Raw genomic sequence first — 57406 nt, forward strand, 5'->3', positions numbered from 1 at the left:
GACACGCTGTACGTCGAGTCGAGCAATCTGCTGTGCACCGACGGCGGGCTGCGCACCGGCACGACCTTCACGGGGCTGCGCGGGGGCGCGAGCGGCAACGGCCTGTTCACGACCACGGTCGAGGGCACCGGCCAGGTGGCGATCATGTCCGACGGGACGGCCGTGGTGCTCCGGGTGACGCCCCAGTACCCGCTCTCCGTCGACCCGGGCGCGTACATCGCCCACCAGGGCAACCTGCGGCAGGACTTCCAGTCCGGTGTGACGTTCCGCACGTTCCTCGGCGAGGGCGGTGGTGAGGCGTTCCAGATCCGCTTCGAGGGTGACGGGCTGGTCTACGTGCAGCCGAGCGAGCGCAACACGGTCGGAGGGGACGTCTGATGCCGTTCCGCGAGATCAACTCGAGGATGGTCGAGGCGACCGTGTCGCCCGGCCAGAAGATGTTCAGCCAGCGTGGCGCGATGCTCGCCTACCGGGGCGACGTCAGTTTCACCCCCAACATGACCGGCGGTCAGGGCGGACTGGCGTCGATGATCGGCCGCCGGGTGGCGAACGAGGCGACACCGCTGATGACCGTGGAGGGCAACGGCACGGTGATGTTCGGCCACGGCGGCCACCACATCCAGGTCATCCAGCTGACCGGCGACACCCTCTACGTGGAGGCCGACCGGCTGCTCGCCTTCGACGGCACTCTCCAGCAGGGCACGATGTTCATGGGTTCGGAGGGCGGGGTCATGGGCATGGTGCGCGGGCAGGTGACGGGTCAGGGCCTGTTCACCACGACCCTCCAGGGACACGGCGCGGTCGCCGTGATGGCCCACGGCGGTGTCATCGAACTGCCGATCACGCCCTCGCGGCCCGTCCATGTGGATCCGCAGGCGTATGTCGCGCACCACGGCGACGTACGGAACAAGCTCTCCACGGCGCTCGGCTGGCGCGACATGGTGGGGCGCGGCTCCGGCGAGGCGTTCCAGCTGGAGCTGAGCGGCAGCGGTGCGGTGTACGTCCAGGCGTCGGAGGAGAAGCTGTGAGCACACCGGTGGTCTTCGACCCGACGACGCTGCCGAGCGACGACAACGTCAACTCCTACACCTTCTGCGTCGAGCTCAAGGGCTCCCAGTGGTTCCTGCAGAAGGGCAAGATGATCGCCTACTACGGGCGGATCGACTTCAACGGAATCGGCCACGGCCGCCTCGACCGGCTGCTGCGGACGTCGTTCCACTCGCCGCTGCACGCGAGCGACTGGGTGGTGGCCGAGGGCAGCGGCAAGATGCTGCTGGCGGACCGCGCGTTCGATGTGAACTCCTTCGACCTCGACGACGGGAACCTGACCATCCGTTCCGGCAACCTGCTGGCGTACCAGCCCTCCCTGGCGCTCAAGCAGTCGATCGTGCCGGGGTTCCTGACGCTGATCGGCACGGGCAAGTTCGTGGCGGCGTCGAACGGCCCGGTCGTCTTCATGGAGCCGCCGATCCGGGTGGACCCGCAGGCCCTGGTGGGCTGGGCCGACTGCCCCTCGCCCTGCCATCACTACGACCACGGCTATATGACCGGCGTCATGGGCGGGGTACGGGCGCTGACCGGTATCGGCGGGGCCTCGGGTGAGGAGCACCAGTTCGAGTTCGCCGGTGCGGGCACGGTGCTGCTGCAGTCCAGCGAGGCGCTGATGCCGGAGCAGCCGATCGGTACGGTGGGCGCGGAGCCGGGCGTTCCGGGCGGCCATAGTCCGGCGGGCCGGCCCGGTGCGCAACCACGCCTTCCCGGCCAGCTGGGGGACCTCCAGCGTCGCTTCGGGCTGTGAGCGGTAGTCTGCGGAGTGTGACGTCGAACGTCTGCGCCCCCGTACACCCCCAGGGCGTAGGGGTGCCGTGCGTCACACTCCTCGACTTCGTCCGCTTTTCAACTTCTTAGGTAGAATCCATATATGGAGACCGAGACGGCCACGCGCTGGCTGACCGATGACGAGCAGCGCACGTGGCGCACGCATCTGGAAGTCAACAAGCTGTTGATGCACCAGCTCGAGAAGGACCTCCAGCCGTTCGGCCTGACCAACAACGACTACGAGATCCTGGTCAACCTGTCCGAGGCCCCGGACCGGCGGATGCGGATGAGCGATCTCGCGGCGGCCACTCTCCAGTCGAAGAGCCGCCTCTCCCACCAGGTCACCCGTATGGAGAACGCCGGACTGCTGCGGCGCGCGAACTGCGAGTCCGACCGGCGCGGGCTGTACGCGGTGCTCACCGACGAGGGCGTGGCGACCATGCAGAAGGTCGCACCGCACCATGTCGCCTCCGTACGCAGGCACTTCATCGACCTGCTGTCGCCCGAGGCACTGGCGGACCTGCGCGAGTCGCTGACACCCGTCGCCGACCACCTGCGCGGCCATCGCGGCAAGCTCTAGCGCCCCGCCCTCCCCTTTGCTCCGGGGAAGCGACTCCCACTCCGGGGCGGCGACGTTTCTTCCCCAGGTCGGCGGCGCTCCTTCCCGGGGCGGCGACGCGTCTTCCCGGGTCGGCGGCGCGTCTTCCCGGGTCAGCCTCCGCGGGTCGCGTCCGGCAGGGTCAGCTCGAAGAGCGCCCCGCCGGATGCCGACCGGCCGGCCGAGAGCGTCCCGCCGTGGCGTCATGCCACGTCGCGCGCGATGGCCAGCCCGAGTCCGGCGCCGCCCTGGTCCCTGGTACGGGCGTCGTCGAGACGCACGAAGCGTTCGAATACCCGCTCGCGCTCCGCCTCCGGCACGCCGGCCCCGTCGTCCGCGACCGCCAGCACGATCCGGCCGCCCTGTCGGCGGACCGAGGCGGTGACCGAATCCACCGCGTGGCGCTGGGCGTTGTCGATCAGATTCCCGATGACACGGGCCAGCTGACTGCGCGAACCGGCCACCTGCAGGCCCTCGGCCACCGTCACCTCGACCGGGACACGGTCCCCGGCCCTGCGGGCCACCTCCTCGGCCAGCAGCTGCGCGGGGTCCAACAGCGCCGGCCCCGGCCACTCCCCCGCGTCCAGCCGTGCCAGCAGCAGCAGGTCCGCCGCCAGTTGCTGAAGCCGTACGGTGTCCTCCACCGCGCCGGACACATCCAGCAACTCGGGGTGCGCCGCACCCACTTCCAGCTGCGTGCGCAGCGAGGCGATGGGGCTGCGCAACTCGTGCGAAGCGTCCGCGACGAAGCGCCGCTGCCGCTCGACGGAGGCTTCCAGGGCCGCCAGTGTCTCGTTCGTCGTACGGGCGAGCCTCACGACCTCGTCCCGCGACCCGGGCTCGGGGACCCGTCGCGAGAGGTCCTCGGAACGGGTGACGGCCGCCATTTCACGCCGGATGTCCTCGACGGGCCCGAGCGCGCGCCGGGTGACCAGCCAGGTCACCCCGCCGACGACCGCAAGCAGCAAGGGCAGGCCGACGAGCATCGCGTCGCGCACCGTGGTGACCGCCTCCTGCTCGGTGGTCAGCGGCGCGCCCGCGTACACGGTCACCGTCCGGTCGCCGTCGAGGCCCACCTCGACGGCGGCGAACCGGTAGTCGGCGCGGTCGCCGTCCACGGTGGCCGTTCCGGAGCCGAAACGGGGAGCGTCGGAGGAGACCTGGCCCCGGTCCGCGTCGTCGCCGCCGTCACCTTCGTCGCCCTCGTCACCGTCCGTGGTGGCGGTCTGCCGGTGGACGCCCGTGCTGCCGGTGCCTTCGACCGCCTCCAGGTGCTCGCTGACGGCGAGCACCCGCCCGCCGTCACCGACGACCTGGACGGGGCGCTCGTCGTCCTCGTCGGGCAGCTCCAGCCCGTCGTAGGGCACGCCGAGCGCGATCTGGGACGCCACGTCCCGCGCGGCGATCTCTGCCTGCAGGTCCGTCCGGTCGATCAGGTTCGCGCGCAGCGACAGCAGCACAAAGCCTCCGGCCGCGATCAGGGCGACGGCGACGACGAGCGTGGCGCCAAGGGCCGCTCGGGCCCGTCGGACGAGGCTCCGCAGGCGCCGGCGTCCGCGTCCGCGTCCGCCGAACGGGACGACCGCGACGACCAGCAGGACCCGCAGGACCGGCAGGACCGAGACGACCGGGCCGACGCTCCTGCGAGCAGGATCACGGCCGCGCAGGCCGTGGCGGCCGCACTGAAGCACACGCCGGGCACGGTGGACTCCGTGGAACTCGACGACGACGGTACGGACCACTGGGACGTGGACGTCGTTACCGCCGACGACGACCGCGAGCACGAGCTGAAGGTCGACGCGACGTCGGGCACCGTGCGGGAGGACAAGGGCGACGACGACGGCGACGACGCCGACGACCGGGCCGGGGTGCGCGCCGCGTCGGTGGACGCCCGCGAGGCGGCCGAGGCAGCCCTCAAGGCCCACCCCAATGCCACCGTGACGTCCGTCGACTTCGACGAGGACGACGCGTCCCGCTGGGAGGTGGAGCTGCGCGACACCGACCGCGAGCGCGAGGTGACGGTCGACGCGAGGACGGCGTCGGTCGCGGACGAGTCGGCCGACGACTGAGATCTCCCCTGCCCGCCCCTTCCCGAACCGGGCTCCGCGCAGGCCCCGTACCGCGCTCCGCGCGGTGGGCAGGGGCCTCGACCCCGACCCCCGCGCCACACACGCCCTACGGGGCGGGAAACACCGCTGGGCGGCATTTCCGGCCCCGTAGGGCGTGTGTGGCGCGACACCGCGCGGTACGGGTCCGGGCGGGACCAGCCGCGCGGCGGAGCCGCGGATCCGGTACAGCGGGAAGCGGCGGTCAGGGAACAGCCCGCCGCGGGCGCCACGCCACCGCCATCGCTCCCGGCGCTCCCGAAGGGAACCCCGCCCCTCTACGACTGCGTCAGGCCCGCCACCAGTTCGTCCGCCGCCCGGTACGGGTCCAGCTCGCCCGCGACGATACGCTCGGCCAGCGCACCCAGGCGCCGGTCCCCGTGCAGGTCACCGATGCGTTCCCGCAGCGCCGTGACCGCGATCGTCTCGACCTCCGTCGCCGCCCGCCGGGCCCGGCGCTCGGCCAGGACACCGTGCTCCTCCATCCACGCCCGGTGCTTCTCCAGCGCCTCGACGACCTCGTCGACGCCCTCGCCCCGCGCGGCGACCGTCTTCACGATCGGCGGACGCCAGTCGCCCGGGGCGCGGGCCTCGCCGAGGCCGAGCATGTGGTTGAGCTCGCGGGCCGTCGCGTCCGCGCCGTCGCGGTCGGCCTTGTTGACGACGTACACGTCACCGATCTCGAGGATGCCCGCCTTCGCCGCCTGGATGCCGTCGCCCATGCCGGGCGCGAGGAGCACCACGGAGGTGTCGGCCTGGGAGGCGATCTCCACCTCGGACTGGCCGACGCCGACCGTCTCGACGAGGATCACGTCGCAGCCTGCCGCGTCGAGGACGCGGATGGCCTGCGGCGCGGACCAGGCCAGGCCGCCCAGGTGGCCGCGGGTGGCCATGGAGCGGATGTAGACGCCCGGGTCGGACGCGTGCTCCGACATCCGGACGCGGTCGCCGAGCAGCGCCCCGCCCGAGAAGGGCGAGGACGGGTCGACGGCGAGGACGCCGACCCGCTTCCCGGCCTTGCGGTAGGCGGAGACGAGCGCGGAGGTGGAGGTGGACTTGCCGACGCCCGGCGAGCCCGTCAGGCCGACCACGTACGCACCGCCGGTCAGCGGCGCGAGCGCCGCCATGACCTCGCGGAGCTGCGGGGACGCCCCCTCGACGAGTGAGATCAGCCGGGCCACGGCCCGCGGCTTACCCTCACGTGCCTGGGCGACCAGTTGGGGGACGTCCACCATCGTGCTGCTCCGTTTCTCTGGGTACTACTTGGCCGGGACGCGGACGATCAGCGCGTCGCCCTGGCCGCCGCCGCCGCACAGCGCCGCCGCGCCGACGCCGCCGCCGCGGCGCTTGAGCTCCAGCGCCAGGTGGAGCACCACACGCGCGCCGGACATGCCGATGGGGTGGCCGAGCGCGATGGCGCCCCCGTTCACGTTCACCTTTTCCGGTGTGACGCCGAGGTCCTTCATTGACTGGTGGGAGACGGCGGCGAACGCCTCGTTGATCTCGATGAGGTCCAGGTCGGAGACGTCCAGACGCTCCTTCTTCAGCGCGTGCCGGATGGCGTTCGACGGCTGGGACTGCAGTGAGTTGTCCGGACCGGCCACGTTGCCGTGGGCGCCGATCTCGGCGATCCACTCGAGGCCCAGCTCCTCGGCCTTGGCCTTGCTCATCACGACGACGGCCGCGGCACCGTCGGAGATCTGCGAGGACGTACCGGCGGTGATGGTGCCGTCCTTGGCGAACGCGGGGCGCAGCCTGCCGAGCGACTCCGCGGTCGTGTCCGCGCGGATGCCCTCGTCCTTGGAGAAGAGGATCGGGTCGCCCTTGCGCTGCGGGATCTCGACGGGCGTGATCTCCGCTTCGAAGAGACCGTTCTTCTGCGCGGCGGCGGCCCGCTGGTGGGAGAGCGCGGCGATCTCGTCCTGGACACCGCGGGGGATGCCGAGGCGGGTGTTGTGCTTCTCCGTGGACTCGCCCATGGCGACGTTCTCGAAGGAGTCGGTCAGGCCGTCGTGCGCCATGGAGTCGAGCATCTCGATCGCGCCGTACTTGTAGCCCTCCCGGGACTTCGGCAGCAGATGCGGGGCGTTCGTCATGGACTCCTGGCCGCCGGCGACGACGATCTCGAACTCACCGGCGCGGATCAGCTGGTCGGCGAGCGCGATGGCGTCGAGGCCCGAGAGGCACACCTTGTTGACGGTGAGCGCGGGGACGTTCATCGGGATGCCCGCCTTGACGGCGGCCTGGCGTGCCGGGATCTGCCCCGCGCCGGCCTGGAGCACCTGGCCCATGATCACATACTGCACCTGATCGCCGCCGATGCCCGCCCGGTCCAGCGCGGCCTTGATGGCGAAGCCGCCGAGGTCGGCACCGGAGAAGGACTTGAGGGAGCCGAGCAGGCGGCCCATGGGAGTACGGGCTCCCGCGACGATCACGGAGGTGGTGCCGGTCGTTCCTGACATGAGGACGATCCCCTTTCAGCCGAGGCTGAGGAGTGAACGAGGGTTTACTCAAATGTACTGAGCGGTACTGCTCCGGGTCACCGGCCGACCGGTGTGACGGCGCGCACGTTGCGTAACCACCCCCGGTGGGGCTGCACTGGTCCCATGCTGACGCGAATCGACCACATCGGGATCGCCTGCTTCGACCTCGACAAGACCGTCGAGTTCTACCGGGCCACATACGGCTTCGAGGTGTTCCACTCCGAGATCAACGAGGAGCAGGGCGTACGGGAGGCCATGCTCAAGATCAACGAGACGTCCGACGGCGGCGCCTCCTATCTCCAGCTGCTCGAGCCCACCCGCGAGGACTCCGCCGTCGGCAAGTGGCTGGCCAAGAACGGCGAGGGCGTCCACCACATCGCCTTCGGCACGGCCGATGTGGACGCGGACGCGCAGGACATCCGCGGCAAGGGCGTACGGGTGCTCTACGACGAGCCGCGGACCGGCTCCATGGGCTCCCGGATCACCTTCCTCCACCCCAAGGACTGCCACGGCGTACTCACTGAACTCGTCACGTCTGCAACGGAGCACTGACCTCAGGATTCCCGGCCCGGTAGAGTGGGCCGTTCCGGGCCGGGGCCGGGTCGGGGCCGTGCCGCGTCTCCGTCGTTGATCTGTCACCATTCCCCGGGGGGCCGTTCGCCGGCGAACGGTGCTCGCTTGGAGACAGTTGCGACCAGGGGACGGATGGGACCGCGCAGTGCGGGGCTACGAACGCCAGGAGAGCCACCGAGCTGACGACGACCACCTCTCGCGGTTCGAGGCCGAGATGGACCGGCTGAAGACCGAGCGGGAGAAGGCCGTCCAGCATGCCGAGGACCTCGGCTACCAGGTCGAGGTCTTGCGCGCCAAACTCCACGAGGCGCGGCGCAATCTCGCCTCCCGTCCGGCCTACGACAGCGCCGACATGGGTTACCAGGCCGAGCAGTTGCTGCGGAACGCCCAGATCCAGGCCGATCAGCTCCGCCAGGACGCGGAGCGTGAGCTGCGCGAGGTGCGGGCGCAGACGCAGCGCATTCTGCAGGAGCATGCCGAGCACCAGGCCAGGCTCCAGGCCGAGCTGCACGCCGAGGCCGTACAGCGCAGGCAGCGTCTCGACCAGGAGCTGGCCGAACGCCGCCAGACCGTCGAGTCGCACGTCAACGAGAACGTCGCGTGGGCCGAGCAGTTGCGCGCCCGCAGCGAGTCCCAGGCCCACCGGCTGCTGGAGGAGTCCCGCGCGGAGGCCGAGCAGGCGCTCGCAGCCGCCCGCGCCGAGGCCGCCCGTATCGCCGAGGAGGCCCGCAGGCGCCTCGGCTCGGAGGCGGAGACCGCCCGTGCCGAGGCGGAGGCGATCCTGCTGCGCGCCCGCAAGGACGCCGAGCGGCTGCTGAACGCCGCGTCCAGCCAGGCGCAGGAGGCGACCGCCCACGCCGAGCAGCTGCGTTCGTCGACCACCGCCGAGTCCGACCAGGCCCGCCAGCATGCCGCGGAGCTCAGCCGTGCGGCGGAGCAGCGGATGCAGGCGGCCGAGGAGAAGCTGCGCGAGGCGCGCACGGAGTCGGAGAAGCTCCTCGTCGAGGCCAAGGAGTCGGCGGCCAAGCAGCTTTCCGCGGCGGAGTCGGCTGGCGAGCAGCGCACGCGTACGGCCAAGGCGCAGGTCGCGCGGCTCGTCGAAGAGGCGACCAAGGAGTCCGAGACCCTCAAGGCGGAGGCGGAGCAGGCGCTCGCCGACGCCCGCGCAGAGGCGGAGAAACTACTCGAGGCGGCGACCGAGAAGGCGCGGGCCGCTGTCGCCGAGGACTCCGCCGCGGCGCTCGCGAAGGCCGCCCGCACCGCGGAGGAGGTGCTGACCAAGGCGTCTCAGGACGCCAAGGCCACCACTCGCGCGGCGAGCGAGGAGGCGGAGCGGATCCGGCGTGAGGCCGAGGCGGAGGCGGACCGGCTGCGCGGCGAGGCCGCCGAGCAGGCCGACCAGCTCAAGGGCGCCGCCAAGGACGACACCAAGGAGTACCGCGCCAAGACGGTCGAACTCCAGGAGGAGGCCCGCAGGCTCCGCGGGGAGGCCGAGCAGCTGCGCGCGGAGGCCGTCGCCGAGGGCGAGCGGATCCGCGGCGAGGCCCGCCGCGAGGCCGTCCAGCAGATCGAGGAGGCGGCGAGCACCGCGGAGGAGCTGCTGACCAAGGCGCGTACCGACGCCGACGAACTGCGCTCCAAGGCCGGTGCCGACAGCGAGAAGGTCCGTACGGAGGCCATCGAGCGCGCCACGACCCTGCGCAGGCAGGCCGAGGAGACGCTGGAGCGCACCCGCGCCGAGGCCGACCGGCTGCGCGCGGAGGCCGAGGAGCAGGCCGACGGTGTGCGGACGGCCGCGGAGACGGCCGCGGCCGAACTGCGCGAGGAGACCCAGCGCGGCATAGCGGCCCGTCAGGCGGAGGCGGCCGAGGAACTGGCCCGGTCGCAGGCCGAGGCTGAGGCACGGCTCGCCGCCGCGGAGGAGCGGCTGGCGGAGGCCCGCGCAGAGGGCGAGCGGATCCGCCGCGAGGCGGCGGAGGAGACCGAGCGGCTGCGGACCGAGGCCGGCGAGCGGCTGCGCGCGCTCCAGGAGCAGGCCGAGCAGGAGGCGGAGCGGCTGCGGACCGAGGCCGCGTCGGACGCGTCGGCGGCCCGCGCCGAGGCCGAGGCCGTCGCCGTACGGCTGCACAGCGACGCCGCCGCGGAGGCCGAGCGGCTGAAGACCGAGGCGCAGGAGAGCGCCGACCGGGTGCGGGCGGAGGCGGCGGCCGCCGCCGACCGGGTCGGCGCGGAGGCGGCGGAGGCGCTGTCGGCCGCCCAGGAGGAGGCGGCCCGCCGCCGCAGGGAGGCCGAGGAGACCCTCGATTCGGCGCGCAGGGAGGCCGGCGAGGAGCGCGAACGGGCGCGCGAGCAGAGCGAGGAACTCCTCGCGTCCGCCCGCAACCGGGTCGAGGAGGCGCAGACCGAGGCGCAGCGGCTGGTCGAGGAGGCCGACCGGCGTGCCACGGAGATGGTGTCCTCCGCCGAGCAGACGGCCCAGCAGGTGCGGGACTCCGTCGCCGGGCTGCAGGAGCAGGCCGAGCAGGAGATCGCCGGGCTGCGCAGCGCCGCCGAGCATTCGGCCGAGCGCACCAGGACGGAGGCGCAGGAGGAGGCGGACCGGGTCCGCGCCGACGCGTACGCGGAGCGGGAGCGGGCCGCGGAGGACGCCGGCCGGCTGCGCTCTCGCGCCCAGGAGGAGACGGACGCCGCGCAGGCACTCGCCGAGCGGACCGTCACGGAGGCGATCACCGAGGCGGAACGGCTGCGGGCGGAGACCGCGGAGTACGCGCAGCGGATGCGGACCGAGGCGTCCGACGCCGTCGCGTCCGCCGAGCAGGACGCGTCACGGACCAGGGCACAGGCCAGGGAGGACGCCAACCGGATCCGTTCGGAGGCCGCCGAGCAGGCGGACCTGCTGATCGGCGAGGCCACCGGCGAGAGCGAGCGGCTGCACTCGGAAGCGGCGGAGCTGCGTGCGTCGGCCGACGCGGAGGCGACACGGCTGCTCACCGAGGCCGAGCAGATCAAGGTGGACGGCGAAGCGGAGATCGAGCAGCTGCGGGCGGCCGTGCGGGCCGACCGGGAGCAGGTGCTCGACGAAGCGCGGCAGGCCGCGGACAAGCGGCGTGCCGACGCGGCGGAGCAGGCCGACCAGCTCATCGGCGAGGCGCGCGGCGAGGCGGAGCGGATCACGGCGGAGACCGCCGCGGAGACGGAGCGTCTGCGCACCGAGGCCACGAGCGACGCGGAACGTCTGCGGGCGGAGGCCGCGAGCGACGCCGAGCGGCTGCGGGCGGAGGCGAACAGCGACGCGGAGCGGCTGCGGGCGGAGGCCGCGGAGACGGTGGGCTCCGCGCAGCAGGCGGCCGAACGCATCCGGACCGAGGCCGAGCGGCACCGTGCCGAGACGGAGGCCGCGGTCGAGCGACTGCGCGCCGAGGCCCGCGCGGAGGCCGACCGGCTGCTGGACGAGGCGCGGGAGGCGGCCGCCAAGCGCCGTGCGGACGCGGCGGAGCAGGCCGACCAACTCGTCGCCAAGGCCCAGGAGGAGGCGCTGCGCGCGGCCACCGAGGCCGAGGAGCAGGCCGACACGATGGTCGGCGCCGCCCGCAAGGAGGCGGAGCGGCTGGTCGCGGAGGCGACGGTCGAGGGCAACTCGCTGGTGGAGAAGGCCCGCACGGACGCCGACGAGCTGCTCGTGGGGGCCCGGCGTGACGCGACGGCCATAAGGGAGCGCGGCGAGGAACTGCGGGTCCGTGTGGAGAGCGAGATCGAGGAACTGCACGAGCGTGCCCGCCGGGAGACCTCGGAGCAGATGAAGACCGCCGGCGAACGCGTCGACAACCTGGTCAAGGCGGCCGAGGAACAGCGCGCGGAGGCGGAGGCGAAGGCCAAGGAGCTGCTGTCCGACGCCAATTCGGAGGCGAGCAAGGTCAGGATCGCCGCCGTGAAGAAGGCGGAGGGGCTGCTCAAGGAGGCCGAGCAGAAGAAGGCCGAGCTGATCCGCGAGGGCGAGCGCGCCAAGGCGGAGGCCGACCTCGAGGCCGGACGCACCGTCGACGAGGGCAAGCGGGAGTTGGACGTACTGGTGCGCAGGCGCGAGGACATCCAGGCGGAGATCTCCCGTGTCCAGGACGTCCTCGAGGCGTTGGAGTCCTTCGAGGCCCCGTCCGGCGGCAAGACGCCGGGCGGCGGATCCGCCGGAGGTGTCAAGGCCGGTGCGTCAGCGGGGGGTACACGTTCGAGTGGCAAGTCGTCCGACGGCTAGCCACTCAAAAGGCTGGACATTCTCCAGATCAAACCGGCATCCGCTCGATGACACGCCGCTTCGACCCCTAGGATTCCCTCTAACACCTCACCGGTCTCATTGACAGGAACCCCATGAGCGACACTTCCTCCCCCTTCGGCTTCGAGCTCGTGCGGCGTGGTTACGACCGCGGTCAGGTGGACGACCGCATTACCAAACTCGTCGCCGACCGTGATAGTGCTCTGGCCCGAATCACCTCTCTGGAAAAGCGCATCGAGGAGCTCCACCTCGAGACGCAGAACGCCCAGGCCCAGGTCAGCGACGCCGAGCCGTCGTACGCGGGTCTCGGTGCGCGCGTCGAGAAGATCCTCCGCCTCGCGGAGGAGGAGGCGAAGGACCTGCGCGAGGAGGCCCGTCGCGCCGCCGAGCAGCACCGCGAGCTCGCCGAGTCCGCCGCCCAGCAGGTGCGCAACGACGCCGAGTCGTTCGCCGCCGACCGCAAGGCGAAGGCCGAGGACGAGGGCGTCCGCATCGTCGACAAGGCGAAGGGCGAAGCCCAGACGCTGCGCAGCGAGGCGCAGAAGGACGCGCAGTCCAAGCGCGAGGAGGCCGACGCACTCTTCGAGGAGACCCGCGCCAAGGCCGCCCAGGCCGCCGCGGACTTCGAGACGAACCTCGCCAAGCGCCGCGAGCAGTCGGAGCGCGACCTGGCGTCGCGTCAGGCGAAGGCGGAGAAGCGGCTGGCGGAGATCGAGCACCGTGCCGAGCAGCTGCGCCTCGAGGCGGAGAAGCTGCGTACGGACGCGGAGCGCCGTGCCCGTCAGACGGTGGAGACGGCGCAGCGCCAGGCCGAGGACATCGTGGCCGACGCGAACGCCAAGGCCGACCGTATCCGCAGCGAATCGGAGCGCGAGCTGGCGGCGCTCACCAACCGCCGCGACTCCATCAACGCCCAGCTGACCAACGTCCGCGAGATGCTGGCGACGCTCACGGGTGCCGCGGTGGCCGCGGCGGGCACGCCCGCCGACGAGGAGCCCGCCTCCCGCGGCGTCCCGGCGCAGCAGACCCGCTGACGCCTTCCGGATCGGTCACTCAGCCCGATGCCCGGTGCCTTTGGCACCGGGCATCCGTGCGTCGTGCGTCCGGGCGTCGGGGCCTCCGTGCGTCGTGCGTCCGGGCGTCCGGGTGTCCGCCCGGAGGCGGAACGGCCGCTTCCCGTGGGGGGAACAGGGTGGCGCGGCACCGGCGGCGCCCGTAGCGTGAACGCATGATCGAGCTCGAGGGTCTCACCAAACGCTTCGGTACGAAGGTCGCCGTCGACCATCTCTCCTTCAAGGTCCGCCCGGGCGTGGTGACCGGCTTCCTCGGTCCCAACGGCGCGGGCAAGTCCACGACGATGCGCATGATGCTCGACCTCGACAATCCCACCAGCGGGAGAGTCCGGATCGACGGCAAGCACTACCGGGACCTCGAGGAGCCGCTGAAGTACATCGGCGCCCTGCTCGACGCCAAGGCGATGCACGGCGGCCGCAGTGCGTACAACAACCTGCTCTGCCTCGCGCAGTCCAACCGGATCCCGGAGCGACGGGTCGGCGAGGTGCTCGACCTCGTCGGGCTGACGCCGGTGGCACGGAAGAAGTCCAAGGGCTTTTCGATGGGGATGGGCCAGCGGCTTGGAATCGCCTCCGCGCTGCTGGGTGATCCCGAGATCCTGATGTTCGACGAACCGGTCAACGGTCTGGACCCGGAGGGAATTCACTGGATCCGCAATCTGATGAAAACCCTCGCGCAGGAAGGCCGGACGATCTTCGTGTCCTCGCACCTGATGAGTGAAATGGCCCTGACGGCCGACCACTTGATCGTGATCGGCCAGGGCCGGCTGCTGGCCGACACGTCCATGGCCGATTTCATTCGGGAGAACTCCCGCAGCTATGTCCGGCTGCGCTCGCCGCAGCAGGAACAGCTCCGGGACCTGCTGCACGCCGCCGGTATGACGGCCGTAGAGACCGGCAGCGGCACGCTGGAGGTCGACGGCGCGAGCACGGAGCAGCTCGGCGAGCTGGCGGCCGAGCACCGGATCGTGCTGCACGAGCTCAGCGCCCAGCGGGCCTCGCTCGAGGAGGCGTTCATGCAGATGACGGCAGGAGCGGTGGAGTACCACGCGCACTCGGGCCCCGACGCCCCGCAAGCCCCACCGCCGGACGCCGTCCCCCGGCCCGCCGGCCAAGGCGCCCCCCAGTGGGCCCCGCGCGACAAGGGAGCCTGACCGATGGCCTCGACACCCGCCGTCCTGCAGTCCGAGTGGACCAAGATCCGTACGGTCGCGTCGACGCGCTGGACGCTGATCAGCGCGCTCGCCGTGACGGTCGCGATGAGCGCAGCGCTGTGCGCCCTGATGAACGCGACGTTCGACGACCTGCCCGCCGCCGAGCGGCTGACCTTCGACCCGACGCTGATCAGCTTCTCGGGGATGGTCCTCGGGCAGCTGGCGATGGTCGTCTTCGGTGTGCTCGTCGTCGGCACCGAGTACAGCTCCGGCATGATCCGCACCTCGCTCGCCGCGGTGCCGCAGCGCGCCACCTTCCTCTTCAGCAAGATCACCGTGGCCGGTCTGCTGGCGCTGGTGGTGGGGATGGCGACCAGCTTCCTCACCTTCTTCCTCGGCCAGGCGCTGCTCGGTGAGTACGGCACGACGATCGGCGAGGAGAACGTGCTGCGCGCCGTCGTCGGCGGCGGCATCTACATGGGCCTGATGGCGCTCTTCTCGATGGGCGTCGCCGCGATGCTGCGCAGTTCCATGCTGTCGCTGGGCATCCTGGTGCCGTTCTTCTTCCTGATCTCGCAGATCCTCTCCGCGGTGCCGGGCGCCAGGGACGTCGCGCGCTACTTCCCCGACCAGGCCGGCGCGCGGATCATGCAGGTGGTGCCGAACGCCCTGGACAGCGGGGAGTCGCCGTACGGCCCCTGGGCGGGCCTCGGCATCATGGTGATCTGGGTCGCCGCGGCGCTGGCCGGCGGCTTCCTCGTACTGAAGAAGCGGGACGCGTAGGGCGCCGGGCGGGCCGGTCGGGAAGGGCCGTGACCGAGGCCCCATCGTTACGCCTTGGCCGCAACCACCGGGCCCCGGTTATCCTCCTAGGACTTACGGGGGCGTACGGCTGGACCGCCTGTGCCCCGACGACCCGAAAGTCGATGGGGCTGGAGAATGATCGAGGCAGTCGGCCTGACGAAGCGCTACGGCGCCAAGACGGCCGTGTACAACCTTTCCTTCCAGGTGCGGCCGGGCGCCGTGACCGGCTTCCTCGGCCCCAACGGCGCCGGCAAGTCCACCACGATGCGCATGATCCTGGGCCTGGACCGTCCGACATCGGGTCAGGTGACGATCGAGGGCCGCCCCTTCCGGCGGCTGCCGAACGCGCCCCGGCAGGTCGGCGCCCTGCTCGACGCGAAGGCCGTGCACGGCGGCCGCAGCGCCCGCAACCATCTGCTGTCGCTGGCACAGCTCTCCGGCATCCCGGCGCGCCGGGTGGACGAGGTGCTCGGTGTCGTCGGCCTGCACGAGGTCGCCAAGAAGCGGTCCAAGGGCTTCTCGCTCGGGATGGGGCAGCGGCTCGGCATCGCCGCCGCGCTGCTGGGCGACCCGCGGGTGCTGCTCTTCGACGAGCCGGTCAACGGTCTCGACCCCGAGGGCATCCTCTGGGTGCGCAACCTGATGAAGCAGCTGGCCTCCGAGGGCCGGACGGTCTTCGTCTCCTCGCACCTGATGAGCGAGATGGCGCTGACCGCCGACCACCTGATCGTGATCGGCCGCGGTCAGCTCATGGCCGACATGAGCGTGAAGGACTTCATCTCGCACAACTCGGCGGACTTCGCCCGGGTCCGCACGCCGCAGACCGAGCCGCAGCAGCGCGAGAAGCTGGTCTCCGCGCTGGCGGAGGCGGGCGGCCAGGTGCTGTCCGAGCCCGACGGCGCGCTGCGGGTGACCGGGCTGCCGCTTCCCCGCATCAGCGACGTGGCGCACGAGGCGGGCGTCCGGCTGTGGGAGCTGTCGCCGCACCAGGCGTCCCTGGAGGAGGCGTACATGCGGATGACGCAGGGCGCGGTGGACTACCGCTCCACCACGGACGAGAAGTCGGGTCTGATGCAGCAGCCGCCGATGGGGCACGTCCCGCCGCAGCCGCACATCCCCGACGTGCCGCAGCAGGGCTTCTACGCCCCGCCGCAGCCGCACATCCCCGACGTGCCGCAGCAGGGCTTCTACGCCCCGCCGCCGCCCCAGCCCGGCCAGAACCCGTACGCGGCGCCCGCAGCGCCCTCCGCTCCGGATGCCCCCGCCGCTCCCCCGGCCGCCGCCCCCGCCGACCTGACCAAGCCCGAGGACGCGCGATGAGCACCCCGTACCAGCAGCCCGGTTCATACGCCTCGCCGATCCCGGTGCGGGGGGCCCACTTCGGTGACGCGCTCGCCTCCGAGTGGACGAAGATCCGCTCCGTGCGCTCCACGATCTGGACGCTGAGCGTGATGATCGTGCTCGTGCTGGGCATCGGCCTCGCCGTCGCCGCCCTCGTCTCCGCCGCCGGGGAATCGGCCGAACTGGGCGACGAGTCCGTGCTCGGGATGGGCTTCTTCGGCATCCTCCCCGGGTCCATCTGCGTGATGACCCTGGGCGTGCTCACCATCTCGTCCGAGTACGGCACCGGCATGATCCGTACGACGCTGACGGCATGCCCGAGCCGGGGCCGGGTGCTGGCCGCCAAGGCCGCCGTGTTCTTCCTGCTTGTCTTCTTCATCACGACCCTGACGGCCGGCGTGGTGGCCGTCATGCAGAACGCGATGGTCGAGGCCGGGGAGCCGACGGGCGACGAGTGGCTGCGCGCCACGGTCGGTGTGGGGATCTACGTCGCCTCGCTCGGGCTGCTGGCCCTCGGGGTCGGCGCGATGATCAGGCACTCGGCCGGGTCGATCACGATCATGCTCGGCCTGATGCTGATGCCCATGGTGGCCGGGGTCTTCATGCTCGGATTCGACTCCATGTCCGGCGTGCGCGACTTCCTCTTCACCTACTCGATCCCGAGCCAGCTCATCGGCATCTACGGCGAGGCGACGGGTGGGGGCTCCGGCCCGCTCGGCTGGACATCCGTGTGGATCATGCTCGGCCTCTCGCTCGCGGCCCTCGGCGGGGCCTACGCGACCATGAGCAGCCGCGACGTGTGAGTCCGGCGCGGTTCAGTACCGCGGCGCGTTCCTGGACCGCTGCACCTTCGTGGTGCGGCGGTCCTTCGCGTTCCAGCACGCCTTGTGCCAGTGGCGCCGGTCGTCGACCCCGCCGTGGTCGGGCCAGGCCACCACGTGCGGCATGCCGGAGGGGATCTCCTGGTCGCATCCCGGGCACCGGTACCTCTTGCCGGTGGCATTTGCCCCAGCGACATGGCGCACCGACCAGTCCTCGCCCTGCCAGGACTCGCTGCTCCCGAAGCCGCCGTACCGGCCGGCTGCATCACCTGCTCGCTGAGTCGGCTTCTCGCCGCCTCGGGGGCGGTTGCGACGCGGGGACACGGGGCACCTCACGGGGCAGGACCGGACAGTTGCCCGTCAAGCGTACGGTCCCGGAGACCGGCGCCCGCCCCACGATGAGGACGGTCGCTCGCCGCACCGGCAGCGGTTACCGGAAAATCGCAAGAACTTCGCGCGCGGCCGTGCCTTTGGCACGTGTCAGGCGTTGTTGCCTGTGGGGGAGTGACGCGTCGGCCGCAAGGAGGCAGAAGGCGATGCGCGTTGGAACGTTCGTACTGGCGGCACAGTTCCCGGGCCAGGGGCAGGGGGAGGCACTGCACCGGGCGGTACGTACCGCCGAGGTGGCGGAGGAAGCGGGCCTGGACGCCGTGTGGCTGGCCGAGCACCACTTCGTACCCTACGGGGTGTGCCCGTCCGCGGTGACCCTCGCCGCGCTGCTGCTCGGCCGCACCCGCCGGATCCAGGTGGGCACCGCGGTGAGCGTGCTGCCGACCGCGCACCCCGTGGCGCTCGGCGAGCAGGCCGCGCTGCTCCACCTCACCTCCGGCGGACGGTTCGTGCTCGGGGTGGGGCGCGGCGGCCCCTGGGTCGATCTGGAGGTCTTCGGCACCGGGCCGGCGGCCTACGACAAGGGCTTCCCGGAATCCCTGGACCTGCTGCTGCGCTGGCTGCGCGAGCCGCGGGTGGGCGCCGACGGCGAACGGTTCGCCTTCCGGGAGGTCGCGGTCGTCCCGCGGCCCGACGAGCTGATCGACGGGCGGCCGGGCGGCCCGGAGGTCGTCGTCGCGTGCACGTCCCCGAAGAGCGTCGGGCTGGCGGCGGAGCGGGGGCTGCCGATGCTCCTCGGCATGCACTGCGGCGATGAGGAGAAGGCGGACATGACCGCCTTGTGGCGCAGGCAGGCACGCGCCGCGGGCCACTCGCCCGACCGGATCCGGGCGGCGGGCCATGTGTCGGCGGGTGTCGTCCAGATCGCCGACCGCACCGACGAGGCCACCGAGACCCTCGTCAAGGCGATGCCGGGGTGGCTGAAACAGGGGCTGGAGGCGCATGTGACCGTCGACGGCCGGCACCGAGCGATGCGCGACCCCGTCGCGTACACGGAGCTGCTCTGCTCGCTGCATCCGGTGGGGCCGCCGCGGCTGGCCGCCGACCGCCTCGCGGCGACCGCGGAGCGCACCGGCATCACCCGCTTCGCGCTGCTCGCCGAGGGCTCGGGCGACCTCGCCGCCACCGAGGAGAACGTACGGCGGCTGGGCTCGGAGGTACTGCCACTGCTCGGCTGAATCCGTCGCCGTCATGTCGAAGCTCAAGTGCCGCCGCTCCGACACCGGTCGACGGTCCCGCGGTGCGGAGCGGCAGCAGAAGACTTCAGCAGTCGCGGAGTTCGGGCGACTGGTTGAGCAACTGTCCCCGGATCGAGGTGAAGCGGGCGAGCCGCTCGTCGACCGAGGAGTCCAGCGGGAACACCGCGACGCGGTGGCAGTTCTGGAATGCCAGACGCACTCCGAAGTGCCGCTGAAGCGCTCCGCGAATGGCGTCACTCGCGAGTGCGCGCAGCAGCTGACCACGTGCCTGCTCGTCCGGCGGAGGCGTCTGGTTGTCGGCGAACTCGCCGCCGTCCACCTTCAGCTGAGCCACCAGAGAACTGATCATCTCCCATGCGTAGGGCAGGGAGGTCCGGACGCAGTCGACGAAAGCTGCTTCGTCGACCTCGCCTCGCTCGGCCTGTTCCAACAGCGCCGGTGAGACGTCGAGCGACATGGGTTCTCCTCTCGCGGCCCCGAGAAACGGGGCCTTACGGGCAGGGAGGGAGGAAGCAGACCGAACGGCGGCATACCAATGCAGTACGGCGACGCAGAGTGCACGGCCGACAACCTCCCGTCTTCCACGGTAAGTGCGCCGACTTGAGCGCACCAGGAGATTGGGAGCACAACCGGCCAAATAACGAGGGGCGCTTACGGGGCGAATCGCGCGGTGCGGCGTGAGTCGAGTAGCGTTGCGGACCATGCGTCTCGTCATCGCCCGCTGCTCCGTGGACTACGCCGGCCGGCTCACCGCCCACCTGCCCTCCGCCCCTCGTTTGATCCTGGTCAAGGCGGACGGCAGTGTCTCCATCCACGCCGACGACAGGGCATACAAACCGCTGAACTGGATGTCCCCTCCCTGCACGGTGAAGGAGGGCGACGACGGCGTCTGGACCGTGGTGAACAAAGCGGGCGAGAAACTGATCATCACGATGGAAGAAATCCTCCACGACTCGTCGCACGAACTCGGCGTTGACCCCGGCCTCATCAAGGACGGCGTGGAAGCACACCTCCAGGAGCTGCTCGCCGACCGCATCGAGACACTTGGCGAGGGATACAGCCTCATCCGCCGCGAGTACCCGACGGCCATCGGCCCGGTCGACATCCTCTGCCGGGACTCGGACGGCGCGACGGTGGCGGTCGAGATCAAGCGGCGCGGCGAGATCGACGGCGTCGAGCAGCTCACCCGCTACCTCGACCTCCTCAACCGCGACCCGCACCTGGCACCGGTGAAGGGCGTCTTCGCGGCCCAGGAGATCAAACCCCAGGCTCGCGTCCTGGCCACCGACCGCGGCATCGGCTGCGTGGTGCTCGACTACGACGCCCTGCGCGGCATCGAGGACGACAAGCTCCGCCTGTTCTGACCCACCACCGGCCCGGGGCCCGCTGCCCCGGCGGGGTCCTCTGCCCCCGGCCCGGCCCCCGCGCGTGGTGCGGCACGCGACCGGCGCCACGGGGGCGTGAGCCTCGCGACCGTGGCCGCGCCCACGGCACCGCCGGACGCAGGACTGGCCGCGACGCGGACAGGTCCATGGCGCCGACGCCGGCGTCGATTAACCCGCCGGCGACCGTGCCGCGCGCCGGCAGACGCGTCTCACAGCGCCGACGCACCTCGGCGACGCGTGTCCGACGTCAGCGCGCGGGAAGCATCAGCGCGGGTGGAGCGAGTCGCGGCCCCAGGCCCGTCGACTTCGGAGAAGGGGCGGGGCGGGGGACCAACCCCGCCCTTGGCCTCTCGTTCGGAGCTTGCCGGGCTCGCGCGCCCTGGCGCCCCACCTCGCTGCGTTGCCGTCGGTCGCCGGGACTCCGCCATGTCTCCCTCCTCCGCTTCGCGACGCACGGCACCGGACCGCACTCCCTGATCCGGCCTCTGCCACGAACCATCGTTGCTCCGGCAGCCCGGGGCCACCTGCGGTGGTCGGACCCCGGGGGAAGTCGGCGGCACGCGGAGAGAACTACCGAAAGATCTTTGACCGGGGTCACTGGCCGGTCGGTGCGCGTCAGATGATGGGCGGGGACTCGGAGCCCGAGGGGGCTCCGCTCAGGGACGTCCCGGTGGAGACAGACGGACTCGCGGCCGAGGTCTCGCCCGCAGGCTCGCTTGAGGTCGGGGTCGGCGAGGTCGAAGTATCGGGCGTCGGCTCCTCGGGCTGCGACTCGGAGACCGAGGGGCTCGGCGACGTCCTGGTCGGCGTCGGCTTCGGGCCCGGCTTCGACGGCGAGTCCGCCGGAGTCTCCGGCCGCGACGAGGTCGGGGACGGGCTCCGGCCCGGTGCCGGAGCGCGGTCCGTCGAGGCCGGCGGCGTGGCCGGGGTCGCGGAGTCCGTCGGCTTCTTCGCGTCGTCCTGGTCCTCGGACGGGTCGTCGGACGGATCCGCCGTCGGTTCGTCGGCGATCCAGTCGTCGTCGACGTCGTCCTCGTTCACGTTCTGCCCGTTGCGTACGCTGCCGCCGGGCGGCTCCTCCTGGTCGGAGGTCATGCCGAGTGTGACCACCGTGCCGAGGACCGCCGCGAGCAGTGTCCCCGCGCCCGCCGCGACGAGGTTGCGGCGGGCGCCCCCGAGGAGCGCGGCCACGCGCCGCCGGTCCGCCGGGCGGTCGGCGGGGCCGTCCGACGGAGCCGACAGGGTCACGGCGGCCGTGTCCTCGGCCGCTTCCGTCCGCGGCAGCCGCTGCGTCAGCGGCAGCCCCGGTACTCCCCTCGGAGGAGACACGGGCCCCGCGTCGCCCAGCGCGACGGGCGGCGCGGGCGTCAGCCCGGACTCGCGGTCGGCGACGAGCGCGAGGGCCCGGCGCCCCGCCACGGTGCCACTCTTGTCGGCGAGCGCGCCCCGCATGCCGATGGACGTCTCGAGCTCCGCACGGGCCCGGTCCAGGTTGCCGGTGCAGAGCGCGAGGATGCCCAACTCGTGGTGGAAGTACGCCTCTTCCGCGACTTCTCCGGCGATCCGGGCGGCTTCGGAGCCGACGCGCAGAGCGCGCTCCCAGCCCGTCCAGTGCCGTCCGGCCGCGAAGGCGGGCGCGGCGTTGCGGGCGAGGAGCACCGCCGTGCTGGGGTGGCCCGACTCGCGGCCCGGCACCAGCGCGCTCAGCGCGGCCAGGACGGCGTCGGCCTCGGACACGGCCCGCTCGGACGTGACGGAGGGGTGCCCGGCCCACCAGGCGTAGTGCTGGGCGGCGGTGTGTGCGTGGCCGACCGCGTCCTCGTCGTAGCCCTTCTCCCGGAGCTGGGCCATCACGCCCGCCGCCAGCCGGTAGCGCGGGCCGGCCGGGGAGAGGAGTCCGCAGTTCATCAGTTCGCCCAGTGCGGCATCCGCGTGGGTGTCGCCGACGAGCGCCGGAAGGTGCGCCTGGTGCGGGACCTCGCCGCCGAGGGCGACCGCGATCCGCAGGGTCCGCCGGGCGGAGTCGCTGAGCCGGGACGCGAGCAGCGGGGCTGGAGCGGCCCCTTCACCGAGCGTCGGCAGGGGTACGTCCTTGCCGCCGGCCGCCGCGAACGGCGCGAACTCCTCGAACGCCTCCGGGTCGGCCCGCAGCTCGTCGCACTGGCGCAGCAGCGCGGCGGCCTGGATGAACCGCAGGGGCAGTCCTTCCGACTCGAACCAGAGGTCGCCCGCCCAGTTGGACTCCTCCTCCGTCAGCGGCCGGTCCACGGTCTGCCGCAGCAGGTCGAGCGCGGCGGAGCGGCCGAGGCCGCTGAGGAAGACCTCCTCGAGGTGGGAGTCGGCGGTGGGGGCGGGAACGTCGGGGGTGGCGGCCACGAGGAAGGCGCATTCCGGAGCGGCGACGAGCAGTTCGTCGAGGCCCGCGCCGCCGAACTCGAGGTCGTCGAGGACGACGACGGCTCCGATGTCGCGTACGAAACCGCCGAGCGCGTTCCGGTCGGGGCGGTGCCCGGGCGCGTCGTAGACCGCCGTGAACAGCTCCTGGAGCAGCTCGGCGGGGGTGCGGTGGCAGCCGTTGAGGCGTACGACTCCGTCGGGCGCGAAGTCGCCGCACTCCGCCGCCACGGCGTCGAGCAGGGCGGTGCGGCCGGAGCCGGCCGGGCCGGTGAGCCGGACCGAGCGACCGCGGCCGAGAAGCCGTACGAGGCGCTCCCGCTCCTCGTCGCGTTCCAGCAGCGGCGGCCTGGGCGCGGCCGGGCCCGGAGGTACCGGCGGCTGCGCGGCGCGGAGGAGCTCGGCGCGGTCGACCGCGCTGCGGCGGGTGGGGCGGCCGGGCTGCTCGCCGGGCGGGCAGGGTTCGATCTCGCTGCCGTCGACGGGGTTGACGGTGAGCAGGAAGTCGCCGGTGACGAGTTGGACGGTACGCCGGGGCGCGGGCGCGGACTGCGCGGGCGTGATGGCGTCGCGCGGCGGCCGTGCCGGTCCGGTGCCCTCGCCGAAGCTGTCGTTGTCCATCGTCAAAAGCTCCCAGATAAGGTTCGCTCGGCCTGCCGCAGCCAAGATGAATGCGCTCTCGGTGCCGAAGCCGCGTGCGGTGCCTTCCCGGCCTTCCTGCACGCGCGCCGCCTCGGTCCGGAGCGCACCTCGGAGGACTTTCGACGAGTCGTCGAAAGGGCAGGCGATCGAACCCTAGACGTTCGCCACTCATCGCGAAACCTTCGGGGTGCCGCTTGGTCCCCGACGTCACGGTCTCAGGAGGATTGCGCCGCTCGCCCGGTTGGTTCCGCCGTCACACCTGACGGGCCGATTCATCCGCCGCGGCCACGGCCCGCACCGCGTCATCGGCCGTACGTTTCACCAGCCGCACGCTCCCCACACCGGCGGCGGACTCCACCAGCCGCACGCTCCCCTGCCGGCCGCACGCCCACGCGGCCATAGGCACCGCCTGCTGTAGCGGGACCGCCTGCCGTACGGCACCGCCCGCCGTAGCCGCGCCGCCCGCTCGGGACCGGGCGGCGGCGTCACACCCGCGGAAGCGATTCCGCCGCGAGGCCGCCCTCGATCGCGAGGATGCGGTGCAGCCGGGTGGCCACGAGAAGCCGCTGCATCTGCGGCGGCACACCGCGCAGCACCAGTCGGCGGCCGCATCGGCCGGCCCGCCGATGCGCACCCATGATGACCCCGAGCCCTGTGGCGTCCCAGGAGTCGAGATGGGTCAGGTCGAGCACCAGGTCGCCGGCTCCGTCGTCGACGGCCGAGTGCAGGACCGTACGGGCGTCCGCCGCGCTGCGGACGTCGAGGCGGCCCCCGACGACCAGCTCGACATGGTCGCCCCTGATGTGCATATGCGCTCCCCGAGTGTGCTTCCAGTGCCCCGTGTCGGCCCGTGCCGGCCGGTATCTGCTGTGCGGCCGGCCGTTCTTCTTCTGTTCTTCTCCGTCTTGCAACAACTGACTGCCGCACAGGCGGAGGAGTTGCTACTTGTAAGCGAACCGATACCGAATTCACCCCGGCGGGTGATAACGAACCGGTCGATAACGCCGGAGTCGGCGTCAGTGCTTGTAGAAGCCCTGCCCGCTCTTGCGCCCGATGTCACCGGCGTCCACCATCCGGCGCATCAGCTCCGGCGGCGCGAACTTCTCGTCCTGGGACTCGGTGTAGATGTTGCTCGTGGCGTGCAGCAGGATGTCGACGCCCGTCAGGTCGGCGGTGGCGAGCGGTCCCATGGCGTGCCCGAAGCCGAGCTTGCAGGCGATGTCGATGTCCTCGGCGGTCGCGACGCCCGATTCGTACAGCTTCGCGGCCTCGACGACGAGCGCCGAGATGAGGCGGGTGGTGACGAAACCCGCGACGTCGCGGTTGACGACGATGCAGGTCTTGCCGACCGACTCGGCGAACTCCCGCGTGGTGGCCAGGGTTTCGTCGCTCGTCTTGTAGCCCCGCACCAGCTCGCACAGCTGCATCATCGGGACGGGCGAGAAGAAGTGTGCGCCGACGACACGCTCGGGACGCTCCGTCACGGCCGCGATCTTGGTGATCGGGATGGCGGAGGTGTTGGAGGCGAGGACGGCGTCGTCCCGTACGAGCTTGTCGAGGGCACGGAAGATCTCGTGCTTGACCTCGAGCTTCTCGAAGACCGCCTCGACGACGATGTCGGCGTCGGCGACGGCGTCAAGGTCGGTCGTGGTGGTGATGCGCGCCAACGCCGCCTCGGCGTCGGCGGCTTCGAGCTTCCCCTTGGAGACGAACTTGTCGTAGGACGCCTTGATGCCGTCCTTGCCGCGGGTCAGAGCCTCGTCGGTCACATCACGCAGTACGACGTCCCAGCCCGCCTGGGCTGAGACCTGCGCGATTCCGGAACCCATGAGTCCGGCACCGATGACGGCGAGCTTCCTGGCCACTGCGGCACTCCTTAACGGCCTCAAGGGCCTTAACGACTGTTTACATGTGCGCTCTCTGCCGGAGATTAGCGTCCGTGAGGCACCCGTGTGACCGCTAAGAGATGCGCGTCACGTCCCACATGGCGGACATCACACCGGGACGGGCCGCGAAGGGGCCCGGACGGGCGGTACGGGGCGGTCGGCACGGGCGGGGCAGGCCCCCGGGCGGTCGGGCGCGCGGCGCAGCCGTGACGGCCGGCACACGTGCCTTCCGCCGGGCCGGAGCGTAACTAGGCTGATGGCATGGTCAATCTGACGCGCATCTACACCCGTACCGGCGACCAGGGCACCACCGCCCTCGGCGACATGAGCCGCACCGCCAAGACCGATCTGCGGATCTCCGCGTACGCCGACGCCAACGAGGCCAACGCGGCCATCGGCACGGCCGTCGCGCTGGGGCACCTGGACGAGGAGGTCGTGAAGGTCCTCGTCCGCGTGCAGAACGACCTGTTCGACGTGGGCGCGGACCTCTCCACACCGGTCGTGGAGAACCCGGAGTACCCGCCGCTGCGCGTCGAGCAGTACTACGTCGACAAGCTGGAGGCCGACTGCGACCGCTTCCTGGAGCAGCTGGAGAAGCTGCGCAGCTTCATTCTTCCGGGCGGCACGCCGGGCGCCGCGCTGCTGCATCAGGCGTGCACCGTCGTACGGCGGGCGGAGCGCTCGACCTGGGCGGCCATGGAAGTGCACGGCGAGACGATGAACGCGCTGACGGCTACGTACCTCAACCGCCTCTCCGACCTCCTGTTCATCCTGGCCAGGGTGGCGAACAAGGAGGTCGGGGACGTGCTGTGGGTGCCCGGCGGGGAGCGCTAACGCTCGACGCGGGCCGGTTCGCGTTCGGCGGCGGGGGCCGCCGGGGACTTCTTCGGCCAGATCGCGTAGCTGAGCGCGATCAGACCGTGGATGCCGGCCACGCGCCAGGCGCCGTACATCCAGGTCCGCAGCGATTGGCTCTGCCCCGCGTCGCCCACGTACCAGATCGCGATCTGCAGCAGAGCCGTCGCGACGGCCGCGGCCACCAGCGTGCCGAGCCAGATGCCGCCCTCGTGCCGCGCGCGGGCCATGCCGTGGCGCGGCGGCTTCTGCGGGGGCGGGCCGCCTGCGAGACGGTGGGCGGCGTGGCGGTCGAGCCATGTGACGGTCCGGTGGCCGTGGCCGACCGTGTAGCCGATGTACAGCGCGGCCAGGCCGTGCTTCCAGCTCGGGTCCGCGCCGTTCCTGAGGTCGATCGCCGTGACCACCAGCAGCAGGACCTCCAGCAGCGGTTCGCACAGCAGCAGCGCGGCACCGGTGCGGGGCATCTTCAGCAGGTACCGGACGGCGAGACCCGCGGCCAGCAGCACCCAGAAACCGATCTCGCAGATCACGATCAGCGTGACGATCACGACGGCTCTCCCTTCGTACGTTTCCAGCCTCCCGGGCGGCGCGGGCGGTTTCGTCGTCGCCGGTGACGAAAGCCGTCTGCATCGTTGGATGTACTGGGGGCTCACCCCGTGCGCCGAGGCGTCCGGGCGCCGGTGCCGTGTTTGATGGACGGGTGACGTTCCCCCGCCCCCACCGTGACGACTGGCTCGCCGCCGCCGCCGGTCTGCTGGGCGGCCTGCTGCTGTACCGCCTGGGGCTGCACAGCCAGGGAGACTCCCGGACGCCGCTGCCGACCTGGGTGACGCTGGTGCCGCTCATGGTGACGGCGTTCCTGGAGCTGCTGCGCCGGACCATGCCGCGCACGGCGCTGCTCGTCGGCACGGCGGCAGTCGTGGCCGACCAGTTCACCAGCGGCAGCATCGCGACGGTCCTGATGTTCGCGGATCTCGTGTACGCGGCCGTCGTCTACGGCAGCCCGGCTTCCGCCCGGCGCATCCCGGTGGTCACCGCGATGGTCACCATCGCCATGACCATCGGCTTTCTGGCCTGGTTCCGGGACGCGGCCGCGCTGCTGGTAGGAGTGGTCACCGGTCTGGTCTCGTTCTTTCCCGCCGCCACCGGTGCCATCGTGCGCAACCACCGCGAGGCGGCGATCGCGGCGCGGCTGCGGGCCGAGCAGACCGCGCTGCTCGCGGAGACGGACCGCACGCAGGCGATCGCGGCAGAGCGCGCCCGGATGGCGCGGGAACTGCACGACCTGGTCGCGGGCCATCTCTCCGCGATCGCGATCCACTCGACGGCGGCGCTGTCGCTGGACGACGAGGCGACGACCAGGCAGGCGCTGACCGTGATCCGTGAGAACAGTGTCGAGGGGCTGGCCGAGATGCGGCGGCTGATCGGGCTGCTGCGCGACAGCAGTGGTGACGTGGAGCCTGCGGCCGCGCCCACCCTGGCCGGTCTGGACGCGCTGGTGGAGCAGGCGAGGACGAACGGCAGGCAGAGCGGGCTGGCCTTCGTGCTGCACGACGGCCGGGAGAACGGCGGCCGGCTGCCGGCGCCCGTGGAGCTCGCCGCCTATCGCATCGTCCAGGAGTCGCTGACCAACGCCATCAAGCACGCGGAGTCCGGCGAGGTGCGCGTCGAGGTCTCCGGGTCGCCGCGCGGTGCGCTGCGGGTGACGGTGACCAGCCCGTTCGGGCGGCGCCCTGGGCCGCGGGCGCCGGGGTCGGGGGCCGGGCTGGTGGGCATGGAGGAACGGGTGGCACTGCTGGACGGAACGTTCGAGGCGGGCCCCGCCCCGGGCTCCGGGGGCGGGCCCGAGAAGATCTGGTGCGTACGGGCGGTACTGCCCGTGGTGAACGACAAGGAGCCCTCTGCATGACGGCGGAAGCGGATGACGCACAGGACACGCCCCCGATCCGGGTGCTGGTCGCGGAGGACCAGAGCGCGGTACGGGCGGGATTGGTCCTGATCCTTCGCAGCGCGCCGGACATCGAGGTGGCCGGGGAGGCCGCGGACGGCGAGGAGGCGGTGCGACTGGCCCGCGAACTGCGCCCGGACGTGGTGCTGATGGATGTGCAGATGCCCCGGCTGGACGGGGTGTCGGCGACCCGCCAAGTGGTGGCGGAGGGGTTGGCCGACGTGCTGGTGCTGACCACCTTCGATCTGGACGAGTACGTCTTCGGGGCGCTGCGCGCGGGGGCGGCGGGCTTTCTGCTGAAGAACACCGACGCGGGCGACCTGTTGCGGGCGGTGCGGACCGTGGCGGGTGGCGAGGGGCTGATCGCTCCGGCGGTGACCCGGCGGCTGATCGAGGAGTTCGCGGCGCCCCGGCCCGTACGGTCGGCGAACGCTGCGGACCCGGCGGTCCTGGAGGCGCTGACACGGCGGGAGCGCGAGGTGCTGTCGTGCCTCGGCCAGGGGCTGTCGAACGCGGAGATCGCGGGGCGGCTGTCGATGGCGGAGGCCACGGTGAAGACCCATGTCAGCAGGCTGCTGGGGAAGCTGGAGCTGCGCAGCAGGGTGCAAGCGGCCGTGCTCGCTCAGGAGTTGGGGGTCTGACACCGCCTCGGACGCGCTTCGGGCACCGCCTCGGGCACGCCTCGGACGCGCTTCGGGCAACAGGGGTGACACCTTTGGTCTGGACCTATTGACGATTGGTCCAGACCATCCTAATCTCCACCGAGCACGCTGCGACGAGCCACGCCGCGTGCGCCAGTGCACGGACCACCCCTGACATGTCCGCACTCCACTCGAGGAGCATCCTTGAGCACTCAAGCGCCACAAACCCCCCGCACCAGACCGAGATTCACAGCCAGGGCAACCGCCGGCCTGACCGCGTTGTTCCTCCCCCTGGCCGCGATGGTGGGCCTCGCCTCCCCGGCGGAAGCCGCCACCTCGGCGACCGCCACCTACGTCAAGTCCTCCGACTGGGGCACCGGTTTCGAGGGCAAGTGGACGGTGAAGAACACCGGCACCACGACGATCAACTCCTGGACCGTCGAGTGGGACTTCCCCTCTGGCACCAAGGTCACCTCCGCCTGGGACGCCACCGTCACCAACTCGGGCAACCACTGGACCGCCAAGAACACCGGCTGGAACGGCACGCTCTCCCCCGGCGCCTCCGTCTCCTTCGGATTCAACGGCAGCGGCTCCGGCTCGCCGTCCGCCTGCAAGCTCAACGGCGCCTCCTGCGACGGCGGCAGCGTCCCCGGTGACAACCCGCCCTCCGCCCCCGGCACCCCCACCGCCTCCGACGTCACCGACACCTCGGTGAAGCTGAGCTGGGGCCCGGCCACCGACGACAACGGCGTCAAGAACTACGACGTCCTGCGCGACGGCGCCAAGGTCGCCACGGTCACCGGCACCACGTACACGAACACCGGCCTGACGGCCGGCACCGACTACTCGTACACGGTCCAGGCCCGCGACACCGCGGACCAGACCGGACCGGTCAGCGGGTCCGTCGCGGTCCGCACCACCGGCGGCGGCGGCCCGGGGCCCGGCCCCGGTGACAAGGTCAAGCTCGGCTACTTCACCAACTGGGGCGTCTACGGGCGCAACTACCACGTGAAGAACCTGGTGACCTCCGGGTCGGCCGAGAAGATCACGCACATCAACTACGCCTTCGGCAACGTCAGCGGCGGCAAGTGCACCATCGGTGACGCCTACGCCGACTACGACAAGGCGTACACCGCCGACCAGTCCGTCGACGGCAGGGCCGACACCTGGGACCAGCCGCTGCGCGGCAACTTCAACCAGCTCCGCAAGCTCAAGGCCCAGTACCCGCACATCAAGGTGCTGTGGTCGTTCGGCGGCTGGACCTGGTCCGGCGGCTTCGGCCAGGCCGTGCAGAACCCGGCAGCCTTCGCCCAGTCCTGCTACGACCTGGTCGAGGACCCGCGCTGGGCCGATGTCTTCGACGGCATCGACCTGGACTGGGAGTACCCGAACGCCTGCGGTCTGAGCTGCGACACGTCCGGCCCCGCGGCCTTCAAGAACATGATGCAGGCCATGCGCGCCAAGTTCGGTGCGAACAACCTGGTCACCGCGGCCGTCACGGCCGACGCCTCGTCCGGCGGCAAGATCGACGCGGCCGACTACGGCGGCGCTGCACAGTACATCGACTGGTACAACGTGATGACGTACGACTTCTTCGGCGCCTGGGCCAAGAACGGTCCGACGGCCCCGCACTCCCCGCTCACCTCGTACCCGGGCATCCCGCAGGCCGGCTTCAACTCGGCCGAGGCGATAGCCAAGTTCAAGGCCAAGGGCGTGCCGGCCGCGAAACTGCTGCTCGGTATCGGCTTCTACGGACGCGGCTGGACCGGTGTGACCCAGTCCGCTCCGGGCGGCACGGCGACCGGGCCGGCCCAGGGCACGTACGAGTCGGGCATCGAGGACTACAAGGTCCTCAAGAACAGCTGCCCGGCCACCGGCACCGTCGCGGGCACGGCGTACGCGCACTGCGGCACCAACTGGTGGAGCTACGACACCCCGGCGACCGTCACCTCCAAGATGAACTGGGCGAACAACCAGGGACTCGGAGGCGCGTTCTTCTGGGAGTTCAGCGGTGACACGGCGGGCGGCGAGCTGGTCGGCGCGATCAACAGCGGCCTCGGATAAGCCGGCGCCCCACTGAACGGCGAAGCCCGGGAGAGTCACCTCTCCCGGGCTTCGCCGTGCACGCTCATACGGCCCGGCGCAACGTCACGCGGTACGTTGCGGCGCCGTGGGCGGGGCGACGCCACCGGTCGGTCCTTCGCGGAGCCGAAGGCCGGGACGATGCGCTCCGTCCCGGGACGGCCCGCAGACCCGGCGATGCCACCCGGACCGGTGGGCGATGACACCCAACCCGGGACGGCCCGCAGACCAAGCAGTGCCACCCGTCCCGGGACGGCCCGCAGACCCGGCGATGCCACCCGATCCGGTGCCGCGACGTCACGCCACGTTGACCCGCTGGCCGGGCGGCGCCGCCTCCAGCCAGGCGAGGAATCCGGTCAGTGCGTCCTCGCTCATCGCCAGCTCCAGGCGCGTCCCGCGGTGCAGGCAGGCGAGGACGACCGCGTCGGAGAGCAGCGCCAGCTCCTCCTCGCCCTCGGGCGTGCGGCGCGCCAGCACCTCGATCGCGGAGCGCTCCAGGACCCGCCGGGGCCGGGGAGCGTACGAGAAGATCCGGAACCACTCGACCCGGTCCCCGTTGTAGCGCGCGACGCCGTACACCCAGCCCTTGCCCGAGGCGTCCTGCCCGTCCCGGATGTTCCAGCGGAGGCTGCAGTCGAAGGTGCCGCCGGACCGTTGGATCAGTCTCCTGCGCAGTCCGAAGACGAACAGACCGACCACCACCAGGGCGACAACGCAACCGCTCACAAGCAGAGCGAGGAACATCTCCACCGACCTCCTCGCATCGCCTAGTAACCGAATATCACGTGCACCCGCATCGCCTCAGCCGCGGCACGGCCCGGAGGAGATCCGGGCCGGCCGCGGCTGAGGGACAAACCTATCCGCGGAGTCGGCGCGACTAGCGCACCGCCACCGCACGCAGACGGACGTCGGCACGCCGCTCGGCGGCGGCGTCCGTGTCCGACTTGGCGCGCTCCAGCGCACGCTCGGCGCGCTGGACATCGATCTCGTCCGCCAGCTCGGCGATCTCCGCCAGCAGCGACAGCTTGTTGTCCGCGAAGGAGAGGAATCCGCCGTGCACCGCGGCGACGACGGTTCCACCCTCACTCGTACGAATGGTCACCGGGCCCGACTCCAGCACACCGAGCAGCGGCTGGTGACCGGGCATGACGCCGATGTCGCCGGACGTGGTGCGCGCGACGACCAGGGTGGCCTCGCCGGACCAGACACTGCGGTCCGCGGCGACCAGCTCGACGTGCAGCTCAGCAGCCAAGGTTGGCTCCTCGGGTCACCACCCGGCGGTCATGCCGGGTGTTGGGTCATAAGTCTAGTAGGGCTCGGGACACCGAAGCGTCCCGGCCCGCCCCCGGCACAGGGCCGGGTTCGGGGGATCGGTCCCCCGGGGGTGCAGCGAGAGGCGTACTGAAGGGGGCGGGACGTGCCCGCCCCCTTCAGCGAGTCAGGAGACTCAGGAGACGCCGAGTTCCTTGGCGTTGGCCTTGAGGTCCTCGATGCCACCGCACATGAAGAACGCCTGCTCGGGGAAGTGGTCGTACTCACCGTCGCAGATCGCGTTGAACGCGGCGATCGACTCGTCGAGCGGCACGTCCGAGCCGTCCACGCCGGTGAACTGCTTGGCGACGTGGGTGTTCTGGGACAGGAAGCGCTCCACGCGACGGGCACGGTGGACGACCAGCTTGTCCTCCTCGCCCAGCTCGTCGATACCGAGAATCGCGATGATGTCCTGGAGGTCCTTGTACTTCTGCAGGATCCCCTTGACGCGCGTGGCGGCGTCGTAGTGCTCCTGCGTGATGTAGCGCGGGTCCAGGATGCGGGACGTGGAGTCCAGCGGGTCCACGGCCGGGTAGATGCCCTTCTCGGAGATCGGACGGGAGAGAACCGTCGTCGCGTCGAGGTGGGCGAAGGTGGTGGCCGGGGCCGGGTCGGTCAGGTCGTCCGCGGGGACGTAGATCGCCTGCATCGAGGTGATCGAGTGACCACGCGTCGAGGTGATGCGCTCCTGCAGCAGACCCATCTCGTCCGCCAGGTTCGGCTGGTAACCCACCGCGGACGGCATACGGCCGAGCAGCGTGGACACCTCGGAGCCGGCCTGGGTGTACCGGAAGATGTTGTCGATGAAGAAGAGCACGTCCTGCTTCTGAACATCGCGGAAGTACTCCGCCATGGTCAGACCGGCCAGGGCGACACGCAGACGGGTGCCCGGGGGCTCGTCCATCTGTCCGAAGACCAGAGCGGTCTTGTCGATGACGCCGGACTCCGACATCTCCTCGATGAGGTCGTTGCCCTCACGGGTACGCTCACCGACGCCCGCGAACACCGACACACCGTCGTGGTTGTTGGCGACGCGGTAGATCATCTCCTGGATCAGCACGGTCTTGCCGACACCGGCACCACCGAACAGACCGATCTTTCCACCCTTGACGTACGGGGTGAGAAGGTCGATGACCTTGACGCCGGTCTCGAACATCTCGGTCTTGGACTCGAGCTGGTCGAAGTTCGGCGCCTTGCGGTGGATGGCCCACCGCTCACCGATGTTCGCGTTCTCCTCGGGAACGTTCAGCACCTCACCGAGGGTGTTGAACACCTTGCCCTTGGTGAAGTCACCGACGGGAACGGTGATGCCGTTGCCCGTGTCGGTCACCGGGGCCTGGCGGACCAGACCGTCGGTGGGCTGCATCGAGATCGCGCGGACCAGGCCGCCACCCAGGTGCTGGGCGACCTCGAGGGTCAGCGTCTTGAGCGCGCCCTCCAGAGCCGGGTCGGCGACCTGGACGGTCAGCGCGTTGTAGATCTCCGGCATCGCGTCGACGGGGAACTCCACGTCGACGACCGGGCCGATGACCCGGGCGACGCGGCCCGTGGCAGCGGCCGTCTCAACTGTCGTCGTCATTACTTGTCACTCCCCGCGGTCGCGTCGGCCAGGGCGCTGGCTCCACCGACGATCTCGCTGATTTCCTGGGTGATTTCGGCCTGGCGGGCCGCGTTGGCAAGCCGGGAGAGGCTCTTGATGAGCTCTCCGGCGTTGTCGGTCGCCGACTTCATCGCGCGGCGGGTGGCGGCGTGCTTGGAGGCAGCCGCCTGGAGCAGCGCGTTGTAGATCCGGCTCTCGACGTAGCGCGGCAGGAGGGCGTCGAGGACGTCCTCGGCCGACGGCTCGAAGTCGAACAACGGAAGGATCTCGTCCTTCGTCGCCGTCTCCTCCTTCGCCTGCTCGAGGCTGAGGGGCAGCAGCCGGTTCTGCACCGGTGTCTGCGTCAGCATCGAGACGAACTCGGTGAAGACGATGTGGAGCTCGTCCACACCACCCTCGGCCGTGTCCTTCTCGATCGCCGCGATCAGCGGGGCCGCGACCATCTTGGCGTCCGCGTACGTCGGGTTGTCGGTGAAGCCCGTCCACGACTCCGTGACCTTGCGCTCACGGAAGCCGTAGTACGACACGCCCTTGCGGCCGACGATGTAGGCGTCGACCTCCTTGCCCTCGCCGTGGAGCCGCTCGGTGAGCTGCTCCGCCGCCTTGAGGGCGTTGGCGGAATAGCCGCCGGCCAGACCGCGGTCGCTCGTGATGAGCAGGATCGCGGCCCGGGTCGGGTTCTCCGCCTCGGTGGTGAGGGCGTGGTTCGTCGTCGACCCCGTCGCCACCGCGGTCACCGCACGGGTGAGTTCGGTCGCGTACGGCGTGGATGCCGCCACCTGGCGCTGCGCCTTGACGATGCGCGAGGCGGCGATCATCTCCATCGCCTTGGTGATCTTCTTGGTCGCGGTGACGGATTTGATGCGACGCTTGTAGACCCGGAGCTGGGCTCCCATGAGTCAGGTCCCTTCCGTCGTCTACTTGGCGGTGCTGACCGGAGCGTCCTCGCCCAGAAGCTTGCCGTCCGAGGTCTCGAACTGCTTCTTGAACGCGGCGATGGCGTCAGCGACGGACTGGAGGGTGTCGTCCGACATCTTGCCGCCCTCGGCGATGCTGGTCAGAAGCTCCTTGCGCTCACGGCGCAGGTGCTCCAGCAGCTCGGCCTCGAAGCGACGGATGTCGACGACCGGGACGTCGTCCATCTTGCCGGTGGTACCGGCCCAGACGGAGACGACCTGCTCCTCGACGGGCATCGGCTGGTACTGGCCCTGCTTCAGCAGCTCGACCATGCGCTTGCCGCGCTCCATCTGAGCCTTGGAGGCAGCGTCCAGGTCGGAACCGAAGGCGGCGAACGCCTCCAGCTCGCGGTACTGGGCGAGGTCCACGCGCAGTCGGCCGGAGACCTGCTTCATGGCCTTGTGCTGGGCGGAACCACCCACTCGGGAGACCGAGATACCGACGTTCAGGGCCGGGCGCTGACCGGCGTTGAACAGGTCGGACTCCAGGAAGCACTGGCCGTCGGTGATGGAGATGACGTTGGTCGGAATGAACGCCGACACGTCGTTCGCCTTGGTCTCGACGATCGGCAGACCCGTCATCGAACCGGCGCCCATGTCGTCGGAGAGCTTGGCGCAGCGCTCCAGCAGACGCGAGTGCAGGTAGAAGACGTCGCCCGGGTACGCCTCGCGGCCCGGCGGGCGGCGCAGCAGCAGGGACACGGCGCGGTAGGCGTCGGCCTGCTTCGAGAGGTCGTCGAAGATGATGAGGACGTGCTTGCCGTCGTACATCCAGTGCTGGCCGATGGCCGAGCCGGTGTACGGGGCGAGGTACTTGAAGCCGGCCGGGTCGGACGCCGGGGCGGCGACGATCGTCGTGTACTCGAGCGCGCCGGCCTCTTCCAGGGCGCCGCGCACGGACGCGATGGTCGAGCCCTTCTGGCCGATGGCGACGTAGATGCAGCGGACCTGCTTCTTCGGGTCGCCGGAGCGCCAGTTGTCACGCTGGTTGATGATCGTGTCGACGGCCAGGGCGGTCTTGCCGGTCTGGCGGTCGCCGATGACCAGCTGCCGCTGGCCGCGGCCGATCGGCACCATGGCGTCGACGGCCTTGTAGCCGGTCTGCATCGGCTCGTGCACGGACTTACGGGCCATGACGCCCGGGGCCTGCAGCTCGAGGGCGCGGCGGCCGTCGGTCGCGATCTCGCCGAGGCCGTCGATCGGGTTGCCGAGCGGGTCGACGACACGGCCGAGGTAGCCCTCGCCGACGCCGACCGAGAGGACCTCACCGGTGCGGGTGACCGGCTGACCCTCCTCAATACCGTTGAACTCGCCGAGGACGATCGCGCCGATCTCGCGCTCCTCGAGGTTGAGGGCGAGACCGAGGGTGCCGTCCTCGAACTTCAGCAGCTCGTTCGCCATGGCCGAGGGAAGACCCTCGACCTTCGCGATGCCGTCGCCGGCCACGCTGACCGTGCCGACCTCCTCGCGCGAGGCCGCGTCCGGCTGGTACGACTGGACAAAGTTCTCCAGCGCGTCCCGGATCTCCTCCGGCCGGATCGTGAGCTCCGCCATCTGGGTTCCCTGCTCTCCTTGTTGGGCCCGAAGTTTCTTTGGGGGTCTGGGGGCCGACCCCCAGGAATCTTCTGCAATCTCTGCACGGCCCAACCGGGCCGCTGGTCTTGCTGTTCTTTTGGTGCGCTGCGCGCGTCAGCCGGCGATCCGGCGGGCCGCCTCGTCGAGACGCTCCGCGACGGTGCCGTTGATGATCTCGTCACCGACCCGCACCGAGATCCCGCCGAGGACCGCGGGGTCCACTTCGAGATTGAGGTGCATGTCACGGCCGTACATCCGCGCCAGACCCGCTCCGAGACGCTGCTTCTGCGCCTCGGTGAGCGGCACCGCCGAGGTGACGACGGCGACCATCCGGTCCCGCCGCGCTGCGGCGAGCTTGGACAGGGAGTCGAGTCCCGACTCCAGGCTACGTCCCCGCGGGTGTGTGACGAGACGGACGATCAGACGCTCGGTGACCGGGTCGGCCTTGCCGCCGAGCAGGCTGCGCAGCAGCTCGCCCTTGGCGGCCGCCGTGGCCGACCGGTTGGTCAGTGCCGACCGCAGCTCGGTGCTGGACGAGAGGATCCGGCCGAAGCGGAACAGCTCGTCCTCGACGTTGTCGAGCGCACCGGTCTTCTGCGCGGCGATGAGGTCTGCGGTGTTCGCGAGCTCCTCGAGCGAGTCGACCAGGTCGCGCGACTGCGACCAACGGGACCGGACCATGCCCTTGAGCAGGTCGGCGGTCTCGCCGCCGACCTGACCGGCGAAGATGCGTCCGGCCAGCTCGGCCTTGGCCTCGGCGGCCTGCGCCGGGTCCGTGAGGACCCGACGCAGGGACACCTCACGGCCGAGCAGCGCGGTGACGGCGGCCAGCTCGCCGGCGAGCTTCGCCGCGTCGACCGAGGTGTTGTCGGTCAGCGCGTCGAGCGACTCGTGCGCGCCGGCCAGCGCCTCGCGGCTGGCTCCGTTCATCGGGTGGCCTCGGCCTTCGAAGCGCCGTCCTCGATCGAGTCGAGGAAGCGGTCGATGGTACGGCTCTGGCGGGCGTGGTCCTCGAGGGACTCGCCGACCAGCTTGCCGGCCAGGTCGGTGGCGAGCTTGCCCACATCCTGACGCAGCGCCGCGGCCGCGGCCTTGCGGTCGGCCTCGATCTGAGCGTGACCGGCAGCGATGATCTCCTCACGCTGCCGCTGGCCTTCCGCCTTCATCTCCTGGATGATCGCGGTGCCCTGCTCGGTGGCCTCTTGGCGGAGGCGCGCCGCCTCGTGGCGGGCCTCGGCGAGCTGAGCCTTGTACTGCTCGAGCACGCTCTCGGCTTCGATCTTGGCCGACTCGGCCTTCTCCATGCCGCCCTCGATGGCCTCGCGGCGCTCTTCCAGGACCGTGTTGATGGTCGGGAGGAGCTTCTTGGCGAAGACGAAGAAGACGATGCCGAACGCGATCAGGCCGATGAGGATCTCGGGCCAGACCGGGAGCAGCGGTGACTGCGGCTCCTCAGCTGCCAGATGCAACATGGTAGACCTTTCGTCTTAAAGGAACTGTCAGGTCGCCCGGCTTACTTCGGGTAGATGAAGGGCGCGACGAAGCCGATCAGGGCCAGGGCCTCGATGACCGCGAAGCCGAGCAGCATGTTCTGACGGATGAGGCCGGCGGCCTCGGGCTGACGGGCGATGGCCTGCACGCCGTTACCGAAGATGATGCCGATGCCGACGCCGGGGCCGATCGCGGCAAGGCCGTAGCCGATGGTGCCGATGTTGCCCGTGACAGCGGCGAGAGTCTCAGACATTGATCTGTGGTTCCTTCTCTTGGTTGGACCGGTGGAGATTGCATCCACCGGACGTCTGATTACCCGGGGAGTGGGTCCGGGGGTCTCAGTGCGCCTCTTCGAGCGCCTGGGACAGGTAGGTGGCGGTCAGCACGGTGAAGACGTACGCCTGCAGCGCCTGGATGAAGAGCTCGAAGACCGTCAGGACCACGGTGAGCGCGAACGAACCGACGGCGTAGAGCGAGCCGAGCACGGTGCCGAGCATGTACCAGGTGGCGATCGTGAAGACCAGGATGAGGATGTGGCCTGCGAACATGTTCGCGAAGAGCCGGACCGCCAGCGTGAAGGGCCTCACGAAGACGTTCGAGATGAACTCGAGCGGCGTCAGGATGATGTAGATCGGCTTGGGCAGACCGCCCGGCACGCACAGGTTGCGGATGCCGCCGACGAATCCGTTGTTGCGGAAGGTCACCGACATGTAGGTGACCCACACCAGCAGCGCCAGGCCGATCGGGTAGGCGATGATCGAGCTGACCGGGAACTGCGCCAGCGGGATCAGCGCCCAGAGGTTCAGCATCCAGACGAAGAAGAAGAGCGACACCAGCAGCGGGACGAAGGGCTCGCCCTTCTTGCCGATCACCTCGCGGGCGATGCCGCGGTGCACGAAGTCGTACAGCGCTTCGGCCACCATCTGCAGCTTGCCGGGCACGACCTTCGGCTTGGAGAAGCCGGCCCAGAAGAACGCCAGAATGGCGATGGTACCGATGATCGCCAGCAGCATCGGCTTGTTGAACTCGACAGGACCGATGCTGAAGATCGGGTCGAAGATGAACGACCACGCGCTCGGGGCTGGGAAACCGCACTCCTGGAACAGGTGGCAGTCAACCTCGAAAGCGAGCGTCTGGGCGTCAGCAGTCACCAGGAGCTCCTTCTGCATGGCGCATGGATACGGCAACCTCGTTGAGTCTGAGCGGCGGGGCAGCCGCAGAACGGCACCGGTCTGGTCTTACAGGGTGGCGGCGGACAGGCGCAGAGCCTCGCGATGGAGCAGGCGTCGGCTCTGGTGCCCGCGCCCGCGGTGCCGCAGTCGGGATCGGACGATAGCAGCCCGTCGAACGAGGCTTTATACCGGTCCTACTTCTCACGCGGCGCTCCCGCTTCCGGGGTCCCGGGGTCGCCTTCCGCGGCAGGGTCGACGTACAGAGTCTTCGACTTCATGTGCGCACGAGCCTGTGCCACCACCCATACCAGCACTGCGGCGATCATGGTGATCGCGAAGGTCTGGAGATCGAACAGAGTGGTGTTTCGGAACAGCATGAGGAACCCGAGCAGGAATAGCAGCTGAGTGGTATAGACCACCAGTGCCATCCCCAGGAAGAGATGCGGCATCTTCTTGCCGACGTACTGCAGTGCGACAATCCCGAGCCCCATGAACAAGAGCACCAGAAGCGTCCCGACGACGGCCCCGAGCGCACCCTTGCCACCGACGACCACGCCGCTGACGACGGCTGCGACAGCGCCGGCGGCAGCGGTGGGGACGGCGGCCTGGACGAGAGTCCGGACGTCGTTGGACGGCATGGCGGGCTCCGCTTGCTTTCGTGGGGGCAGTGGCCTCGTCAAGGACGAGCGCAGTCCCGGTCCGAGCTGGTCCTCGGGGCCAACGAACCGTCGCACTACGGTCCTTCGGCGCTGTCTCCGGGTCTCGTGAACGGTATCACAAACTATTTGATGAGGTCTTTACCCAGTGGTGTGCCAACGCTCACACATGAGAGTGAACGCGCCCGTGTGTGCACGACAACCAAGCTTTTTGCGTGGTAATGGGCCACTCTGTCCCACTGCGTCAGCCCTCCGTGAAAGAGACGCCTCCATGGGAGTACGCGGGAGCACACGGGAGACAAGCGCGCCGACCCCGGATCAGCGGCGGGAGCCCGCGCGGTCCCGCTCCGGGAGGCCGGCGCGCGCTCCGACCGCCGTCGCGCCGTTGACACCGCTGACGCCCACCCCGACCGGCACGCGCGGCTCGTCGGTGTCCGACGCCGCCGGGCCCGGCTGCCCTGCCGCGGCCGTCTGCCGGGCCCGGCGACGGCGGCGGTAGCGGGGCGGTACGAAGCTCTCCGCCCAGCCGGGGGCGCGGGGGGTGAAGCGTGGGAGGAGCAGGAGGACGAGGCCGACCGCGCTCAGTCCGACGACGACGAGCACGATCCAGATCACCGAGTGCACCGAGTACGCGACCACGCCGAAAGCGATCAGCGCCGACCAGAAGTACATGATCAGCACGGCCCGGCTGTGGGAGTGGCCGATCTCCAGGAGCCGGTGGTGCAGATGGCCGCGGTCCGCGGCGAACGGGGACTGGCCCTTCCAGGTGCGGCGGACGATCGCCAGCAGCAGGTCGGCGACGGGGATGGCGATGATCGTGAGCGGCAGCAGCAGCGGGATGAAGACCGGCAGCGCCGCGTGCGTGGCCTCGCGGGCACCGCCTTCGTAGAGCCGCAGGGCGTCCATGTCGACCTGGCCGGTCACCGAGATCGCCGCGGCGGCGAGCACCAGGCCGATCAGCATCGAGCCCGAGTCGCCCATGAAGATCCGCGCGGGATGCATGTTGTGGGGCAGGAAGCCCAGGCACATGCCCATCAGGATCGCGGTGAACAGACTGGCGGGAGCGGCGGCCTCGATGCCGTAACTGACCCAGATCCGGTACGCGTAGATGAAGAACGCCGCCGCGGCGATGCACACCATGCCCGCCGCGAGACCGTCCAGGCCGTCCACGAAGTTGACCGCGTTGATGGTGATGACGACCAGGGCGACCGTGAGCAGGGTCCCCTGCCAGCTGGTCAGCGAGACGGTGCCCACGCCGGGCACCGGGATCCACAGGATCGTCAGGCCCTGGACGACCATGACGCCCGCGGCGATCATCTGGCCGCCCAGCTTGATCAGGGCGTCGATCTCGAACTTGTCGTCCAGGACGCCGATGATCCAGATCAGGGCGGCGCCGGAGAGCAGGGCCCGCGGCTCGTTCGACAGCTCGAAGACGCTGTTCAGGTTCTCCAGATGGTCGGCGACCAGCAGTCCGGCGCACAGGCCGAAGAACATCGCGATCCCGCCGAGCCTCGGCGTCGGTTCACGGTGCACGTCGCGAGCGCGGATCTCGGGCATCGCACCGGAGGCGATGGCGAACTTCCTCACCGGCCCGGTGAGGAGATACGTCACCGCGGCCGTGACACATAGCGTCAGCAGGTAATCACGCACGGGCTGCCCCACAGGAATCGCTGGCCATCTCAGCCCCACACCTTAGCTGTGGTGGCCACATGCTTGAGGACATGCGGCGGCCGACGATGGTTGCACGGCTACGGCACGGCAATGCGGCTACCCGCGAAACGGCGGATGTCCCGCGACGAGTTCCTGCACCTTCACGCGGACGTCGCGCGCCGCGGACTCGTCCCGCAGCGCCGCCGCGAACAGGGCCGCGATCCGGCCCATCTCCGGGCGGCCCATGCCCTGCGTGGTGACCGCGGCGGTACCGAGCCGGATGCCGCGGCCGTCGCCGTACGGGAGCGCACAGGTGTCGACGACGATGCCCGCCGCGGCCAGCCGGCCCCGGGCCGCCCTGCCCTCGACGCCCAGCTGTGCCGGGTCCGCGCCGATGATGTGGGTGTCCGTGCCGCCCGTCAGCACCGTGAAATTCTCGGCGGCGAGCGCCGCCGCCAGCTCCCGCGCGTTGGCCACCACCTGGTGCGCGTACGCGGTGAACGCCGGGGTCGCCGCCTCGCCGAAGGCGACGGCCTTCGCGGCGATGGTGTGCATCTGGGCGCCGCCCTGCGTGAACGGGAACACCGCCCTGTCGATCCGCTCCGCCAGGTCCGCACCGCACAGGATCATCCCGCCGCGCGGACCGCGCAGCACCTTGTGCGTGGTGGCGCACACCACGTCCGCGTACGGGACCGGACTGGGCGCGGCGCCGCCGGCGACCAGGCCGATCGGGTGCGCGGCGTCGGCGATCAGATACGCGCCGACCTCGTCCGCGATGTCGCGGAACTGCTCGTAGTCCAGGTGGCGGGGGTACGAGATCGACCCGCACACGATCGCCTTCGGCCGGTGACGGCGGGCCAGCAGCCGCACCTGGTCGTAGTCGATCAGTCCTGATTCGGCGTCGACGCCGTAGGCGACGAAATCGAACCAGCGGCCGGAGAAGTTCGCGGGCGAACCGTGCGTGAGGTGACCGCCGTACGGGAGCCCCATGGCGAGCACGGTGTCGCCGGGGCGCAGCAGGGCGGCGTAGGCCGCGAGGACGGCGGAGGAGCCGGAGTGGGGCTGCACGTTCGCGTGGTCCGAGCCGAAGAGCGCGATGGCACGCTCGATCGCGATGCGCTCGGCGGCATCGACGAGCTCGCAGCCGCCGTGGTGACGGGCACCGGGATAGCCCTCCGCGTACTTGTTGGCGAGCGGCGAGCCGAGGGCGGCGAGGACCGCGGGGGAGGTGAAGTTCTCCGCGGCGATGAGCTGGAGCGTGGTGGACTGGCGCTGTGTCTCGCCGATGAGGATGTCGGCGATCCGGGGATCCTGACGGCGCAGGCCGTCGAGCGGAGTGGGAGCGGCGCGGTTCGCGGGCGTTTCACGTGTGACGGACATGACGGCTCCGGGTCCTCGGGCCTGTGCGGCGACTCCACTGTAGGACCGGGCGGCGCGGGGCGCGCGGTGTACGCGCGGACGGGGCCGCGCCGAGGGTGCGTGCGCGTGTACGTGGCGCCCGCGGTGCGCCGGGACGTCAGGAGCGGGTCGGGACGCCCGTCAGGGCCGTGACGACCGGGTCCAGCGCCTGGTGGATCTCGTCGCCGATCGAGCGGAAGAACGTGATCGGCGCCCCGTACGGGTCGAAGACCTCGTCCGCGTCGGGGCTGGGCGCCAGCAGCCACCCGCGTAGAGCCGCCGCCGCCCGCACCAGCGCACGCGCGCGTTCGACCACGCCGTCCTCCCGGGGGTCGGGGAGGGTCGCCGGGTCTATGGCGCGCACCAGGCGAGTGAACTCCTTGAGCGTGAAGGTCCGCAGGCCCGCCGAGTGACCCATGGAGATGACCTGCGCGCGGTGGTCGCGGGTCGCCGTGAGGACCAGGTCCGCGCGGATGACGTGCTCGTCGAGGAGCTCACGCCCCACGAACCCGGTCGCGTCCGCGCCGAAGTCTGCGAGGACGACCTCGGCGTTGGCCTCCATCGGGGCGCCCTCGTGGCCCCAGGTGCCGGCGCTCTCCACGATCAGGCCGCCCGTGAGGGGATCGCCGAGGCGGTCGCTCAGGGCATGGCGGGTCAGCCGCTCGGTGATCGGCGAGCGGCAGACGTTGCCGGTGCTGACGTGGAGGATGCGGAAGGTCGACGCCGTACTGCCTGTACTGCCGGGTTCCGCTATGCCACGCCCCTGCGGGGCGGTCAATTGGCCACCTCGAGGTCCGGTACCACCTTGCGCAGCTCGTCCGCGGAGAGGGCTCCCTCCCGCAGCAGCACCGGGATCTTGCCCGTGACGTCGACGATCGACGACGGCACGATGCCGGGGGTGGGGCCGCCGTCGAGGTAGACGGAGACGGAGTCGCCGAGCATCTCCTGCGCGGCGTCGCAGTCCTCGGGTGAGGGGTGTCCCGTCAGGTTGGCGCTGGAGACGGCCATCGGGCCGACCTCGGTGAGGAGTTCGATGGCGACGGGGTGGAGCGGCATCCGGATCGCGACGGTGCCCCGGGTGTCGCCGAGGTCCCACTGCAGCGACGGCTGGTGCTTGGCGACCAGGGTCAGCGCGCCGGGCCAGAAGGCGTCGACGAGTTCCCACGCCTGCTCGGAGAAGTCGGTGACGAGCCCGTGCAGGGTGTTCGGGGAGCCGATGAGGACGGGCGTGGGCATGTTGCGGCCGCGCCCCTTGGCGTCGAGCAGGTCGGCGACGGCCTCGGCGGTGAAGGCGTCGGCACCGATCCCGTACACCGTGTCGGTGGGCAGCACGACGAGCTCGCCGCGGCGGACGGCCGACGCGGCCTCGCGCAGGCCGGTGGTGCGATCCGTCGCATCGTTGCAGTCGTATCGCCGAGCCATCAGCGGGCCTCCTCGTACACGTGCTTCGTCAGGTGCTTGGTCATGGCATGGCCTTGCGGGCGGTGGCGAACCGCGGCCGCTTGTTCAGGTCCGGGTGGTCGGCCGCGTCGGCCCAGCCGGATTCCTCGTTGAAGATCCACGGGACCTGGCCGCCCTGGGTGTCGGCGTGTTCGATGACGACGAGACCGCCGGGCCTCAGCAGCCGGTGCGCGGTGCGTTCGATGCCGCGGATGGTGTCCAGGCCGTCCTCGCCGGAGAACAGGGCCATCTGTGGATCGTGGTCGCGTGCCTCGGGTGCGACGTACTCCCACTCGGTGAGTGGGATGTACGGCGGGTTGGAGATGACCAGGTCCACCTGGCCGTCCAGCTCGGGCAGCGCCGTGAGTGCGTCGCCCTGGTGGACGGCGACCCTGGACCCCTCGGCGTTCTTCCGGGTCCACTGCAGGGCGTCCTCCGACAGCTCCACGGCGTGCACGCGCGAGCGCGGCACCTCCTGGGCCATGGCGAGCGCGATGGCGCCGGAGCCGGAGCACAGGTCGACGATGAGCGGCTCGACGACGTCCATGGCGCGTACGGCCTCTATCGCCCAGCCCACCACCGACTCGGTCTCGGGGCGGGGGACGAAGACTCCCGGGCCGACCTGCAGCTCCAGGTAGCGGAAGAAGGCACGGCCGGTGATGTGCTGGAGCGGTTCGCGGGCCTCGCGGCGGGCGACGGCCTCCCAGTAGCGGGCGTCGAAGTCCGTGTCCTTGACGTTGTGGAGTTCTCCGCGCTTCACGCCGTGCACGAACGCGGCGAGCTCCTCCGCGTCGAAACGCGGAGACGGCACGCCGGCGTCGGCCAGCCGCTGGGTGGCCTGGGCCACCTCGGCAAGCAGCAGGTTCACGCGCCCACCCTTCCTGTGACGCTCGTGCGGACCGTCGGCGAAACCGGCGCGCTCTACTGCGCGGCCGCGAGTTTGGCGGCGGAGTCCGCGTCGACACACGCCTGGATCACCGCATCCAGGTCCCCGTCGAGCACCTGGTCCAAGTTGTACGCCTTGAAGCCGACCCGGTGGTCCGAGATCCGGTTTTCCGCGAAGTTGTACGTCCGGATCTTCTCCGACCGGTCGACCGTACGCACCTGGCTGCGACGGGCGTCCGCGGCCTTGGACTCGGCCTCCTCCTGGGCCGCGGCGAGCAGCCTGGAGCGCAGGATACGCATGGCCTGCTCCTTGTTCTGGAGCTGGCTCTTCTCGTTCTGGCAGGAGGCGACGATACCGGTCGGCAGGTGCGTGATGCGGACCGCGGAGTCGGTGGTGTTGACGGACTGGCCGCCGGGACCGGACGAGCGGTAGACGTCCACGCGCAGGTCGTTGGCGTGGATCTCGACGTCGATCTCCTCTGCCTCCGGCGTGACGAGCACCCCGGCCGCCGAGGTGTGGATACGGCCCTGGGACTCGGTGGCGGGCACCCGCTGCACGCGGTGCACCCCGCCCTCGTACTTCAGCCGCGCCCAGACGCCCTGTCCGGGCTCGGTCGCCCCCTGGCCGCCCTTGGTCTTGACCGCGACCTGGACGTCCTTGTAGCCGCCGAGCTCGGACTCGGTCGCGTCGATGATCTCGGTCTTCCAGCCGACGCGCTCCGCGTAGCGCAGATACATCCGCAGCAGGTCACCGGCGAACAGGGCGGACTCGTCGCCGCCCGCACCCGCCTTGACCTCGAGGATGACGTCCTTGTCGTCGCTGGGGTCGCGCGGGACGAGCAGCAGCCGCAGCTTCTCGGTGAGCTGTTCGCGCTCCTTCTCCAGCTCCTTCACCTCGGCGACGAAGTCCGGGTCGTCCTGGGCGTATTCGCGCGCCGTGGCGATGTCTTCGCCGGTCTGCTTCCAGGAGCGGTACGTGCCGACGATCGGGGTCAGCTCGGCGTAGCGCTTGTTGAGCTTGCGCGCGTTCCCCTGGTCGGCGTGGACCGAAGGGTCGGCGAGCTTGTTCTCCAGATCGGCGTGCTCGCCGACCAGTTCCTCGACCGCCTCGAACATCGGGGGCTCCTGGTTTCGTACGCGAAGGATGGCTGCGGTGACTGCGCGGGGGCCTGCGGGGGTGTGCGCAGAACGGACAAAGCGCCGGTCTCGGCCACCCGGGAAAGGGCGGCCAAAGACCGGCGCAGCGGCTCGCTACTTCGTGGCGGAGCCGGCAGCCTTGCCGAAGCGGGCCTCGAAGCGGGCCACACGGCCACCGGTGTCGAGGATCTTCTGCTTGCCCGTGTAGAACGGGTGGCACTCGGAGCAGACCTCGGCACGGACGCTGCCGCTCTCGATCGTGCTACGGGTGGTGAACGACGCGCCGCAGGTGCAGCTGACCTGGGTCTCGACGTACTCGGGGTGGATGTCGCGCTTCAAGGTGTCTCCTAGTTTCGGGAGGGCACCGGGTCGCACGGGCGGAATGCTCGTACGTGAACCGGGGCCGACGTACCAGTCTGCCAGGACCGGCCGTATCTCCCAAAACCGGGGTCGGGGCGGAAGTATTCCTGACGGCCGGAGCGGGTATTACGGGGGCTCCCCGCGCCGCCGGGCAGCCCGGCAGCTCCTACGGCTCCCCCGTGCCCTGCGAGCCCTGCCCTGCGCCCTGGCCCTGGCCCGCACCGCCGCCGACGGCCTCGACGACGGCCGCCGCGTCACCCTTGTCCCCCGCCGAGTCCGTGACCGCGGACGCCGGAATCGGCCTGTCCTGCTTGAGTGCGCTCCACACCTGGCGGGCGCCGGCCTCCACGGGGACGACCCGGTTGGGATCGGCCGGGTCGTACCGCACCGGCAGGGTGATCATGTGGACGTCCTCGGCGCCGAGGGAGCCGAGCCCCCTGGCGAAGCCCATCAGCTCACTCACCGAGTCGAGCTCGGAGTCGGGTGTGATCGCCTTCGTGGCCGCGTCGGAGAGGTCGAGGAGCTTCTTGGGGTTGCCGAAGACCCCGACGTCCTTGACCTGCTCGATGAACGCCTTCATGAACGCCTGCTGGAGCCCGATGCGCCCGAGGTCACTGCCGTCGCCGACACTCTTGCGGGTGCGGACGAGGCCGAGCGCCTGCTCGCCGTCCAGCTTGTGGGTGCCGGCGGGCAGGGTGAGCCGGCTCTTGCTGTCGTCGATCGGCCGGGTCGTGGTGATCTCGACGCCGCCGAGCGCGTCGACGAGTTCCGTGAAGCCGGTGAAGTCGACCTCGATGTAGTGGTCCATGCGGATGCCCGACATCGCCTCGACGGTCTTCACCGCGCAGGCGGGACCGCCGACCTCGTACGCGGTGTTGAACATGGCCCGCCGCTCACCGGGAACAACGGAGCCGTCACGGTCCGTGCACGCGGGACGCTCGACCAGCGTGTCGCGCGGTACGGAGACCACGGCGGCCGTCTTGTGGCCCCGGTACACGTGGACGACCATCGCGGTGTCGGAGCGGGCGGCGCCCTCGTCGTCGCCGTACTCGGAGTTCGCGCCGGCCCTCGAGTCGGAGCCGAGGACGAGGATGTCCATCGAGCCGTCGTCGATGTTCTTCGGCCGGTCCTCGCCGAGAGCCTGGTTGATGTCGACACCCTGAAGGTTCCCGTTGAGCTTGAACGAGAGCAGACCGAGGCCGGAGCCGCCGACGACCACCAGGGCGGCCGCGATCCAGGCGACGAACACCCATGTCCGGTGCGCCTTCGCGGGCTGCCTGCGGCGCTCGCCGCGGCGTGGTGGTCCCCCCGCGCGCCCTGGGCGCAGGGGGAGTATTCGGCCGCCGTCGCTGCTCTGCTCGGTCATGCTCTCCTCGGCTCTCGGTACTTCCGGGTACCCGCACTCGTGGTGATCAGGCGCGGTTCGCCGGTGCCGTCCGGACGTCGAAGCGGTGCTTGTTCAGACGTCGGGGCGGCGAGAAGCGTTGCACGGCCGGATGAGAAGTCCTTGAGAACGCGTCGGGCCCACCGCGCGATGCACGGTGGGCCCGACGGACGGCTCCCCGGCTCCGGATCCCGCGCCGACCAGCGTTTTCAGCCGGTGGAGGCGGCGGCTCCAGGAGCCTGCGCCGGGCCTTTTCGAGGCCCGGCGCCAGTGGCGAAGCTCTCTCAGTCGTTGCCGTTGCCGGCCGACGGAGTCGTCTTCTGGATCTGCAGCAGGAACTCGCCGTTCGACTTCGTCTGCTTCATCTTGTCGAGCAGCAGCTCGATCGCCTGCTGCTGGTCCAGTGCGTGCAGCACACGGCGCAGCTTCCAGGTGACGGCGAGCTCGTCGCTGCCGAGCAGGATCTCTTCCTTGCGGGTGCCGGACGCGTCGACGTCCACCGCCGGGAAGATGCGCTTGTCGGCGAGCTTCCGGTCGAGCTTGAGCTCCATGTTGCCGGTGCCCTTGAACTCCTCGAAGATCACCTCGTCCATGCGCGAACCGGTGTCGACCAGCGCGGTGGCCAGGATGGTCAGCGAGCCGCCGTCCTCGATGTTGCGCGCGGCACCGAAGAAGCGCTTCGGCGGGTAGAGCGCGGTCGAGTCGACACCACCGGACAGGATGCGGCCGGAGGCCGGAGCCGCCAGGTTGTACGCACGGCCCAGGCGGGTGATCGAGTCCAGCAGGACGACCACGTCGTGGCCCAGCTCCACGAGACGCTTGGCGCGCTCGATGGCCAGCTCGGCGACGGTGGTGTGGTCCTCTGCGGGACGGTCGAAGGTCGAGGAGATGACCTCGCCCTTCACCGACCGCTGCATGTCGGTGACCTCTTCCGGACGCTCGTCGACGAGGACGACCATCAGGTGGCACTCGGGGTTGTTGTGGGTGATCGCGTTGGCGACCGCCTGCATGATCATGGTCTTGCCGGTCTTCGGCGGGGCCACGATCAGACCTCGCTGGCCCTTGCCGATCGGCGACACGAGGTCGATGATCCGGGTCGTCAGCACGCCCGGGTCGGTCTCGAGGCGCAGCCGGTCCTGCGGGTACAGCGGGGTCAGCTTGTTGAACTCCGGGCGGCCGCGCCCGGATTCGGGCGCCATGCCGTTCTGGGAGTCCAGGCGAACCAGCGCGTTGAACTTCTCGCGGCGCTCGCCTTCCTTCGGCTGGCGCACGGCACCGGTGACGTGGTCACCCTTGCGCAGGCCGTTCTTCCGCACCTGCGCGAGGGAGACGTACACGTCGTTCGGGCCGGGCAGGTAGCCGGAGGTCCGGATGAACGCGTAGTTGTCGAGGATGTCCAGGATGCCCGCGACGGGGATCAGGACGTCGTCGTCGGTGACCTGCGGCTCGCCGGCCTGGAAGTCGTCACGGCCGCGGCGGCCACGTCGGTCGCGGTAGCGGCCGCGGCGGCCGCGGCGGCCACCGCCGTCCTCGTCGAAGTCGTCCTGCGGCCCGGTGGTCTGCTGGCCGCCCTGGCGCTGCTGGCGCTGGCCGCCGCCCTGCTGCTGGTCGTCGCCCTTGGACCGGCGGTCGCGCTGGCGCTCGCGGCGGTCGCCACGCTCACCGCGCTCACCGCGCTCACCACGGTCCCCGCGCTGACCGCGGTCACGGCGCCCCTCGGCGGTGTCGGCGGCGGTCTCGGCCTTGGACTCGGGCTGCGCCTCGGTCCTGGCGTCGGTCTTCACGTCCGCCTTGACGTCGGTCTTGACGTCGACAGCGGTGTCGCCACGCGCCTCGGTCCGGGTGTCCGGGCTGCCCGCCTGCGCGGTGGCGCGACGACGGCGGCGCTCACCGGCCGGCTGGTCGTCTCCCCCGGAGCCTGCGGCCTGGGAGATGCCCCCGGCCGGCTGTCCCGGAATGTCGATCTGCTGCTGCGCGACGGCCTTGTCGGACTTGCCGGCCTTCTCGGCGGGCTGCGCCTTCTCGGCGGCCGGAGCGGCGGCTTCGTCACCCGTACGGGCCTTGGAGGTGGCGCGGCGCTTCGGCTTGGCCGCGGCGTCGGTGCCCTCCTCGGCGCTTTTCGCCGGGGAGGTCCCTGCGGCCTGCGCCTCCTTGATGACCTCGATCAGCTGGCTCTTGCGCATACGCGCGGTGCCCCTGATGCCGAGGCCGGACGCGACCTGCTGCAGCTCGGCCAGGACCATGCCGTCGAGGCCGGTGCCGGAGCGGCGGCGCCGTGAGGTGGTGCCGGAGGCAGCACCTTCGGCGGGCGCGGCGTTGTCGACGTTGTTGTCGGCACCCACGCCCATCAGATCGGTGGTGTCGCTCACGAAGGGTCCTTCCCTGGAGCGGACGTCGGCCTTCTGGCTCGGCGACCGGTTGTGCTGTCCGGCTGTGGTCCTGAATGTGGACCGTGCCGGAGCGGTGGTCCCGCCGGGAAATTGACGGCGGAGAGATACATGCAGACGTGCAAGGCCCGGCTCGAGGTCCCCCTGCTCGGCCCACTCCTGGAAAAGCGAGGGGTGTCGTGCCGGTTCCGGAGCGTGCTCGAAACTGCTCAGGCAGGCTGCTCAGGCAGTTTGGGAGGCTCCCGGAAGAATGGTGGTCCCGATGGGGGACACAAAGCACCGCGTCGCGTAGACGACGGCTGCTGACTTGAGGTTAACACTACCGGCTCCAACAAACATTCCCCCTCTCTCTCACCGGCAATCGTGGCGATGGTGTGTCCTTAGGGCGCGAGCGGCAGAACGCTCGCACCCGCGGCGTCGAAGGCAAGCCGGTTGGCCGCCCAGCCCTCTCCCGCCAGCCGTGCGACCTTGTCGGCCGCACTGTCCTCGGCCAGCGCGAGCACCGTGGGGCCCGCGCCGGAGATGACCGCGGGGATCCCGTCGCCGCGCAGTCGGTGCACCAGATCGACGCTCTGCGGCATCGCCGGGGCCCGGTACTCCTGGTGGAGACGGTCCTCCGTGGCGGGCAGCAGCAGTTCAGGACGCCTGGTCAGAGCCTCGACGAGGAGGGCGGCCCGGCCGGCGTTGGCGGCGGCGTCGACATGCGGGACGGTGCGCGGCAGCAGTCCGCGGGCCGTCTCCGTGAGCACCGGGTTGCTGGGGACGAAAACCACCGGAACGACGGAATCGGCGGGATCCATCCTGATCGCGCGCGCCGCTCCCGATTCGGACCAGGCGAGGGTGAAACCGCCGAGGAGGCAGGCCGCGACGTTGTCGGGGTGCCCCTCGATCTCCGTGGCGAGTTCGAGCAACGCCGCGTCGTCGAGCTTCGCGTCGCCGCCTATCGTCACGGCGCGGGCGGCGACGATACCGGCGCAGATCGCGGCGGAGGAGGAGCCGAGGCCGCGGCCGTGCGGGATGCGGTTGGCGCAGACGACCTCGAGGCCGCGCGGCTGACCGCCGAGCAGGTCGAAGGCCGTGCGCAGCGCCCGTACGAGCAGATGGTTCTCGTCTCGCGGCAGGGTCGACGCGCCCTCACCGGCGATGTCGATGTGCAGACCGGAGTCCGCGACCCGGACGACCACGTCGTCGTACAGACCGAGCGACAGCCCGAGGGCATCGAAGCCCGGACCGAGGTTGGCGCTGGTTGCGGGGACGCGCACCCGGACGGCGGCGGCGCGGAACGCTGGACCGGCCATCGCTCGACGACTCTCCTTGGTTCTGAACTGCGGGATGTGCTGGCGGGATGTAACTGCGGGATGTGCAAGATGGGTTCGAGAGGCAGGAATACCCGTGGGCCTCGGCGGCGGAAACACCGCGACGGCAACGACACCGCGCATATGCGGCGGGCCGGGTTCGGGTACAGCCTATCGAAGGAAAGTTCACCTGCGACATAGGGCGCACAGGAGGCGCACGATGCGTGTCGCGAGCCTCCTGTGCCCCTGCGTGTGGTGTTGTCCGGGTTGCGTACTTCCCGGTGGCCGACCGGCCGGCAGGGCCGTTACGCCAGGCCGAGGCGCTCGGCCGCCGCTGCCGCGTCGACGGGGACGGTGACCGGCTGGGGCGCTCCGGCGACCGCCCAGTCGGGGTCCTTGAGGCCGTTGCCCGTGACCGTGCACACGATCTTCTGGCCCGGGTCGACCTTGCCCTGCTCGACCGCCTTCAGCAGACCGGCCACGGACGCGGCCGAGGCGGGTTCGACGAAGACGCCCTCCTGGGACGCCAACAGGCGGTACGCGCGCAGGATCTCACGGTCCGTCACCTCATCGATGAAGCCACCCGACTCCTCGCGCGCGGCCAGCGCCTGCGTCCAGGACGCCGGGTTGCCGATCCGGATCGCGGTCGCGATCGTCGACGGGTCCTTGACGACCTCGCCGCGCACGATCGGCGCGGAGCCGGACGCCTGGAAACCCCACATACGGGGGGTGTGGCCGGCCATCTTGTCCGCCGCGTACTCCTTGTACCCCTTCCAGTACGCCGTGATGTTGCCGGCGTTGCCGACGGGCAGTACATGGATGTCGGGGGCGTCGCCGAGCGCGTCGACGATCTCGAAGGACGCGGTCTTCTGGCCCTCGATTCGATACGGGTTCACCGAATTGACCAGCGCCACCGGGTAGTTCTCCGAGAGGCCGCGGGCCAGGTTGAGGCAGTCGTCGAAGTTTCCGTCGACCTGGAGGATCTTGGAGCCGTAGACCAGCGCCTGGCCCATCTTGCCGAGCGCGATCTTGCCCTGCGGCACGAGGACCGCGCAGACCATCCCGGCGCGCACCGCGTACGCGGCGGCAGAGGCGGACGTGTTGCCGGTGGAGGCGCAGATGACGGCCTGCGCGCCTTCCTCCTTGGCCTTGGTGATGGCCATCGTCATACCGCGGTCCTTGAAGGACCCGGTGGGGTTGGCGCCCTCTACCTTGAGGTGCACGTCGCAGCCCGTGCGCTCGGAGAGGACCTGCGCCGGGACGAGCGGCGTCCCACCCTCGCGGAGCGTGACGACCGGCGTCGTGTCCGTGACCGGGAGACGGTCCCGGTACTCCTCGATGATGCCGCGCCACTGGTGGGTGCCGTTGGTGGTCATGGGTCCCTTACTCCCCTTCAACACGCATGATGCTGGCGACACCGCGCACGGTGTCGAGCTTGCGCAGCGCCTCGACGGTCCCGGAGAGGGCGGCGTCGGGCGCGCGGTGGGTGACGACGACGAGTGATGCCTCGCCGCCTCCGTCGTGGCGGCCTTGCTGTCGCACGGTGTCGATGGATACGCCGTGCTCGGCGAAGACCGTCGCGACCTGGGCGAGAACGCCCGGCTTGTCGGCCACGTCGAGGCTGATGTGGTACCGCGTCACCACGTCGCCCATGGGGCTGACGGGCAACTGCGTGTACGCGGACTCGCCGGGCCCCGTTGCCTCTGCGAGCTTGTTGCGGCACACGGCGACGAGGTCGCCGAGGACGGCCGAAGCGGTCGGCGAGCCACCGGCACCGGGGCCGTAGAACATCAGCCGGCCTGCGGCCTCGGCCTCGACGAAGACCGCATTGTACGCCTCGCGGACGGAGGCGAGGGGGTGGCTGAGCGGGATCATCGCGGGGTGCACGCGGGCCGTGACCGACTGCCCGTCCGCCGCCCGCTCGCAGATGGCGAGCAGCTTGACGGTGCAGCCCATGCGCCGCGCGGACGCCATGTCGGCGGCGGTGACCTCGGTCAGGCCCTCGCGGTGGACGTCGTCGAGCCGTACGCGGGTGTGGAAGGCGATCCCGGCGAGGATGGCGGCCTTGGCGGCGGCGTCGAAGCCCTCGACGTCGGCGGTCGGGTCGGCCTCGGCGTAACCGAGGGCGGTGGCCTCGTCCAGGGCCTCCGAGTATCCGGCGCCCGAGCTGTCCATCCTGTCGAGGATGAAGTTGGTCGTGCCGTTGACGATGCCGAGAACGCGGTTGACCTTGTCACCGGCGAGGGACTCGCGCAGCGGCCTGATCAGCGGGATCGCACCGGCGACGGCGGCCTCGAAGTACAGGTCGCGGCCGTGCTGCTCGGCCGCGGCGTAAAGAGTCGCCCCGTCCTCCGCGAGCAGCGCCTTGTTGGCGGAGACGACGGACGCGCCGTGCTCGAACGCGGTGGTGATGAGGGTCCGGGCCGGCTCGATACCGCCGATGACCTCGATGGCGACGTCGATGTCGCCGCGTTTCACGAGCGCCGTGGCATCCGTGGTGATCAGCGCCGGGTCGATGCCCTCGCGCACCTTGGAGGGGCGGCGCACGGCCACCCCGGCGAGCTCCACCGGGGCGCCGATCCGTGCGGCGAGGTCGTCGGCGTGCGTCGTCATGATGCGCGCCACCTCTGAGCCGACCACTCCACAGCCCAGCAGCGCCACCTTCAGCGGACGCGTACGCATCATCCGACCTCGCTTCTCATCACTTCTACGATGGGGACCAGTCTCACTTACCGGACGAGAGTTTCTATACCTCGTCCGCGATACGAGACATCTATCTCAGCTATCCGACATCGAGGCACAGGAGATCCTCCTCCGTCTCACGCCGGACGATCACCCGCGCCTCACCGTTCGCGACGGCGACGACAGGCGGGCGAAGTGCGTGGTTGTAGTTGCTGGCCATGGACCGGCAGTACGCGCCGGTGGCTGGCACGGCGATCAGATCGCCGGGCCCGAGGTCGGCCGGCAGGAACGCGTCCTTGACCACGATGTCGCCACTCTCACAGTGCTTGCCGACGACCCGGCTGAGCATGGGGGCGGCTTCGGAGGTCCTGGACACCAGGGTGACGCTGTACTCGGCGTCGTACAGCGCGGTGCGGATGTTGTCCGACATGCCGCCGTCGACACTCACGTACGTCCGCAGCCCCTCGAGCGGCTTGACCGTGCCCACCTCGTAGAGCGTGAACGCGGTCGGCCCGACGATGGCACGGCCCGGCTCGACGGAGATCCGGGGAGTACGCAGGGCGGCCGCCTCGCACTCGCGGGTCACGATCTCGGTGAGCGCCTTGGCGATCTCGTGCGGCTCGCGCGGGTCGTCCTCCGACGTGTAGGCGATGCCCAGGCCCCCGCCGAGGTCGATCTCGGGCAGCTCGACACCGTGCTCGTCCCGGACCTCGGCCAGCAGCTGCACGACTCGGCGGGCCGAGACCTCGAAACCTGCCATGTCGAAGATCTGCGAGCCGATGTGCGAGTGGATACCGATGAGCTCAAGACCGTCGAGCCGCAGCGCGCGCCGCACGGCCTCCGCCGCCTGCCCGCCGGCCAGCGCGATGCCGAACTTCTGATCCTCGTGGGCGGTGGCGATGAACTCGTGGGTGTGCGCCTCGACTCCGACGGTGACCCGGAGCTGGACCTTCTGCCGCCGGCCCAGCTCCTCCGCGATGTGCGCGACGCGGACGATCTCCTGGAACGAGTCGAGCACGATACGCCCGACGCCGGCCTCGACCGCGCGGCGGATCTCCTCCACCGACTTGTTGTTGCCGTGGAAGGCGATGCGCTCTGCGGGCATCCCGGCGTCCAGGGCGGTGGTCAGCTCGCCGCCCGAGCAGACGTCGAGGTTGAGCCCCTCCTCCTTCAGCCACCGGACGATCGCACGGGAGAGGAACGCCTTCCCCGCGTAGAACACGTCCGCGTCCTTGCCGAAGGCGTCGGCCCAGGCGCGGCAGCGGGCACGGAAGTCGGCCTCGTCGAGGAAGTACGCCGGAGTGCCGAACTCCTCCGCCAGCCTGGTCACTTCGATCCCGCCGACGGTGACGACACCGTCCGTGTTGCGGCTGACGGTGTCGGACCACACCTTGGGGTCGAGGGCGTTGAGGTCGGTCGGCAGAGCTGTCTTCACGGCGGAGCGGCCCTCTGGCAGGACGTCGGCGTGACGGGGGCCGGCGGGGTGTGCGGATCGGCTCATCGGAATCTGATCTCTCTCACATCACAGGTGTTCGGGTGCGCTGATGCCGAGCAGGGACAGGCCACCGGCGAGCACCGTCCCGGCGGCTTCGGCGAGGGCGAGCCGGGCACGGTGGGCGGCCGAGGGTTTCTCGTCCCCGACGGGCAGCACGGAGTGCTGAAAGGAGAGGAGATGGTCGGCGATGACTTCCAGCTGCCGGGCGAGCCGGTCGGGCGCGCGCAGGCGGGCTGCGTCGGCGACGACGGCGGCGTGGTCGCCGACGGCGGCGATGAGGGCGGGGGCGGCGGTGGGCTCTTCGGTGCTTGCGGCGAAGCCGAGCACGGCAGCGTTGCGGGTGAGCGCCTTGGCTCGGGCGTGGGCGTAGCGCACCCGGAAGAGCGGATTGCGCTCGTGCTGCGTAAGCAGCCCCTCCCCTGTCTTCGGCCTGTCGTGCGCAGCGGCGGCGAGCAGCGCCCAGCGGGCGGCGTCGGTACCGAGGCGTTCGCAGATCGCCTGGTCGGCGGCGGGCACGACGCGTACGGCCTCCCCCGGGCGGGGCTCTGCGCCCAGCCGCGCGAGAGTCTCCGCCCAGACACGGGCACGCAGCTCGTCGGGATGCGGGAACGGCGTGGCGGCCGGCCGGGGGGCGCCGTAGCCGGGGCCTTCGCGTAGGACCTTCTCCACGAGCTGCTCCTGCGCACTGCCGTGGAGCGTGAAGTTCAGGAACCCGGGCCCGGTGACCTCGACGCTTGCGATGCCCGGCTCGTCCCCGACGCGCTGCCTGATCGCCTCGGCCACCTCCAGGGCGGGCCGCCCGGCCCGGCTCGCGAGGCGCAGCGCGATCCCGGTGGCGTAGTCGCCCCGCCCGCCGGGCCGGGGCCGCTCGATCTTCACGCGGTCGGGGACATCGACACGCAGCACGCCGTCCCCCACGGCACGGCACACGGCGTGCCGCACGGTACGGGAGAGCTCGGCGGGGGTCACGGGACAAGCGTATGGGAGGAAGGGGGGCACTTTGCGAACCGGTTTCGCGATGCGGGCAACCGGGGAGTGAAGCGGCGGGTCGCCGCGATCAGCCCGGCGGGCAGCACGGGCGCGGCATGGCTCGTCCGGACGCGGTCCGAGGCAGACGGGCCGCCGGCAGCGACCCGTCAGCCCGCCGTACTCCCCGCCCGCCCGGCCTCATGCCTGCCGTCTACGGACGGCGGGCCCTCCCCGGCTTCCGGGTGCATCAACTGCCGCACGATCCGCACGAGTTCGGCCAGCTCGAAGGGCTTGGCGAGAAAGGCTTCCACGCCGGCCGCGACACCGCTGTCGACCTCGTACTGCGTGCAGGCGCTGATGATCGCGAGGGGGATCCGGCTGGTCCGCGGATCGTCCCGCAGCAGGGCAGCGGTTCGCAGACCGTCGAGCCGCGGCATGACGACATCGAGCGTGATGACGTCGGGCTGCACCTGATGCACGACATCCAGACACTCGGCACCATCGGCCGCGGTCACGACCTCGAAGCCCTCCAGCTCGAGGTTGACCCTGATCAGCTGCCGAATCACCCGGTTGTCATCAACAACGAGCACTCGGCCGGACGCGCCGGACACAACTCGAGAGTAGGTCCGCCGCCCCGGCTGCGTCCGGGTTTTCCCCACTTCCGACCCGTGCGGGCGAAGCGGGGGCACGCTGAGGCACCACGGGGGCGCAGGGCGGGGTGATCGCGTACGGGGGTCCTCGGACCTCCATGGACCATCGGCGAGCACTGGTCGACCACGGATCGACCATCGGCCGATCGCCGGTCGATCGCCGGTCGACACCACGGTCGATCGCCCCTCGGGACCGGCCCGGGGCTCTGAAATACCTGTTCACGGAGACCCTTCGGGAGCTGGTAGGGTTCTACCCGTCGCCAAGCAACAGCACGGCGCACGCCCCCGTAGCTCAGGGGATAGAGCAACGGCCTCCGGAGCCGTGTGCGCAGGTTCGAATCCTGCCGGGGGCACTCCGGGAAAGACTCCTGACCTGCAGAAATACAGGTCGGGAGTTTTTGCGTTCACGTCAAAACGCACACGGTCTCTTGACCGTTGCCCTTTCTCGGCC

The 57406-nt window shown here is 70.8% G+C and carries 51 protein-coding genes, 1 tRNA gene and 1 pseudogene (1 of these 53 cut by a window edge); 19 read left to right on the top strand and 34 right to left on the bottom strand.

Annotated features, from left to right (window positions below):
• The 4 genes from AB0903_RS04535 to AB0903_RS04550 form a co-directional block, all read left to right on the top strand.
• A protein-coding gene (locus AB0903_RS04535; RefSeq protein ID WP_366699216.1) for an AIM24 family protein crosses the window boundary here: on the top strand, positions 1-378 show its 3' portion. Its footprint begins 255 nt before the window's first position; 378 of the gene's 633 nt are visible here — the last part of the coding sequence; its start codon lies beyond the left edge, outside the window; its stop codon occupies positions 376-378.
• Positions 378-1028, top strand: a complete 651-nt coding sequence (locus tag AB0903_RS04540) for an AIM24 family protein (RefSeq protein WP_366698926.1) — start codon at positions 378-380, stop codon at positions 1026-1028. The genes AB0903_RS04535 and AB0903_RS04540 overlap by 1 nt, the downstream gene beginning before the upstream one ends.
• On the top strand, positions 1025-1798 hold the full coding sequence (locus tag AB0903_RS04545; protein ID WP_366698928.1) for an AIM24 family protein: 774 nt from the start codon (positions 1025-1027) through the stop codon (positions 1796-1798). Before AB0903_RS04540 ends, AB0903_RS04545 begins: the two co-directional genes overlap by 4 nt.
• Positions 1799-1921: 123 nt before the next feature.
• Positions 1922-2398, top strand: a complete 477-nt coding sequence (locus AB0903_RS04550) for a MarR family transcriptional regulator (RefSeq protein WP_366698930.1) — start codon at positions 1922-1924, stop codon at positions 2396-2398.
• 131 nt (positions 2399-2529) lie between these two features.
• On the opposite strand, the pseudogene AB0903_RS04555 reads toward AB0903_RS04550, so the two are convergent.
• Positions 2530-3960: pseudogene (locus AB0903_RS04555) on the bottom strand (HAMP domain-containing sensor histidine kinase).
• Between the two features lie 159 nt (positions 3961-4119).
• Here AB0903_RS04555 and AB0903_RS04560 point away from each other — a divergent pair.
• Complete coding sequence (locus tag AB0903_RS04560; protein WP_366698932.1) at positions 4120-4485, top strand: PepSY domain-containing protein; 366 nt, start codon at positions 4120-4122, stop codon at positions 4483-4485.
• A 314-nt stretch (positions 4486-4799) separates the two neighbouring features.
• On the opposite strand, the gene meaB is transcribed toward AB0903_RS04560, so the two are convergent.
• Complete coding sequence (gene meaB / locus AB0903_RS04565; RefSeq protein WP_366698934.1) at positions 4800-5756, bottom strand: methylmalonyl Co-A mutase-associated GTPase MeaB; 957 nt, start codon at positions 5754-5756, stop codon at positions 4800-4802.
• A gap of 24 nt (positions 5757-5780) precedes the next feature.
• Positions 5781-6983, bottom strand: coding sequence for an acetyl-CoA C-acetyltransferase (locus tag AB0903_RS04570; RefSeq protein WP_366698936.1), 1203 nt, complete (start codon positions 6981-6983; stop codon positions 5781-5783).
• Positions 6984-7127: 144 nt separating this feature from the next.
• On the opposite strand from AB0903_RS04570, the gene mce reads away from it, so the two are divergent.
• The 7 genes from mce to AB0903_RS04605 all read left to right on the top strand — a co-directional run bounded on the left by mce (position 7128) and on the right by AB0903_RS04605 (position 17019).
• Complete coding sequence (gene mce, locus AB0903_RS04575; protein WP_366698938.1) at positions 7128-7556, top strand: methylmalonyl-CoA epimerase; 429 nt, start codon at positions 7128-7130, stop codon at positions 7554-7556.
• A gap of 166 nt (positions 7557-7722) precedes the next feature.
• Positions 7723-11826, top strand: coding sequence for a polarized growth protein Scy (gene scy / locus AB0903_RS04580; protein ID WP_366698940.1), 4104 nt, complete (start codon positions 7723-7725; stop codon positions 11824-11826).
• A gap of 113 nt (positions 11827-11939) precedes the next feature.
• Positions 11940-12878, top strand: a complete 939-nt coding sequence (locus AB0903_RS04585) for a cellulose-binding protein (protein WP_366698942.1) — start codon at positions 11940-11942, stop codon at positions 12876-12878.
• Between the two features lie 194 nt (positions 12879-13072).
• Positions 13073-14071: an ATP-binding cassette domain-containing protein gene (locus AB0903_RS04590; protein ID WP_366698943.1), complete on the top strand. Its 999-nt coding sequence runs from the start codon at positions 13073-13075 to the stop codon at positions 14069-14071.
• A 3-nt stretch (positions 14072-14074) separates the two neighbouring features.
• Entirely contained in the window at positions 14075-14854 is a 780-nt protein-coding gene (locus AB0903_RS04595; protein ID WP_366698945.1) for an ABC transporter permease, read from the top strand.
• A 156-nt stretch (positions 14855-15010) separates the two neighbouring features.
• Positions 15011-16195: an ABC transporter ATP-binding protein gene (locus AB0903_RS04600; protein ID WP_366698947.1), complete on the top strand. Its 1185-nt coding sequence runs from the start codon at positions 15011-15013 to the stop codon at positions 16193-16195.
• Positions 16192-17019 (top strand): ABC transporter permease, encoded by an 828-nt coding sequence (locus tag AB0903_RS04605; protein ID WP_366698949.1) that lies wholly within the window; start codon positions 16192-16194, stop codon positions 17017-17019. Before AB0903_RS04600 ends, AB0903_RS04605 begins: the two co-directional genes overlap by 4 nt.
• Before the next feature lie 12 nt (positions 17020-17031).
• Here AB0903_RS04605 and AB0903_RS04610 read toward each other — a convergent pair whose 3' ends face one another.
• A complete protein-coding gene (locus AB0903_RS04610) occupies positions 17032-17361 on the bottom strand; it encodes an ATP/GTP-binding protein (protein ID WP_366698951.1) in 330 nt (109 codons plus the stop codon).
• A gap of 212 nt (positions 17362-17573) precedes the next feature.
• Between AB0903_RS04610 and AB0903_RS04615 the strand changes: the two genes are divergently transcribed.
• Positions 17574-18605 (top strand): LLM class flavin-dependent oxidoreductase, encoded by a 1032-nt coding sequence (locus AB0903_RS04615; protein WP_366698952.1) that lies wholly within the window; start codon positions 17574-17576, stop codon positions 18603-18605.
• Between the two features lie 85 nt (positions 18606-18690).
• Here AB0903_RS04615 and AB0903_RS04620 read toward each other — a convergent pair whose 3' ends face one another.
• Positions 18691-19083, bottom strand: a complete 393-nt coding sequence (locus AB0903_RS04620; RefSeq protein WP_100109179.1) for an SCO5389 family protein — start codon at positions 19081-19083, stop codon at positions 18691-18693.
• A 244-nt stretch (positions 19084-19327) separates the two neighbouring features.
• On the opposite strand from AB0903_RS04620, the gene nucS reads away from it, so the two are divergent.
• Positions 19328-19990, top strand: coding sequence for an endonuclease NucS (nucS, locus tag AB0903_RS04625; RefSeq protein WP_366698954.1), 663 nt, complete (start codon positions 19328-19330; stop codon positions 19988-19990).
• Positions 19991-20626: 636 nt separating this feature from the next.
• Here nucS and AB0903_RS04630 read toward each other — a convergent pair.
• The 3 genes from AB0903_RS04630 to AB0903_RS04640 form a co-directional block, all read right to left on the bottom strand.
• Positions 20627-23026, bottom strand: coding sequence for an ATP-binding protein (locus AB0903_RS04630; RefSeq protein WP_366698956.1), 2400 nt, complete (start codon positions 23024-23026; stop codon positions 20627-20629).
• A 506-nt stretch (positions 23027-23532) separates the two neighbouring features.
• Positions 23533-23856, bottom strand: a complete 324-nt coding sequence (locus AB0903_RS04635; RefSeq protein ID WP_366698958.1) for an STAS domain-containing protein — start codon at positions 23854-23856, stop codon at positions 23533-23535.
• Between the two features lie 207 nt (positions 23857-24063).
• On the bottom strand, positions 24064-24912 hold the full coding sequence (locus AB0903_RS04640; protein ID WP_366698960.1) for a 3-hydroxyacyl-CoA dehydrogenase family protein: 849 nt from the start codon (positions 24910-24912) through the stop codon (positions 24064-24066).
• A 282-nt stretch (positions 24913-25194) separates the two neighbouring features.
• Here AB0903_RS04640 and AB0903_RS04645 point away from each other — a divergent pair, with 282 nt between their 5' ends.
• A complete protein-coding gene (locus AB0903_RS04645) occupies positions 25195-25767 on the top strand; it encodes a cob(I)yrinic acid a,c-diamide adenosyltransferase (protein ID WP_366698962.1) in 573 nt (190 codons plus the stop codon).
• Here AB0903_RS04645 and AB0903_RS04650 read toward each other — a convergent pair.
• Complete coding sequence (locus tag AB0903_RS04650) at positions 25764-26339, bottom strand: hypothetical protein (RefSeq protein WP_366698964.1); 576 nt, start codon at positions 26337-26339, stop codon at positions 25764-25766. The genes AB0903_RS04645 and AB0903_RS04650 overlap by 4 nt on opposite strands.
• Before the next feature lie 152 nt (positions 26340-26491).
• On the opposite strand from AB0903_RS04650, the gene AB0903_RS04655 reads away from it, so the two are divergent.
• The 3 genes from AB0903_RS04655 to AB0903_RS04665 all read left to right on the top strand — a co-directional run bounded on the left by AB0903_RS04655 (position 26492) and on the right by AB0903_RS04665 (position 30444).
• The gene (locus AB0903_RS04655) at positions 26492-27700 is read left to right on the top strand and encodes a histidine kinase (protein ID WP_366698966.1); all 1209 of its coding nucleotides are present in this window, start codon (positions 26492-26494) and stop codon (positions 27698-27700) included.
• Entirely contained in the window at positions 27697-28380 is a 684-nt protein-coding gene (locus tag AB0903_RS04660) for a response regulator transcription factor (RefSeq protein WP_366698968.1), read from the top strand. The genes AB0903_RS04655 and AB0903_RS04660 overlap by 4 nt, the downstream gene beginning before the upstream one ends.
• Positions 28381-28680: 300 nt before the next feature.
• Complete coding sequence (locus AB0903_RS04665; RefSeq protein WP_366699218.1) at positions 28681-30444, top strand: glycoside hydrolase family 18 chitinase; 1764 nt, start codon at positions 28681-28683, stop codon at positions 30442-30444.
• Positions 30445-30759: 315 nt separating this feature from the next.
• On the opposite strand, the gene AB0903_RS04670 is transcribed toward AB0903_RS04665, so the two are convergent.
• From AB0903_RS04670 to AB0903_RS04790, 25 genes are all read right to left on the bottom strand, one after another.
• Positions 30760-31206, bottom strand: coding sequence for a DUF2550 domain-containing protein (locus AB0903_RS04670; protein WP_366698970.1), 447 nt, complete (start codon positions 31204-31206; stop codon positions 30760-30762).
• Between the two features lie 133 nt (positions 31207-31339).
• Complete coding sequence (locus AB0903_RS04675; protein ID WP_366698972.1) at positions 31340-31714, bottom strand: F0F1 ATP synthase subunit epsilon; 375 nt, start codon at positions 31712-31714, stop codon at positions 31340-31342.
• Between the two features lie 195 nt (positions 31715-31909).
• Entirely contained in the window at positions 31910-33352 is a 1443-nt protein-coding gene (gene atpD / locus AB0903_RS04680) for a F0F1 ATP synthase subunit beta (protein WP_366698974.1), read from the bottom strand.
• Positions 33352-34269, bottom strand: coding sequence for a F0F1 ATP synthase subunit gamma (locus AB0903_RS04685; RefSeq protein ID WP_366698976.1), 918 nt, complete (start codon positions 34267-34269; stop codon positions 33352-33354). Before AB0903_RS04685 ends, atpD begins: the two co-directional genes overlap by 1 nt.
• 21 nt (positions 34270-34290) lie before the next feature.
• Entirely contained in the window at positions 34291-35883 is a 1593-nt protein-coding gene (atpA, locus tag AB0903_RS04690; protein ID WP_366698978.1) for a F0F1 ATP synthase subunit alpha, read from the bottom strand.
• A gap of 135 nt (positions 35884-36018) precedes the next feature.
• Positions 36019-36834, bottom strand: coding sequence for a F0F1 ATP synthase subunit delta (locus AB0903_RS04695; protein WP_366698980.1), 816 nt, complete (start codon positions 36832-36834; stop codon positions 36019-36021).
• Positions 36831-37376, bottom strand: coding sequence for a F0F1 ATP synthase subunit B (locus AB0903_RS04700; protein WP_366698982.1), 546 nt, complete (start codon positions 37374-37376; stop codon positions 36831-36833). The genes AB0903_RS04695 and AB0903_RS04700 overlap by 4 nt, the downstream gene beginning before the upstream one ends.
• Before the next feature lie 41 nt (positions 37377-37417).
• A complete protein-coding gene (gene atpE / locus AB0903_RS04705) occupies positions 37418-37648 on the bottom strand; it encodes an ATP synthase F0 subunit C (protein ID WP_007447723.1) in 231 nt (76 codons plus the stop codon).
• An 85-nt stretch (positions 37649-37733) separates the two neighbouring features.
• A complete protein-coding gene (atpB, locus tag AB0903_RS04710) occupies positions 37734-38564 on the bottom strand; it encodes a F0F1 ATP synthase subunit A (protein ID WP_366698984.1) in 831 nt (276 codons plus the stop codon).
• Positions 38565-38761: 197 nt separating this feature from the next.
• Positions 38762-39205, bottom strand: coding sequence for a hypothetical protein (locus AB0903_RS04715; RefSeq protein ID WP_366698986.1), 444 nt, complete (start codon positions 39203-39205; stop codon positions 38762-38764).
• Between the two features lie 336 nt (positions 39206-39541).
• Positions 39542-40873 carry an MraY family glycosyltransferase gene (locus AB0903_RS04720; RefSeq protein ID WP_366698988.1) on the bottom strand — a complete coding sequence of 444 codons (1332 nt, stop codon included), beginning with the start codon at positions 40871-40873 and terminating at the stop codon, positions 39542-39544.
• Between the two features lie 117 nt (positions 40874-40990).
• A complete protein-coding gene (gene glyA / locus AB0903_RS04725; RefSeq protein WP_366698990.1) occupies positions 40991-42253 on the bottom strand; it encodes a serine hydroxymethyltransferase in 1263 nt (420 codons plus the stop codon).
• Positions 42254-42389: 136 nt separating this feature from the next.
• The gene (locus AB0903_RS04730; protein WP_366698992.1) at positions 42390-43049 is read right to left on the bottom strand and encodes a protein-tyrosine-phosphatase; all 660 of its coding nucleotides are present in this window, start codon (positions 43047-43049) and stop codon (positions 42390-42392) included.
• Positions 43046-43693, bottom strand: coding sequence for an L-threonylcarbamoyladenylate synthase (locus tag AB0903_RS04735; protein ID WP_366698994.1), 648 nt, complete (start codon positions 43691-43693; stop codon positions 43046-43048). Before AB0903_RS04735 ends, AB0903_RS04730 begins: the two co-directional genes overlap by 4 nt.
• Positions 43694-43733: 40 nt before the next feature.
• Positions 43734-44579, bottom strand: coding sequence for a peptide chain release factor N(5)-glutamine methyltransferase (prmC, locus tag AB0903_RS04740; protein ID WP_366698996.1), 846 nt, complete (start codon positions 44577-44579; stop codon positions 43734-43736).
• 53 nt (positions 44580-44632) lie between these two features.
• Entirely contained in the window at positions 44633-45712 is a 1080-nt protein-coding gene (prfA, locus tag AB0903_RS04745) for a peptide chain release factor 1 (protein ID WP_366698998.1), read from the bottom strand.
• Between the two features lie 135 nt (positions 45713-45847).
• Complete coding sequence (rpmE, locus tag AB0903_RS04750) at positions 45848-46072, bottom strand: 50S ribosomal protein L31 (RefSeq protein ID WP_366699000.1); 225 nt, start codon at positions 46070-46072, stop codon at positions 45848-45850.
• Positions 46073-46259: 187 nt separating this feature from the next.
• Entirely contained in the window at positions 46260-47459 is a 1200-nt protein-coding gene (locus AB0903_RS04755) for an LCP family protein (protein WP_366699002.1), read from the bottom strand.
• A 302-nt stretch (positions 47460-47761) separates the two neighbouring features.
• The gene (rho, locus tag AB0903_RS04760; RefSeq protein WP_366699004.1) at positions 47762-49846 is read right to left on the bottom strand and encodes a transcription termination factor Rho; all 2085 of its coding nucleotides are present in this window, start codon (positions 49844-49846) and stop codon (positions 47762-47764) included.
• Positions 49847-50244: 398 nt separating this feature from the next.
• Positions 50245-51162, bottom strand: a complete 918-nt coding sequence (thrB, locus tag AB0903_RS04765) for a homoserine kinase (RefSeq protein ID WP_366699006.1) — start codon at positions 51160-51162, stop codon at positions 50245-50247.
• A 302-nt stretch (positions 51163-51464) separates the two neighbouring features.
• Positions 51465-52535: a threonine synthase gene (gene thrC, locus AB0903_RS04770; protein WP_366699008.1), complete on the bottom strand. Its 1071-nt coding sequence runs from the start codon at positions 52533-52535 to the stop codon at positions 51465-51467.
• A gap of 7 nt (positions 52536-52542) precedes the next feature.
• A complete protein-coding gene (locus AB0903_RS04775; RefSeq protein WP_366699010.1) occupies positions 52543-53844 on the bottom strand; it encodes a homoserine dehydrogenase in 1302 nt (433 codons plus the stop codon).
• Between the two features lie 97 nt (positions 53845-53941).
• Positions 53942-55342: a diaminopimelate decarboxylase gene (lysA, locus tag AB0903_RS04780; RefSeq protein ID WP_366699012.1), complete on the bottom strand. Its 1401-nt coding sequence runs from the start codon at positions 55340-55342 to the stop codon at positions 53942-53944.
• A 21-nt stretch (positions 55343-55363) separates the two neighbouring features.
• Positions 55364-56305 carry an ArgS-related anticodon-binding protein NrtL gene (nrtL, locus tag AB0903_RS04785; RefSeq protein WP_366699014.1) on the bottom strand — a complete coding sequence of 314 codons (942 nt, stop codon included), beginning with the start codon at positions 56303-56305 and terminating at the stop codon, positions 55364-55366.
• 167 nt (positions 56306-56472) lie between these two features.
• Complete coding sequence (locus tag AB0903_RS04790; protein WP_366699016.1) at positions 56473-56964, bottom strand: response regulator; 492 nt, start codon at positions 56962-56964, stop codon at positions 56473-56475.
• 272 nt (positions 56965-57236) lie between these two features.
• Here AB0903_RS04790 and AB0903_RS04795 point away from each other — a divergent pair.
• Positions 57237-57308, top strand: a tRNA-Arg gene (locus AB0903_RS04795).
• Positions 57309-57406: the final 98 nt, after the last annotated feature.

The organism is Streptomyces sp. NPDC048389, assembly GCF_040706335.1.
Taxonomy (GTDB): domain Bacteria; phylum Actinomycetota; class Actinomycetes; order Streptomycetales; family Streptomycetaceae; genus Streptomyces.

Bases quoted from the DNA above. Each gene is read 5' to 3' on its own strand.
- AB0903_RS04540 (WP_366698926.1), top strand. From the start codon at position 378: ATGCCGTTCCGCGAGATCAACTCGAGGATGGTCGAGGCGACCGTGTCG.
- AB0903_RS04550 (WP_366698930.1), top strand. From the start codon at position 1,922: ATGGAGACCGAGACGGCCACGCGCTGGCTGACCGATGACGAGCAGCGC.
- meaB (WP_366698934.1), bottom strand. From the start codon at position 5,756: ATGGTGGACGTCCCCCAACTGGTCGCCCAGGCACGTGAGGGTAAGCCG.
- AB0903_RS04570 (WP_366698936.1), bottom strand. From the start codon at position 6,983: ATGTCAGGAACGACCGGCACCACCTCCGTGATCGTCGCGGGAGCCCGT.
- mce (WP_366698938.1), top strand. From the start codon at position 7,128: ATGCTGACGCGAATCGACCACATCGGGATCGCCTGCTTCGACCTCGAC.
- AB0903_RS04585 (WP_366698942.1), top strand. From the start codon at position 11,940: ATGAGCGACACTTCCTCCCCCTTCGGCTTCGAGCTCGTGCGGCGTGGT.
- AB0903_RS04590 (WP_366698943.1), top strand. From the start codon at position 13,073: ATGATCGAGCTCGAGGGTCTCACCAAACGCTTCGGTACGAAGGTCGCC.
- AB0903_RS04595 (WP_366698945.1), top strand. From the start codon at position 14,075: ATGGCCTCGACACCCGCCGTCCTGCAGTCCGAGTGGACCAAGATCCGT.
- AB0903_RS04600 (WP_366698947.1), top strand. From the start codon at position 15,011: ATGATCGAGGCAGTCGGCCTGACGAAGCGCTACGGCGCCAAGACGGCC.
- AB0903_RS04605 (WP_366698949.1), top strand. From the start codon at position 16,192: ATGAGCACCCCGTACCAGCAGCCCGGTTCATACGCCTCGCCGATCCCG.
- AB0903_RS04615 (WP_366698952.1), top strand. From the start codon at position 17,574: ATGCGCGTTGGAACGTTCGTACTGGCGGCACAGTTCCCGGGCCAGGGG.
- AB0903_RS04620 (WP_100109179.1), bottom strand. From the start codon at position 19,083: ATGTCGCTCGACGTCTCACCGGCGCTGTTGGAACAGGCCGAGCGAGGC.
- nucS (WP_366698954.1), top strand. From the start codon at position 19,328: ATGCGTCTCGTCATCGCCCGCTGCTCCGTGGACTACGCCGGCCGGCTC.
- AB0903_RS04630 (WP_366698956.1), bottom strand. From the start codon at position 23,026: ATGGACAACGACAGCTTCGGCGAGGGCACCGGACCGGCACGGCCGCCG.
- AB0903_RS04635 (WP_366698958.1), bottom strand. From the start codon at position 23,856: ATGCACATCAGGGGCGACCATGTCGAGCTGGTCGTCGGGGGCCGCCTC.
- AB0903_RS04645 (WP_366698962.1), top strand. From the start codon at position 25,195: ATGGTCAATCTGACGCGCATCTACACCCGTACCGGCGACCAGGGCACC.
- AB0903_RS04660 (WP_366698968.1), top strand. From the start codon at position 27,697: ATGACGGCGGAAGCGGATGACGCACAGGACACGCCCCCGATCCGGGTG.
- AB0903_RS04665 (WP_366699218.1), top strand. From the start codon at position 28,681: ATGGTGGGCCTCGCCTCCCCGGCGGAAGCCGCCACCTCGGCGACCGCC.
- AB0903_RS04670 (WP_366698970.1), bottom strand. From the start codon at position 31,206: ATGTTCCTCGCTCTGCTTGTGAGCGGTTGCGTTGTCGCCCTGGTGGTG.
- atpD (WP_366698974.1), bottom strand. From the start codon at position 33,352: ATGACGACGACAGTTGAGACGGCCGCTGCCACGGGCCGCGTCGCCCGG.
- AB0903_RS04685 (WP_366698976.1), bottom strand. From the start codon at position 34,269: ATGGGAGCCCAGCTCCGGGTCTACAAGCGTCGCATCAAATCCGTCACC.
- atpA (WP_366698978.1), bottom strand. From the start codon at position 35,883: ATGGCGGAGCTCACGATCCGGCCGGAGGAGATCCGGGACGCGCTGGAG.
- AB0903_RS04695 (WP_366698980.1), bottom strand. From the start codon at position 36,834: ATGAACGGAGCCAGCCGCGAGGCGCTGGCCGGCGCGCACGAGTCGCTC.
- AB0903_RS04700 (WP_366698982.1), bottom strand. From the start codon at position 37,376: ATGTTGCATCTGGCAGCTGAGGAGCCGCAGTCACCGCTGCTCCCGGTC.
- atpE (WP_007447723.1), bottom strand. From the start codon at position 37,648: ATGTCTGAGACTCTCGCCGCTGTCACGGGCAACATCGGCACCATCGGC.
- atpB (WP_366698984.1), bottom strand. From the start codon at position 38,564: ATGCAGAAGGAGCTCCTGGTGACTGCTGACGCCCAGACGCTCGCTTTC.
- AB0903_RS04715 (WP_366698986.1), bottom strand. From the start codon at position 39,205: ATGCCGTCCAACGACGTCCGGACTCTCGTCCAGGCCGCCGTCCCCACC.
- glyA (WP_366698990.1), bottom strand. From the start codon at position 42,253: ATGTCCGTCACACGTGAAACGCCCGCGAACCGCGCCGCTCCCACTCCG.
- AB0903_RS04735 (WP_366698994.1), bottom strand. From the start codon at position 43,693: ATGGCTCGGCGATACGACTGCAACGATGCGACGGATCGCACCACCGGC.
- prfA (WP_366698998.1), bottom strand. From the start codon at position 45,712: ATGTTCGAGGCGGTCGAGGAACTGGTCGGCGAGCACGCCGATCTGGAG.
- AB0903_RS04755 (WP_366699002.1), bottom strand. From the start codon at position 47,459: ATGACCGAGCAGAGCAGCGACGGCGGCCGAATACTCCCCCTGCGCCCA.
- thrB (WP_366699006.1), bottom strand. From the start codon at position 51,162: ATGGCCGGTCCAGCGTTCCGCGCCGCCGCCGTCCGGGTGCGCGTCCCC.
- thrC (WP_366699008.1), bottom strand. From the start codon at position 52,535: ATGACCACCAACGGCACCCACCAGTGGCGCGGCATCATCGAGGAGTAC.
- AB0903_RS04775 (WP_366699010.1), bottom strand. From the start codon at position 53,844: ATGATGCGTACGCGTCCGCTGAAGGTGGCGCTGCTGGGCTGTGGAGTG.
- lysA (WP_366699012.1), bottom strand. From the start codon at position 55,342: ATGAGCCGATCCGCACACCCCGCCGGCCCCCGTCACGCCGACGTCCTG.